This window comes from Sphingobacterium sp. UBA6317, from assembly GCF_002440385.1.
Lineage (GTDB): Bacteria > Bacteroidota > Bacteroidia > Sphingobacteriales > Sphingobacteriaceae > Sphingobacterium > Sphingobacterium multivorum.
In genome coordinates this window covers 173,686-216,468 of the sequence record NZ_DJTD01000035.1, presented here as the reverse complement: position 1 = coordinate 216,468, position 42,783 = coordinate 173,686, and the positions used below count along the sequence as shown (strand labels likewise).

Sequence of the window (42,783 nt, the reverse complement as noted above, 5' to 3'; positions counted from 1 at the left end):
AAATTTGAGACAGCTTCTTTTCCACATCGTGTTAATAACTTTGTTGAAAACTAAAAAAAGCTACTGTTATTGCTTGATGACCTTTTCTCCGCGAAGCAACCGATCGTATCGCACCAATGCCTCCACATAATAGTAATCGGCATAGGTCAAGGGCACATCTACTTCTGTCTTATGTGGAATTGATCCGACACTATGTTTCAAAATATAGCCACCGGCTTCTTTATAATCTGCCTTGTAGGGTTTAGAAGAAAGCGACCGCAGCATTTGCTTAGCCCTCAATATGTAGCGAATCAAAAATTCTTTCGGCTTCTACCATCGTATTCGACCGAAATAGTAAATAGCTGCCCCAATGAAGACATTGAGACAGCAACATTAATTATTTTGGGCAACTTAATTGCTTCCGACATCTAACGATGTACAGCCAGTATCGCTTAAATAAACATTTTCGAAAGTGTAAGATTGTCCGGAGCCCGAATGACCGCAGCTCATCGCATACCACATTGTTAACCAACTAGGACAACTTGCATAAATATCATAATTTCCACTTTGAATATTGACTGGATAAGATAACGTATTCGCAGGGACAACAACATGCTGTGTGGTTCCTCCTGGAAAATTCCCACTAAAGGTCAAATAAATGGGTGAATTACTAAAGTTATACACATAAAAGTCGAATGTGCTACTTAGTGTTTTAATATTCGTTTTGGTATTTTTTTTTGCCCCAACATTCTCCGTAGAAATTATATTTCGTTTATTAGATAATTTTACTGCTGCTGGTACACTCAAATCTCTAGCTTGAACGAACAAACCAGTGACAATAAATAACACAAAGGCTATTACAAATGATTTTTTTAACATAATTCAAAAGTGTTTATAAATAATTGACTATTTCAATAAGCTTTTTTGAGATATAGCTTATCAACAATTGGCTTTTATCTTGCCTAAATCATAAGGGCCTCCTTTCTTTTAGATAAATTGACTAAAGTTTCTCGATCATTAGCGAATGATGCCTCGCCATTAATAATTATGGTTGAAAGATCAACGGCACATCGCTTTAAAAAATTCTCCGTAAAAAAATAGGTGCATTACCTACTAATACGTCCAAATGATTACTTGATCAGAATATACAATTTTGAAATACAAGAACTTACCGACCCCTAAAAAACATAATAAGTGTAATTTCAATAAATCTGACTTTACTATTTGTTGTTTTCATCCTTTGTTAGATTTATGATATTGGTAACGTATAAACGGAGCGGTATAGATCTGACACATCCGGGTGACAGATCTCGCCAAATATTATGGGTCTATCGCGACTATTATAACAGGAGATGCTCCAATGAAAATTTAGGATTGGTTGGAACTGCATTTTTTCCAAGAGCACAAACGGCTAAAACTGTTCCTAAAACAACACTTATTTTAAGAACAGTTTAAACGTGCCTTATCGTCTATTGTTTAATCACCTTTTCTCCTCGGAGCAATCGGTCATACCGCACTAATGCCTCTACATAATAGTAATCGGCATAGGTCAAAGGCACATCCACCTCTGTTTTATGTGGGATTGAGCCGACGCTATGTTTCAAGACGTAGCCACCGGCTTCCTTGTAATCTGCTTTGTAGGGTTTAGAAGAAAGCGAGCGCAACATCTGCTCAGCCTTCGAGATATAAAACTGGCTTTCACTGCCTGTTGTGTATTGTGCCAGTTCCAGCAAAGCCGAAGCAGTTACTGAAGCTGTCGACACATCACGAAGATCTTTCTGGCTATAATATTTACTATCCGGAGTAAGCTTGTTCTGGTCCATATCCCAATAAGGAATCAGGTCTTTTGGAAGATTAGGATGATTCAGATAAAACTGTGCAATATGCCTAGCCTGCTCCAAATATTTCTTGTCGCCAGTCTCACGATACATCATCGTATACCCATAAAGTCCCCAAGACTGTCCCCTAGCCCATACAGACTCATCAAAAGCTCCTTGGGCAGTTTTTCTCGAAATAATACTTCCATCCTTCGGATTGTAATCCACCACATGGTAGGAACTATAATCTTTTCGGTAATGATTGATCATCGTTGTATTGGCATGTTGTACCGCAATATCACGATAACGCTTATCACCTGTCATTTTGGAAACTTCCGTCAAAAACTCCAAGTTCATCATATTATCGATGATTACTGGATAGGTCCAAGGCTGACCATCCCAGTTTCTTCCACCGTCCCATGAACGAATTGTTTTCGGTGCTTCATGGAAACGTGTTGCCAGCGATGCTGCTCCAGTACTTAAAATTTCCTTATAAGCAGCCGAATCTCCCGTCAAACGTAATGCATTCCCAAAGCTGCAGTATAACATAAAGCCCAAATCATGTGTTCCTTTGTTATTTTTTTCTTTTTCCAGCTGCTTCAATTTACGTTTAGCCTCCGTCAAAAGTTTTTCATCCTTGGTATACTCATATAGATAAAGCACTGTACCGGGATAAAATCCAGAGCACCACCAGCTTGAACCCCAACTCACATATTTACCATCTTTATAAGTCGTGGGCATATCGGATTCATTGATCGATGCTGCGAGGTAAGCGATTTGTTTATGTGCATCTTCTAAATTGGTACGGACAAATTCTTTGTCAAGGCCCAATTTTGCTGTCCCTAAGTTTCGCTGACTGGAACAGGAAATTCCCTGCATTCCTAGTCCAATCATTAAAGCCCCCGTAATATAGTGTTGTATCTTCATTTTATCCAGTCCTTAATCTTTTGCTTTTTTATTCTTTTTTGTTTAATAACTTACATAATAGTCTTTGGGAAATTGCTCTGCATTCCAGCATTTTTGGGAAGTCCAGGGTTGTGGAGCACAGGTCCAGAACTCATCGTCTGCCGGTAACCCCAATGGCAAGAATGATAGGGAGGCCACATACATTGACCCTGCATTTGTATAGTAATCTGCGAGATTGGATTGTTTGTCACCTACCACTCCCATACGCAGCCATCCTGAGGGTGCAAAGGTTTTGTCTATATAAATATGCCTTAATATCGCTTTAAGAGCTGCCCGGACTTGTCCTTTTGAGATATCCTCGGGGAGCTTGTTTTCTAAAGCAACTGTCGCCAAAGGCTGGAACGCTGCATTCTTATAAGTTGAGGAACGGCCAACAACAACATAATGACCTTCTGGAGAGATCATACGTTCCAAATGATGTGCATAGCGCTGCATTCGTTTATACGCTCTATCATACATTTCTTTGTATTTTCCGCCGGCGGTAATATTATGGCGTAGCGACTCCACCTGCATACAGTGAATCACATACCCATTGTAATGATCAAAACTAAAACGGGCTCCGTCGCTGTACCAACCGTCTCCGACATACCATTCTTGATCAAATTTATTGACCGCATAATCGATCTTCTCACGAGCACACTCCTCCCCGATGCTATAGAGAAATGTCTCTGTCATCGCGGCAAACAGCAACCAATTACTCTCATTCGGCTTGATCTTCCGCAGCAATTTGAATTCTTCAACTACTCTTTTTTTAGTCACTTGGTCCAAAGGCTGCCATAAAGCTTGAGGAGCTCTCAAAAAGGCTAATGCAAGATGCGCCGCATCGACGAGTGTTTGGGATGAAGGGCCTCGCCAGGTAAAATAATCCGGCGATTTAGGATCTACACCATATTGTATACCCAGTAATGCTTGGTCACGTAATTTTTTACGCAATTGACCTTCTTCAGTTGCGTCATCCGGTAAGGCCAACCAAGGAGCCATACCTGCCAACAAACGACCGAAAGCTTCTAGGTATCCGACTCCAGGGTCTCTACTATCGAAAGTAGGACTCACTTCCATCGGCATATTTTTACGCCATTGTTGCTTACTGATATTGCCTAAAATTGGAGCAGCCATCTTATGTAAAATAGATACCCAATAGGCACGATCGTTCTCGCTGTTATTATTTTTTTCCGACGCGGCAACATTGGCTTTCACTTCACTAGCAAAAGATGTCGCCAGTGCGCCCATTCCAGCACCGCCCAATAGTTTTAATAAGAGTCTTCTTTTCATTGACATTGGTTTATAACGAACACAATCGAAGTGTTACACAAAACATTAAAAATCTTTATTTTAAACTAAAAAAACAAATCAAAAAAAATCAATCGCTCTAGCAAACGATTGCGTGAGCGATTGATAACAACTTCTTTACTTAATAAACCCAGCCTGGTGTTGGCTTCAAATTTTTATTTAACTCTATTTCAGATTTAGGGACTGGCCACGTGTACCATTGGTCACCTATCCATTCATAAGTGGTACCACCTGTATTTTCTGTGCCACCCCAAGCATGCTGCGCGAATTTTTCGTTGAACTTTGTTTCTTTCAGTGTCTTCCAACGCATTTCATCAAAAAAGTTAACTCCCTCACCAATTAATTCCCGGCGCCGTTCATCTCGTACATAATTCCGTGCTTTGTTTTGATCTGAAAAAGAAGAGGCCATTGTTGGAATTCCAACCCGATCTCTAACCTGTTTTACCTTTGCCATAGCACCAGGTAAATCATTCATTTCGACTAATGCTTCTGCCCACATCAACAAAACATCAGCATAACGAATAATAGGTTCGTCGATCGGATTTTGTTCACGACGAGCATATTCTAACCCTTCGCCCACAAACTTACGATGGATATACTTAAATTCTGCCTGCGCATTTGCACTTCCAGAAGTATAATAACTACCAGGTAAACTACTATTTAAATTGGGCTCAGCTCCAGATTGGTCTACATAGTACTTACCAGTAACTGGGAATCTGTATGTATACATACCTGCAGCCGTGGAATTGCTATTTACTCCTTGGAATGATGCATAAGGAGTCACTACATTATAAGCTAACCGTGGATCCCTATTCGCATAAGCTGCTTTAAGCCGCGCTTCGTTACCCTCAGGCAGATACAACGCTCGCGCAGTACTATTCAATTTATTTAATTCTGTATTGATTACTGTGGTTACCGTAGGGTGAACATCATTTCCGTTAACTTTTTGGTCTCGTATAAAAAAGACTTTTCTATTGGGCGCACCTAAAGCATTTACGGTATTCCATTCAGGAATATAATCCGACCAACTAAAAGGACGCACAGTAGTACCATCAATTATTTCTTCATACAAATTGACCAAGGCCGGGGTTACTTGCAAATCTGTCCAACACCCTCTACTATCTTTTGCTCCCTGTTGAAATGCGGCGGTATACTTCTGTACGGCAGAACCGTATCCTGAAGGTTCCTCAATATATTGAACGCTCAAAATCATCTCTTCACAACGTTCATTGGCAACTTTAAATAATTGCTTATAATTTGAAAAGAGTTTATAGCCGTTCTCTCCAACTTTCGCAAAATCAGCTACTGCCTGATCGTATTTTTTGGTCATAAGATAAGCACGGCCACGTAGTGCATAAGCGGCACCTTTACTCACACGTCCTTCTCCTTGGATTTGATTGTTCGGCAAAGCACTCTCATTGATTGCATCTGTCAAATCTTTAATAATAAGTGCCCAAACCTCCTCTTCTGAACTCTGCCCTTTGTTACCTTCTGCAGGACTGATAGGCTCGGTGTAAATAGGAACACCTAAACCATTCCGACCGTACAGTTCATTGAGCCGCATGTAAAAAAAGGCGCGTAACACTTTACATTCGGCTACTAATTTATTCTTTTTTTCCTGAGCCATCGTCGCACCGGGAATATGAACAATTGCATCGTTAGCGCGATGTACACCATCGTACAACCATTTCCATTGGAATGAAAAATAGGAATTACTTGGATTCACAGCGCTGGAGAATAGGTTATTTAAGTTATATTCACCTTGACCAGTCATACCAAATGCCTCATAAGCATAATACCCAATATTTGCAGATGTCCCTACGATTCCGTCACTTCTTACCGGACGTTGTAATGAATAGTAAACACCTATTACCCCTTGATCAACCAGCGTTTCCGTTGACCACATTGTTCCCGAAGATATTTTGTCATTAGGTGCAAGGTCCAATATTTTCGTACAAGACGATAAAGAACTTGCTATACCAATTGCTATGACAGATTTTAATATTTTTTTCATCTCTATTTCTATTTTATTTGACTAAACAGAATTAAGATTAAGATGCTAGTCTAAGTCTTACTCTATTGAAAACTCAAATTAACTTATCCTTCTGTTCTGAGATTAAGTTAAAAAGTTACTGATACCCCGGCGGAATATAGCTTCGCGATCGGATAAACAATCAATGAACCACCTAATTCCGGGTCCACTCCTGGAAAGTCTTTATGTTTAAAAGTCAATAGGTTTTCTCCTGTTACAAATACCCTTAAGTCTTTAATTTTAGCTTGATTAATCCATTTTTTAGGAAATGTGTACCCCAACTGCAAAGACTTTAATTTTAAATACGAGGTATTATACAGGTAGAATGTATTAGCCTGCATGATTGAACTTGAAGAAAGTAAACGTGGATATTTACCATTTATATTTGCATTTGGATCTGTAGCAGGATCATAATTATCATAATCGCTATTTGCTCTTACTGCATCATAAGAATAATATTTGGTCCAGGCATCTGCTGGCAATTGATCACCTGTATTTGCCAATATTGATCCATTAGATCCACGCTCATTAATATAATGATAAGATCCGACACGTCCCGCCAAAAGCATGTTTAGATCAAAGCCCCTGTAGGCTGCTGTCAGATTTAAGCCAAACACAAATTTGGCAACAGAAGACTTCCCAGTGAATTCACGGTCATCATCATTACCGTACTTACCATCACCGTTCGCATCTGCCATAAGCATTTGGCCATACCAAATATTTGCTGCTCCTGGCCCCACTGTATTGTTATTGAAAGAATAATTTGCAGCTATCATGGATTTCACCCACTCCAGATCGGCTTTAGTACGAATCATTCCATCTGTTGGACCACCATTAGGATCTACACTTCCATCAGATTTCATATAAGTTCCAGTACCTGCGTAAGGCCTTCTTAAAAACCATTCGTCAAGCATATGTTGTTCAACACGACGTTCGTTTCCTCCTGTAGATACATCTGCTAAATTCGTATAGCGCCAAGTTGGATTACCCCAAATATCGAGAGTCGATGGATCTTGTTCATACTTTAACGTTCCTTTAAATCCGGAAACTCTGTTCATGTTGTAAGAGATATTACCACTAACTCCATACCTAAAATCTCCGATTTTGTCGTTCCACCCCAAATTTAGTTCTATCCCTTTATTATTCATTGAAGCGGTATTGGACATCGGTGCATTGATATTACCCATTGTCAAATAAATAATAGCTGCTGTTAAGATATCAGAAGTCTTTCGGGAGTACATATCGGCTTCGACACTCAAACGACGATTTAAGAAACTGGCTTCCAACCCAACATTATATGTCGTTAGTTTCTCCCATGATAAACTAAGATTTTGGATAGTTTGCTGAATAACCCCATTCGCAACCGACTCGTTAAATACATTATTCACTTTTTGATAAAGAGTCTGCCAATCGTAATTCCCACTTATTGTATTCCCTAAGGTTCCATAGGACCCTCTAAGCTTTAAGTAATTAACCGTTGTTTTGGCTGGGTCAAAAAAACGTTCGTTACTGATTACCCAACCTGCTGAGAAAGAAGGGAAAAATCCTGTGCGATGTCCGGGAGCAAACTTAGATGACGCGTCCGAACGAAAGTTTCCTTCGAACAAATATTTACCATCATAGGCATAGTTTACACGGCCAAAATAAGAAATCATTGCGTTCTCCGCTTTAGCGTCACCTCCAATTGATTCCATTGTCGCACCTGAAGTTATATCCGTTACGTCCCAGTCTAATAAGCCCCTTTTTGTAGCGTTAAACCCACTTGTCTTTGAATAATATTGCTCGTATCCTACTAATCCGCCAACATCATGTTTCCCAAAAGTATGCGCGTAACGCAATAATGCATTCGCTGTATAACTGGAAGATTTATAAGAGTATCTATATGTCGTTGCCTGGTCTAAATTCCCTATCCCCTCTTTAGGCTTCTCAAAGCTTTCTCTAAAACTATATCTCGGCAAGTTTTGGGAATAATTTTCATCCTCACGCATATAATCACTATAGTTAAAGCGAGCTTCTGCAATAATTCCTTTCCAAAGATCCGCGTTAACATACCACGTGCTATTGATACGTGTGTAGTTGTTTTCTCCACCATTCGAAGCCACCTGTTGGAGAATATTATCCTTATTTGTTGTGTTGGGATCTTCACTGGATCCATATTTTCCCTCATAAATTGGTGTCATTCCCGGAAAAGCTTGAAGCAAATAAGTCATTGAAGTGCTACCTGGCTGCTTATACTCCTTTGTTGCATAGGTTTGTGTTCCAAAAGTAATTCTATCCGCAATTTTTGTTTCCAAATTGGTCCGAATGTTGAATCTCTTCATTCCAATATTTGCCAACGTTCCAGGATTATTCTGGTATCCGGCGGACATGAGATAAGAAGATTTATCACTACCCCCAGTTACTGAAACACCATATCGCTGATAATATTGGGGCTGGAAGAGAACCTGCGCCCAATCTGTGTTTGGATATGCCAACCAATTAGGGATGCTATTCCCAGTGATCGGATTAGTATAAATACCATTAGGATCAGCATTTGCTTTGCGCCACTCTTCAATCGTTGAAAGTGTATAATCAGGAGATGTCGAAGTTGGGTTAGCATTCACCTTAGCGATGTTGTGTAGTTCCATCCAATCTGCGGTACTTGACATAAACTTCAAATCAGTTTGTGCTTTCTCACGTGCATACAATGCATTGAATGTTATATTAGGGGCCTCACCTTTCCGCCCTTTTTTAGTAGTCACGAGAATGACACCATTAGCAGCACGAGATCCATAAATTGCTGCCGAAGCCGCGTCTTTCAAAATAGAAATATTCTCGATATCATCGGTATTTAATGGAACCATATCGGCGACAGCACCATCAACAAGAATCAGTGGGTTATTATTATTGAAAGATCCTGTACCACGAACACGAATGGAAACATCCTCGCTTCCAGGATTTCCATTGCCCTGCGTAACACGTATACCGGGTGCAGTTCCACCTAGAGCCGCAGCAAGGTTCATTATCGGCCTATTTGTAAGTTTATCTGCGCCGACAGTAGCGACAGATCCAGTCAAATTGACTTTTTTCTGCGTGCCATAACCAACAACAACAACTTCATCAAGTGCTGAGGTATTTTTTTCCAGACTGATATTAATTATCGAACGCCCTTTAGGATTGATTTCTTGATCCTGATATCCTATATATGAAATCAGTAATGTAGCATTTTCTAAAACAGAAATGGCATATTGACCTGCCTCATTTGTTGAAGTGGCGGTCTTTCCGCCCTTTTCTCGAATCGTTACACCCGATAAAGGTGCTCCCTGACTGTCTGTAATCCGCCCCGTAATTGAAATTTTCTGTTGTGCCATACTCGCACCCACAGTAAACATCATCATAGCAGACAGTCCAACTTTGTAAAACTTTGCCATACTTTAGGAAATTAGTTTTATAATAAAAATTGGTTGTTTAATAGGTCAAAGATGGGTTTATGAGCAAATTAAGAGGGGTGAAATTCATAAATATTTGGGGGTAAAATCTTAAATTTGACACAAATACCCCATAACCATGAGCATACTACCTATTTTATCGCGACAATTTCTGCTGTTGATATCCATCATTTCCCTTTGTCATGCCCAGAATTTAAAATTTGAGACATTAAGCCAGGAGAACGTATTGGATAAACAGGCGGTATTAACAATTGCTCAGGATAAACAAGGTAAACTTTGGTTCGGCGGCGGAGCCAACCTTTTTGTATACGACTCCCAGAATATCACTAATATTCTCGTACAGGATACGGTATTTAAAAAGGTAGATTACATTAACAAGATTGCCATCAACGCAAACAATGACCTTTTCATTGCTACCGCAACGCAGCTATTTATTTTCGATATCGACAAACGCAAAGCGGTATTTAAACAAGGAAAACCTTTTCAAGAAAAAATTGCTGTCGCCGACATACAGTTCCTTTCAGACAAAATATTTCTGTGCACCGACAAAGGGCTCTATCAGGCTATCCCCACAGCGGGTACCTACAATCTCAAAAAACTCATTAACCAATCCCGGGTACAATCGATTATTCAGACAGGACCTGAAACCTATATCATGGCGAGCATGGATGGCATAACGTCTTTTTCATTGAAAAATAATCAAATTTCTACGAACCAGAATCTTATAGCATCTCCCCTGCCGTTAAAAGAGCAGATTTTCAGCACAATGTATCTTCATAAAAACATCCTGTGGGTTGGCACAAAATTGCATGGAATATTCCAATACAACTTCGTTGATAAAAAATGGAATAACCTAACAGAAACAAATAGCAATCTGCTCAGCAATAACATCCGGAAAATTGTCCCAACTAAACAGGGAGACCTACTGATCGGTACATTAAAAGGACTCTCTATCTTTAATGGGGCACCACATTTCTTAAACTATAAACATAATACCTCCGTCAAAAACTCATTGAGTCAAAACTCTATCTATGATATTTTTATTGATCGACAACAGATCACCTGGATAGGAACTTATTTTGGGGGAATCAATGCCATCTACCCCGATCTGATCCCCATACAGCATTATTCAACGCGTTCGCGTCCTGGGCTCAGCCTTAATAGCGATATCACCGGCAGTTTTGCAGAGTCAGAAAATGCGTTTTGGATTGGAACAGAAGAAGAAGGAATCAACAAAATTGACAAAAGAACAGAAACGACCTCTCCTTTGTCTAAATTAACCCAGTCAAACCTGATCAAGGATCTATACGTTAGAGATAACAAAATTTATGCAGCACAGTATGGCGGTGGTTATTCCATTATCGATGCACAATCTGGAAACACACAACACTTTTACCTTGAAAAAGATCTCCTGAATCTCAAAAACAATATTTATAGCATTTACGTCGATCCCGTACATCGCATTTACCTCGGAACCAATAAAGGGCTTTACATCGTCGATCCCGGAAAGCCTGCAGCATATAACGCTGCCTTAAAAACAGGTACAATTGATGATATCCAAGCTGATCATAAACAGCAGACCTATTTTCTTAGAGGCGGGACACTTTTTCGCAAAAAACCGAATGAATCAAACATACGACCAATAAAACAGCTTGATACATTAGCCCTGGGTGGATTTTATGTGCATCCGCATGGTGACATCTGGCTGACGTCAAAAGAAGATCTTTATCATCTTGATCAGCACGATAAGCTTACCAAAGTATCACGTTTTCCAAACAATTCCTTAGGCTGGCCCATCATTGTGAACAATCAAGTGTGGCTTACAAGTAAAAATGGATTAATATGCTACAATCCCAAAACAAAACAGCGTTATCTCCTGAATCAATATTACGGTTTACCGGTCAAAAATCTACTTGGTGCCAAAGTCTTTGCCAGCAAAGCAGGAACACTATTCGTCACGACACTAAATGGTGTAGTTTCTCTAGATACCCGAAAAATTATCTTTAATCAGAACATCCCCGAAGTACTCTTTCGAAATATCTTTCTCGAAGACACGCCATTGAACTACGGACGTTTACAGAAAACGTCAGACCCCAACAGCTACCAGCTCAAACTCCGACACGATGAAAACTTTGTAACGATTAATTTCTCAGGTTCCAATTTCATCAAACCGCAGAAGAACAGATACCGCTATAAGCTCGAAGGTTTCGACAAGGATTGGGTTGAAACAAATACCCCCTCTATACGATATACCAATATTCCTACAGGTATGCACACCTTGACCATTTTCGCCAGTAACAACGATGGTATCTGGAGCAGCATACCCCTGCGGATCAATATCGATATTAAACCTCCCTTTTGGAGGACCTGGTGGGCCTATCTTTTGTATGCCGGCTTGTTTACTCTCGGTGTACATTTTGTTATCAAGTTTGTTGTCGAACGTGAGATGTTGATCAACTCAGAACGGGAACAGGAAAAGAAAATAAAGTTCTTCACACAGATATCCCACGAAATCCGTACACCACTGACTTTGATAACGGCTCCTTTGGATGAAATTATTTCCGAAACAGCCAATCTTACTTCTACCCAGAACAAGGTAAAACGGATAAAAAAGAATGCCAGTAAACTCCTGGGTGTTATCAATTAGCTACTGGATTTTAAAAAATTCGATGACAAACACTTTGTACTGAAGAAAACAGACATCTCTTTTCGGGAATATATAGAAGATACATTCTACCTATTAAATGACCTTGCAAAAGCAAAACACCTCAACTACTATATCCGGCAGCTGGATGCTGTGGGGCTACAATCCATAGATACTGTACAATTTGATAAAGTCATGTTTAACCTCTTATCAAATGCGATCAAGTACACACCAGAACATGGCACAGTTTATCTGGATCTTATCGAAAATGATCACACAATAGCGATCAGTATTATCGATAATGGTATCGGTATCGCTACCGACAACCAATTTAAAATATTTGAAGAGTACTATCGTGAAGAACAGGCTAATGACGTGATCGGAACAGGTATTGGTCTAGCACTTACCAAACAAATTGTGCAGCAGCACGAAGGAGATATTCGCTGCTCAACGATGAATGATGAAAAAGGCCAATGGACTGTATTTACTGTTAGTCTCCCCAAGCAAATAAACCAAAAAACCGGAGTTATACCGCTAGAAATATTAACAAAAGAGACAGAGGAAGCAAACACAACGAATTTAGGCACGCTGGATATTTCCTTAAAGCAGACCATCTTGATTGTAGAGGACAATAGCGAATTATTAGCAGCCGTTGTCAGTCTATTTGAGGAGAGCTTCAGCATTATTACTGCTGTCAATGGTGAGGAAGCCCTTTCTAAAGCATTGGAATATATCCCTGATCTGATTATTTCGGATCTGATGATGCCTTACATGGACGGTGCTCAGCTATGCCAGGCCATTAAAACAAATATGACGACCTGCCATATACCATTCATCTTGCTGACTGCTGTAACCGACAACGATTCCCAAACTTTGGCCTTAGAGCATGGCGCAAACATCTATTTGACAAAACCTTTCGACAATAAACAGCTTTTTCTTTCTGCACACAATCTCATAGCGGTCAGTCAGAAAAGAAGCAAGGAATTTGAAGTCAAAACGGCTATATTCGACAATGAACTCGATGCACAATTTATCTCATCCCTAAATCAGTTGATTGAAGAAAATATCCAATCAGATGGCTTTGATGTCAATTTTATAGCGCGAACAATGGGAATGAGCGCACCAATCCTCTATCGCAAGCTAAAAGCCATATCCAATTTGTCACTCAACAATTATGTAAAAACGTATAGGCTAAACAAAGCGAAAGAGTTACTAACATCCGCAATGAATATCAGTGAAATCGCTTATGCCGTAGGCTTTTCCGACAGGAAATACTTCAGTAAGGAATTTAAAAAACAGTTCGGATACAATCCGTCAGAGCAAACAACAAATTCTAGCCAGACCACTGAAACTTAGTGATATTTCAAAGTAGTCTAGATCCTATCCCATAAAAAAAGAGATGTCTCTAACATCTCTTTTTTTATCTATACCTGTGTACTTAAAACGAGTTAATTTATCAACGACAAGCTTTCTTTGATGGTCCTATTTAGCGATCTCTTTGATCATTGGCTCTCCTGACAATAGGCGTTGATAACGCACCAAGGCTTCAACATAGTAATAATCTGCATAAGTCAAAGGCACATCGATTTCGGAATTCAATGGCAACGCTCCAACACTATGTTGTAAAATGTAACCGCCATTTTGACCATAAGGAGCAAGATAAGGCGCCTTCGACAGGTTTTTAAGAATAATTTCTGCTTTGTTAAAATAGTTCACAGCCTCACTTCCCTTTGTGTATTGCGAAAGTTCTAATAAAGCCGATGCATACAATGCCGCTGCCGACACATCCCGAAGGTCCTTATTTGGATACATTTTGTCCGACTGCGCAATTTTATCTTTATCAAAATCCCAGTAAGGAACCAGATCAGCAGGCATATTTGGGTTACTTAAGATATATTTTGCGATTTGCTGTGCCTGCTTCAAAAATTCTTTCTTCTTGGTTTCGCGATACATCATCGTATAACCATAGAGTGCCCATCCCTGCCCTCTTGACCATGCCGATTCATCAAATGCACCCTGATGTGTTTTTTTTCCAATAGCCTTACCAGTCTTCTTATCATAATCGATCACATGGTAGGAACTATAATCTTTTCTGAAGTGATTTTTCAAGGTTGTTTCGGCATGAGCTACCGCAATGTCATAGAATTTTTTATCTCCAGTCATTTTAGATACCTGTGTCAAAAATTCCAAATTCATCATGTTATCAATGATTACAGGATATTGCCATGATCCGTGATCCCAAGAACGAATTGTTTTGGTAACGGGACTATAGCGAGATGCTAGGGAATTCGCACCAGTGCTGAGTATCGGCTCATACTTTTGCGTATCTCCCGTGAGACGAAGTGCATTTCCAAAACTACAGAATAACATAAATCCTAAGTCATGCGTACCCTTGTTGTTCTTTTCTTTCTCCAGATACGTCAATTTCTCAGTTGCTTTCTTTAATAATCCCTCATCTTTGGTGCCTTCATATAAATACAGCAATGTCCCCGGATAGAAGCCCGAACACCACCAACTGGATGAAGAAAATACCTCTTTCCCATTTTCGAAAGTTTTTGGAAACTTTTCTGCCGGCGTTTCATTCGCCAGGACTTTTATTTGCTTTGCTGCAGCATCTAACTGTTGCTGAATGAACTCTTTGGATAGATTCGGTTTTGCTGTTTGGGCCTGAACGACAGTCGAAGTGCCCAAAACGGCCAATAATAACACAGAAAGTTGTTTTAATTTCATTATTTTTTATTCGTTTATTTTTATTTGGTCAGCGCATGAGCGCGTCAATTCTATAGTTAAATAATCAGCTCTTTTCTCCATTTTAATATGGAGCGTGGGTTCAAAGCATCTGCCTATCCAGCTTTTCCTGTCTTCCTTTCTCTAAGCTCGATTATCCATGTGCGTTGATCAAAGCGACTGCTCCCTTATCGAGCTGCAGATCAATTATTCCGTCTTGCGCTACAGTAAAGGTACCTTTTCCCTGTATTTTTACCTCTGGTGTTCCGATATCGGATTTTAAACGTAGACGACCGCCATATTGACTTCGGATTTGGATGCCGACCGTTTTTCCATTTTTACGCTCCGCTGATACGAGATTTCCACCATCTGTCAAAAAATTGGTAAAGGAAACATCCTTCCATTTAGAAGGAATTGCAGGAAACACACGTAATATGCCATTCCAATACTGCATACACAGTTCTTGAATACTCGCCATCGCTGCGAGTGGGGTTTCTATCACCGGACCGCTTTCGGCATATAGTGTATTGGATTTAAAATATTTCTGTAACAAAACATCCAGCGAAGCCAAAGCCGAATTTCCTCTCCCCATCATGGCATACATTGAGGCAGCACCCGTAAATGAATAGCCCTGTAACCATTGCTTTTGGCTCTGCCAATGTGCAATAGAACGTTCAATAAGCGCTTGGTTATTTGCCTGATCCCAGTTTATGTCGTAAAACGGATAAATCATCATGAGATGCGAATAATGACGATGCGACTCACCATAGGGAAGGTCTCTTGCGATCATAAAGCCATCGGCATCTTGTGGATAATCAATCAAGTTGGCTAACACGTCTTTCCAGACCGCATAAAGTTTATCCTTGCCGCCTCTTTCTTGATCCAGCTCTATAAGTGTCTTGAGTCCCCACCTGAAAATGGAAAGATCATAATTTGTATCATAAGCATAACCTTTAGGGTATTCCGGTGAATAGGTTTTCACCCCGATATGGTATTTACCCTGTTGGTCCTTTTGCAATAAGTGCAAATGATAATTTATAGCTTCCTTCAGTAGCGGGAACAAGCGATCATATACTTCCTGAGAAAGGGTCGCTCGATAATACTGATAATAACTATGCAGAAGCCAAACGAGATTTCCCAATTCTTTTTCTCCATCGGAAGCGCCTTCCAGCGCAACATTTTTTGCCAGAAGAACCGGACTCCATAAACTTGGTCCCGAGGAGCGACCTACAGCCAAACTATTATAGCGATAAGGCTCGGGAACATTTTGTCTTAGCTTATCTTTATTTCGATCAATCATCTGGATCAACGAGTTTGCAATACCGAGCTGGTTGGCTTTGAAAACTGGTGAATAAGCAAGTTGCATATTAAGATTAAGCCAGTAAGCTGGCCAAGGAGTTGGACTCGTCCATGGCCCCTGTAAATCCATGGCGGGTTTATCTGACCTTGTTGCACTGGCAAGCTTATACAGTTGCATATCATAAAACCGCTGATAAACCGTATCTGGCAATTCTAGCGTCGATGCCTTAAAATAGTTTGTCCACCACTTGCGATGGGATGCCAGTCCTTTCGTTAACTGTAGAGCATTAAAATTCCGAACATAATGAATCGCCTTTTTGAAATAAGCAGTCCCATGCTGGCTATAATCTACAGTAATTAAATAGGTATCCACTTCTTTATCAGATTTGCTCCAATAAGCCGTTACATACCCTCCCCCCGCTAAGAGAGGCTGGTCAAAATATTTAATTCCGCCTTGTGTACCAAAACTGCCTTTTGGATTTGTCGGATAGTTTTTCGGTTTTTGCGTATAGCTGAATCCCATCCTTGGGCTGATGGCTTCGTCGGGTTTCCATGTAAGCTGGTAATTCCCGTTAAAATCTTTTTTAAATACCTCCAGCAAGATAATATTGTCATTCGATAAGGTGGTTGTCCGAATTCTCATTATGCCCTTATCCGTGCTGACTTTCGCCTCTGCATAAGCATCTTTTAAATAAATTTCTCCTTGTGCCTGTACAATCGGGCTTTCAAATTCCATTTCAAAATGACCTAACGACATACGCGCCTGATCAAACAATTTATCGGCCGAATTCGCGCGATGATCATAAACATCAGTTCGTCCAATATCCACACGCATTGAATTCTTGCCGGCTAAGTAAGTCATCGTTCCCAGTAGACCATTTCCGGTAAATACACCTTCATAGATCGTATGACCCAACACGGGAATTCTAAATTGAGCTGATCCTCCAAATGGCCGGCATAGGATGCAAACGAGTAAAAATAGTATTCTTAGATTCATCATTAGGATTTAATGCTATCAGAGCGACCATAAAGATGCTGGATTATTCGACTGAAATCAAGCCTCTTTTACGAAAACGATTGAGAAAAATTGATCGGTAGGGCTTTCCGAATCTATCCGACAGGTCGGTTACCAAGCTGAAATGTAACAATTTAGCAGACACAATGACGTGGCATAGGCAAAAATTGGACACTATATATGAAAGAAATGAATTCAACAGTATTCTTTTGTTATTTTTTAATAAAACACAAATAAACAATACGTAAAATTTTAGTTATCAGTTTACATTTATCAGTTTTTTATCTATTTTTAAGATTAAATATCCAATGCCGTTATTTTTAACAGCCTAATAGTGGATCAATTATAAAACAACTAATCCAACCAAAATGAAAGAACAGAATTCATCAAGGCGTGATTTCATAAAAAAATCCGTGGTCGGTGCTGCGGCATTTTCTATTGTACCACGCTTTGTACTCGGAGGACAGGGCTATCTTGCTCCGAGCGACCATCTAACCAAAGGTGTAATTGGTGTCGGCAATATGGGGCGTGGACACTTTGGCTACGCCGGAACTAAAACAGTAGCTATTTGTGATGTGGACAAAACCCATCTGGCGGCAGCACAAGCAGACTTAGGCGGTGGTGTGAAGGAATACCATGACTTTAGGGAGTTGATTAAATCTCCGGAAGTAGATATCGTACATATTGCTACTCCGCCACATTGGCATGGACTGATGTCCATTGAAGCGGCAAAAGCAGGAAAAGATATCTGGTGTGAAAAACCGATGACACGCACTATCGGTGAAGGTAAAAAAGTGAAAGAAGCCATTGCACAGCATGGTAATATCTTTCGTTTAAATACCTGGTTTCGTTTTAAGGATGATTTTTATGGAATGAATGTTCCCGTAAGCAAAATCAAAAAATTAGTTGATACAGGGATGTTGGGTTGGCCTTTGAAAGTGACGATAAGCAAACATACGGGCTTTGACTGGAAATTTTATTGGGTAGGAAAGGAAAACCTACCGGAAGAGAAAGTACCAGCGGAACTTGACTACGATTTTTGGCTAGGCCCAGCACCATACAAACCTTATAATAAGCACCGTGTACATACGACCTTTAGAGGATATTGGGATTATGATGGCGGCGGCCTAGGAGATATGGGACAACACTATATGGATCCTGTTCAATACTTCTTAGGAAAAGACAACGAAAGTCCCGTTACTGTTGACGTTGATGCTCCGCAGCAACATCCGGATGCCGTGGGCACATGGAGACGAATTACATTTACCTATGCCGATGGTTGTCAGATCATTCTAGATGGTGAAGCGAAAGATGAAAAGGCAGCCTATATTGAAGGTCCAAAAGGTAAATTATATCGAGGGTTTCAATCAGATATACCAGATTTGGAAAGAAAACTTGCACAATATCCTGAACCAGCACCACAGATTACCGACTTCCTGGAATCTGTGCGCACAAGAGAAAAGTTTGCACTGAATGAAATCAATGGACACCGTTCTTGTACTTTGGTCAACATGGGGTTAGCAGCATTGCGACTAAACAGATCATTAAAATACGACTCTCAAAACGAGCTATTTATTAATGATGACGCCGCAAATAGATTGATTCACCAACCAATGAGAGGCCCTTGGTCTATTTAAAAAGAAATCCCAATGAAAAGAATATTCAATTCGCTGACTGTATTGCTTCTTATATCTAGTGCAACTTACGCTCAGCAACCACAAAATAGAACGACTGCAACCAAAATAGCAGACGTATTGGCACAGCAGCCTGCCGAAGACAAAGAAAAATTTTTGCTTGCCATGCATGAGTTGGAAGGTTTTTCGTCTGACGACGTTGTCACTTTCCTCAAGGGACTTAAAGCACCGGGAAGCAATAATGCTCCGATAGAATTTGCAGCAAACAGCTATTCATTCTATGTAAATCAACCAGGTAAAGAACAGCATAAAAGAGTTTTTGTTGAAGGTTTGGCAAAATCCATCTCGCAATTGAGTGAACCAACAAATCAGGTCTTTGCCCTACGCCTATTACGTCAATGTGCAGATAATACCGCTATACCCGCTGTCGCAAATTGCTTGGCAAACGATTATCTTGCCGATGCTGCAGCGAGAACTCTGGTATCTATTCGTACCCCTGAGTCGACAGCAGCATTAGAAAAAGCTTTAGCTGCGTCAACGACAGAGAAAACTGCTATTGCCTTAGTTACTGCACTCGGAGATTTAAAGGATAAAAATGCTGAAAATGCTATTTTGGGATTGACCAAAAAATATAATTCGGACGGTTTTCAACGGACAGCATTAATCGCATTAAGCAAAATAGGTGGCACAGCTTCTGAATCGCTGTTCCAGGAAAAACTAACTGCTGCAGGTTACAGCTACGACAAATTTGATGCGGTTGGTCTTGGTATCGACTATGCCCAAGCATTGATCGACAATAAGCATGATCAAGATGCAATCAAGTTTCTGAACAAATTTTTCCAAGAATCCCAAAAAGCCAAATCAATCAACGGTCAAATTGCATCGCTTAAATTATTGACAACTCTTGACCCGGCGAAACAACAAAAGAACTTATTAGCAGCAGTTAAGAGCGATAATGGTGCTTACCGTAACATTGCTTTACAATTACTCGGAAAATACGGAAAGGGCAGCGACGCAAAAAGCTTGCTTGCTTTAGCAAGCAAGGGTACGCCTGAAGTTCAAGAAAGTGTATTGAACTACTTAGCCCACAATGGTTCGGCAAGCAGTTTAAAACTAATCCAGGCGTTAGTAAATAAAACACAATCTCCAGTAACTAAATTAGCTGGATTAAGTGCACTAAATACACTATCACAGGGAAAAGAAACCAATACTTTAATCCAGGCTCTCAACACAGATCAACAGTTCAACAATTCGGTAAAGGCGTTGATCCTATCATCTAAAGATGCAAATGTTGTTACCGATGTCAACAATGCGCTCGCCACGGTAGATGACGACAAAAAGATTCAATTACTGGATATTTTAAGTAAACGTTCCAACAATGCGTCATCCAAAGCTGTATTAGCAATAAAGAGTTCAAATCCTGCTGTCGAAGAAGCGATCAACAAAGCACTTCCCAATGTTGCCCAGGAGTCGGATTTAGAAGAACTATTCAATAGGCTAAACAATACGACAGATAATAAATCTGCCGTTCTATTGCAGCGTGCCATTGTCAATGTGATTCAGTCAAGCACAAATTCAAAAGGATTAACAGAAAAACTAGCAACTAATATAGCGAAATCAGCAGCGCCTAATACCGCTAAATATTTCCCTATTTTTGCTGGGCTTGGTGACGCACAGTCATTGAAAGCTGTAACTGCATACCTTAACAATAATAATACAAGTCTACGGTCAGCAGCAATTGAATCTTTGGCTGGCTGGTCTTCCTCCAACGCACTTCCAGAATTGGTATCTCTTTCCCGAACAGAAAAAGACGATAATCTGTTCAATACGGTATACCGGGGATTAATTAAATCAATTTCTTCTTCTTCGAATACGCCTGAACAGAAAACGTTGTTATTAAGAGATGCATTCAGCGTTGCCAAAACAGCAGATCAGAAAAAAGCAGCATTATCGGTGTTACAACCTACAGGAACATACCAGTCTTTAGTTTTTGCCGCCGACTTAATGAACGATGCACAACTGGGCGGAACTGCTGCCAATGTAGCAATGAACATTGCAATGGACAACAAGTTCTATGGAAAAAAGGTCAGAGAGGTTCTTGAACAGGTAATCGGTAAATTGTCGGGTAGTGAAAGTGGATACCTTAAAGAAGCCGTTGTTCGCTATCTCGCTGAAATGCCCATCAAAGAGGGTTACGTTTCGATGTTCAATGGTAAAGACCTAAGTGGCTGGAAAGGTTTGGTAGCGGATCCGATCAAACGTAGTAAGATGAAGGAGAAAACTTTAGCAGCAGAACAAGCTAAAGCCGATGACATCATGCGCAAAGGCTGGACAGCATCCAATGGCGAAATTACCTTCAGTGGTAAAGGAGATAACCTGGCTACCGTAAAAAAATATGGCGATTTTGAAATGCTTGTAGATTGGAAATTGGAGAACTATGGTGGTATAGAAGGTGATGCCGGTATTTACTTGAGAGGTACTCCACAAGTACAGATTTGGGATATTGCGAATACAAGAGTCGGTGCCCAAGTTGGCTCTGGTGGATTATATAACAACCAGAAAAATGAAAGCAAACCATTGAAGGTTGCCGACAATGCTACCGGCGAATGGAATACGTTTAAAATCAAAATGGTAGACGATAAAGTCACGGTTTGGTTAAATGGACAGTTAGTAACTGATAATATTCCTCTTGAAAACTATTGGGATAGAAACCAATCCATTTTCCCTACCGAACAAATTGAGTTACAAGCGCATGGTTCAGTTGTTTATTATAGAGATCTTTTTATCAAGGAATTCCCAAGAAAGCAAATCTTTAAATTGAGCGATCAAGAGAAAAAAGAAGGTTTTGAAGTACTTTTTGATGGAACAAACCTCGACAAGTGGACAGAAAACCAAGCCTATGTCATCAATGACGAAGGTTATATCTGGGTGTATCCAAATGCAAAATTTGGTGGAAACCTCTACACAAAAGAAGAATACGCAGACTTCATTTATCGCTTCGACTTCAAATTGACCCCTGGTGCCAACAATGGTGTGGGAATAAGGGCTCCTCTAGAGGGGGACGCCGCATATGAGGCAATGGAAATCCAGGTACTTGATGATGGCGCAGATGTTTATAAAGACTTGAAGCAATACCAATATCACGGTTCGATTTATGGTGTTGTTCCTGCCAAAAAAGGTCATTTAAAACCTGTAGGTGAATGGAACTCCGAGGAAATAGTCGTGAAAGGAAATCGTATCAAAGTTACACTAAATGGCGCTGTTATTGTTGATGCGGATATCGCCGAGGCAAGCAAAAACGGAACCTTGGATGGCAAACAACATCCTGGACTTAAACGAACCTCTGGTCATATCGGGTTCCTTGGACACGGTACCGAAGTATTCTTTAAAGATATTCGAGTAAAAAAACTCAAATAGTCTTAACTTATACGTAGAAAGGGGATAAGGAATCTTATCCCCTTTTTGCTAATTAGCCCACTTGTTTGTCAAGTGAGAAAAATAACCAAATGATTCCAAAACTTTTGCTAAATTAAAGCCCTGAGGATTCTATTTCAAAATATGATGTTTTATGACTAAAGCCGTAAACTTACTGATTAACAAAAAATTGGAGAGTAAACCTGAAAAGAAAAATCTGTTCAATAAAATCTCCATTATAAAATTAATAGCCGAATTAGGATCTGTATCGGTAAATGACATTGTAAAAAACCTCTATTTAAGCCTGCCTACGGTGAATAGCCTCATTGCAGAGTTGCTGGAAGATGATTTTATCCGTCAATTTGACAAAGGAGAATCTATTGGCGGACGTAAACCCAATTTATATAAGCTATGTGATGGATTGTTTCAGGTGCTTTCGATTGAGCTCCAACGTTTCTCTATCACTATGAGCATAATGGACAACAACCAGAACATTATTGCTGAAACTGTTGAGCTGGATAATGAATTATCTCGCAATGGAGAAAATCTAGCCGCTATCACACAAATCGTTGATCAATATCTTATCGATAAATCAGTTGATATCGAGAACCTAACAGGGATTATCATTGGTATGCCTGGGCTAATCAACGCTGAAGAAGGTACCAACGAGACTTTTTTACATGACGACAATCAATCCATAACAAATTATTTTGAGCGCATATATAAAAAACCAGTCTTCATTCTCAATGACGTCAAAGGCGCTGCTTATGCTGAATTGAAATTTGGATTGGCAAAAAACACAAAAAACAGTTTAATTATCCTAATGGATTGGGGGATTGGTTTAGGAATCGTGTCCAATGGCGAAGTCTATCTGGGACGTGATGGCTACTCCGGCGAAGTGGGACATATGCCCTTTATCGATAATGGCGAACTATGCTACTGTGGGAAAAGAGGTTGTTTGGAAACCGTAGCTTCCGGAATTGCTTTAGTCAACAATGCGAAACAGGAAATCCAGAAAGGAGAGCTGACTAAATTAAACGAATTGCAACCCGATGAATTACAACATTTAACACCAACGCATATTATTGAAGCTGCAAACAAAGGTGATCAATTTGCAATAAACCAGATTTCAAAACTAGGGACAAATCTAGGGAAAGCATTTGCATCCTTGATACAGCTCCTCAACCCCGAATTGATCGTATTGGGGGGGAAAATTGCAAAAGCAAATGAACTGATCACGATTCCGATACAGCAAGCCATCAATTCTTATACCATGGCAATATTGAAGGAACATTGTGACATAAAAGTGTCAAGCCTAAATCTCGACAGCAATACCGTGGGACTTACAAATTATTTTATCACGAAGTACCTATCGGTTGAATTGCTTCATAAATCCAAAATCTAAAACTGCCCTGTACTCAACAAGACAAGAGTACAGGCTCTTTCTGTCTTAATACCGTGCTCCATAGCGAGCTGTTCCAATGCTGAATTCTCCGCACCAGGATTAAATATTATTCGTTTTGGCTTCGTCGCTAATATATAATCGTAATATTCTTTCTGATTAGGCTCACTAAGATACATTGTCACCGTATCAATATCTGTATGGATATCACCTTTCTTTTCAATAGGAACTCCGGCGGCTTCTCCTCCACTCAAGCCAATATTAACGATAGCATGCCCATGTTTATGCAACATATTTGCGGCTTTATTCGAATAACGTGAAGGATTGGTACTAGCACCTAAAATCAATGTTTTTTTCATCCCTTTTTATATCTTTTGTGTTTACCTGTTGCATGCATACTCAGGGCATGTAGATTATCTTCTTTGCCTTCTCGTTACAATAGGATAAAGAAGATAATCTAAATTCTCAAAGTAGCATCGCTCAAAAATTACTCATCGATGATAAAATCACCATGGTTGCTATAGGCATTTTTACGCAATACCGGCATTCCCATGATTTTATAAAGCTCATCCAATTTGACCAAGCTTCCATTGGTCATATTAGAAAGTAAAACAATAACAATGTTTCTTTTTAAATCTCTTACATAAATATGTCTAAAACCGTGCCACCAGCCTGTATGGTATACGATATGATCATTACCATGCTCAAAGGTACGCCAACCATAACCATAGCTAAAAATTCCTTTTTTGGCATCGGGATATCCTCGGTATGCTGAATCCAATGTTGACTGCTTTAACAATCGTCCATCTCTCAAAGCCAGATCAAAACGATAAAGGTCACGCACTGTACTATAAATTCCTTTGTCACCAAGCGGTCCATCCTGAAAATTTTGCACCACCGATCTTCGCCATACCTTATCATGCCCGATAACGTTGGTCGGAATTTTATCATACACGGCCTTAGAGAGTGCGGCTGTATTTGTCATTCCGGCAACATTGAATACGCTATCTTTCATATACGTCGCATAATCTTGCTTTGATATCTTTTCAATAATGGCCCCTAAGACCATAAAGTTCGAATTATTGTAAAAGAAACGGCCTCCTGGCGCACCATAGCGATTAGGCTTAAATTCGGTCAGCATTTTCATCACATCTTGATTTGTCATTCCTTTCTTGCGATCAGGCCAATGTTCCTCCGAAAAATAAACGTAATTAGGTAATCCCGAGCGGTGTGTCAATAACATTTTTATGGTAATACCAGGATAAGGAAAATCCGGATAGAAGTCATTGATCGTTTGATCGAGACGTAGCTTTCCTGCCTCCACTAACTTCAAAATTCCGACAGCTGTTAACGGTTTAGAAACTGAAGCGAGTTCAAATTTGTCATCTATTTTTAGACTATCCCGTTTTAAGTAATTGGCCCAGCCGAATATATTCTGATATAAGATTTTCCCATCTTTAGCAACAAGAACGTTCCCATTGAATGCAGCTTTTGAATGAAGGTTTTTCATAAAAGCATCGATTTTCTGATCTGCATTATTTGGATTATAGACGAGTCTCGTGCTATCTGCTTTTGCCTGCGCTATTGCTGCTTCCTTCTGTTTTTTCTCTTTTGAACTACAAGCCACTGTAGATACCATCAAAAGAGCGACCATTCCCTTTAAAAAAAATAATTTCACTATACTAAGTCTCCCGGATTTTTGTGTTTTATGTATTGTTTATCAATAAATACCTCCTATTTCCTTTGTTCTAAACAACATTAAATTATTGAAGCTCGTAATAGAAGGACCAGCCTACTGATAATAATGCTAAAATGAAGATTTTAGTATAAAAAAACGAATTTTTCACCACAATAATTGATATTCATCGGATATGTTACCTTTTTTATGTGCGCAGTCTCTTTCACTCTAGCAACGGACAACCTGGGCTTACTTCAAACAAATGGATAACGATGGAAAACTATAGGTAAAAAAACTTTTCCCTATCATAAGATTAACCAATTAAGGCCATAAAAAAAGCCACCTTATTACTAAAGTGGCTTTTAATTCCTCAACTAAAGGATTATGCTAATAATCTTACTGGATTTTCAACCAAAGATTTTAATGTTTGCAAAAATGCAGCTCCAGTTGCACCATCGACCACGCGGTGATCACAACCCAATGTCACTTTCATTACATTACCAGAAACTACAGCACCGTTTTTAACAACAGGAACTGCTTGAATAGCACCAACAGAAAGGATTGCTCCATCTGGTGAGTTGATAATGGATGTAAATTCGTCAATTCCAAACATACCTAAGTTGGACACTGTAAATGTAGATCCTTCCCAATCGGCAGGCTGTAATTTTTTAGCTTTCGCTTTTTGAGCGAAGTCTTTCACCTCTGCAGAGATATGCGACAATGATTTACCATCTGCAAAACGCACAACAGGGACTAATAAACCATCTTCAACAGCCATTGCAACACCAATGTTGGTATGCTCATTGAAACGGATTTTATCACCTTGCCATGAAGAGTTTACGGCAGGATGTTTTTTCAAGGCAACAGCAACAGCTTTTACAACGATATCATTGAAAGAAACTTTTACTGGAGCAACCTCATTAATCTGCGCACGAGCAGCCATTGCATTGTCCATGTCAATTGATACAGTCAAATAGAAGTGTGGAGCTGTAAACAATGACTCTGCTAGACGACGCGCAATAGTTTTACGCATTTGGTTAACTGGTTTTTCAGTATAACGCTCTTCACCAACAAATGTAGGTAAAGTGATTGCTTTTGCTTCTGTTGCAGGAGCGGCTGCAGCTTTTGTTTCCGCAGGTTGTGCAGCAACAGGAACAAATGATTCTACGTCTTTCTTCACAATACGGCCACCATCTGCGGAACCTTTGATATCACTTAAGTTGATACCTTTCTCCTGTGCAATTTTACGTGCTAAAGGAGAAGCTTTCACACGAGAATCATCGCTTGAAGTCGATGCTACCGGTGCGGCAGTTACAGCAGCAGCTGAGTCAGCTTTAGGAGCTTCAGCAGTTTCTGCCTTTGCAGGTGCAGATTTTTGATTTAACAAAGGTGTGATATCAGTTCCTGCAGGACCAACGATCGCGATGATGTCGTTAACCTTTGCCGCTTGTCCAGCTTCAAGGCCAACATATAATAAAGTACCATCAGCATAAGCTGTAACTTCCATTGTCGCTTTATCAGTTTCTACATCAGCAATAGCATCGTCAGATTTAATCGTATCACCAACTTTGAAGTTCCATTGCGCAATGACACCCTCTTTCATGGTATCACTTAACAAAGGCATTGTAATTACCGTACATCCCAATTCCTCAGGAGTTACAGTACTAGCCGAAGATTCTGGACCAGAAACTTCTTCTGCTTTTTTTTCTTCTGTTTTTTCCGGTGCTTTTTCAGCTGCAGGCGCATCACCGCTCAACAATGCTTGAAAATCTTCACCTGGCTCACCTAAAACAGCAATAACAGCATCAATAGCTACTGCTTCGCCTTCTTTAGGACCAATATATAAAAGAGTTCCTTCTTGGTAAGACTCAAAGTCCATTGTAGCTTTATCTGTTTCAATCTCAGCTACTAAATCACCAGAATTTACTTTATCACCAACTTTTTTGTGCCATTTCGCGATGACCCCTTCGGTCATTGTATCGCTCATTTTCGGCATTCTTACTACTTCAGCCATTCTTTATTATATTATCAAGTTAAAGAGTATTAATCTAAAATAAATGGATAGTCTTGTTGTACATATACATCTTTGTACAATTCATCTGCAGTTGGATAAGGAGATTCCTCTGCAAATTTTACAGACTCTTCAACGACCTTTTTCACATCAGCCTCAACCTCTGCAAACCAAGCGTCATCCGCATAGTTGTTTTCTAAAATAGCATGTTTAGTCGACAACAATGGATCACGGTCTTTATACGCTTCAAGCTCTTCTTTCGTACGATATTTAGCCGGATCAGACATTGAGTGTCCTTTGTAACGGTATGTACGAATTTCTAAGAACGTTGGACCTTCACCTGCACGAGCACGTTGAACAGCTTCGTCCATCGCATTGTGTACAGCAACAACATCCATTCCATCAACCGGAGCAGAAGGCATATCGAAACCTAAGCCCATTTTGTAAATATCCTGCATGTTCGTTGTACGTTGTACAGAAGTACCCATTGCATAACCGTTGTTTTCACATACGAAGATAACAGGGAGTTTCCACAACATCGCCATGTTCAATGTCTCATTGAATGCACCTTGACGCACAGCTCCATCACCCATATAACAGATATTTACATTATCTGTACCAAGATATTTTTCAGCAAATGCGATACCAGCACCTAAAGGAATCTGACCTCCAACAATACCATGGCCACCCATGAATTTGTGCTCTTTGGAGAAGAAGTGCATAGAACCTCCTTTACCTTTTGAACAACCAGTTATCTTTCCATATAATTCAGCCATACAAGCATTTGCAGAAACGCCTTTAGCCAAAGCGTGGGCGTGATCACGATAAGCAGTGATTAGAGAATCCTCAGGTTTGATTACTGACATCGTTCCAGCGACTACAGCCTCTTGTCCTATGTACAAGTGACAGAAACCACGAATCTTTTGCTGTCCGTAAAGTTGACCTGCTTTTTCTTCAAACTTACGCATAAGTAACATAGACTTATACCACTCCAAATATGTCTCTTTTGTTATAGGTGTTGAACTCATTTCAAAGTTTTGATTTTCTTACTATTCTAGACTACAAATCTAATAATTTTGGACGAATTTCCTTGCCCAAAAATCAATTTTATTTATACTTTAAGACACTTCTAAGACATTTGATTTAAAGTATATAGCATTTGATTACAAATAAATGAACGGCACAATCAAATAAATCAAAAACTTATGAAAATAAAAAAGCCAAAGAACTTAATAATCATTTGGCTTAATCTATTTTATGCAAACTGTTTGCTATCGAAGTTTTTGGATCAGCTCACTTTCAGTTACCTTTACCTGCTCCCCGCTTTCCATGTCCTTTAAGGACAATTGCCCCGATGCAGCCTCCTCTTCACCGACTAATAACACGTAGGGAATACCCTTCCCATCCGCATAACCCATTTGTTTTTTCAATTTTACAGGAGATGCATAGAGTTCCGAAGCGATATTTTCCTTGCGAAGCTTGTTGAGTAAGCTCAGGGTATAACTTTCCAGCTGTTTGTCAAAATTGATGATCAGGAGCTTGGTAGAATCAGCTTTCCCAGCAGGAAATAAGTTCAACTCTTCCAGCACATCATAAATGCGGTCTGCACCAAAGGAAACGCCTACACCGGTCAGTCCCTTCAAACCAAACATTCCTGTAAGATCATCGTAGCGGCCACCTCCACCGATACTTCCCATGGCAACCTCATTCGTCTTGACCTCAAAGATACAGCCCGTATAATAATTGAGACCTCGGGCCAATGTAATATCCAGATCTATAATTTGATGAAGCAACTTTTCTTCAGCACCTAATTTGGCCACATAGTCAAACACATCCTCAATCTCTGCAATACCATTTAAGCCGACAGAAGAAGTTGCTAAAATCGCTTTTAAGGAAGCAAGTTTCTCATCATTTGAGCCTTCCAATAAAATTATAGGTTTCAAAATAGCAAGATCTGCTTCTGTAAAACCCCTTTCCAACAGTTCTTTGTTGACACCTTCCAACCCGATTTTATCCAATTTATCGATCGCGACAGTCATGTCTACGATCAGCTCCGGTTTGCCGATGATTTCAGCAATACCCGAAAGAATTTTCCTGTTGTTGATTTTGATATTAAAATCTTTCAGTCCAAACCGTTCGAAGGCTTCTTGATAAATCAAAATAAACTCCGCTTCATTCAATAGACTTTCTGACCCGACAACGTCGACATCACATTGGTAAAACTCGCGGTATCTTCCGCGCTGCGGACGATCTGCACGCCATACAGGTTGCACCTGAAAGCGCTTAAACGGTAAAGTAATATCATTTTGGTGCATCACAACATAGCGCGCAAAGGGCACCGTAAGATCATATCTTAGTGCTTTCTCGGTTATATGCGGAATGAGCTTATTGGAATTTTTATCGTGAAGCAGGCTGTCGGGCGCTTTTGTCAGGTAGTCACCCGAATTAAGAATCTTAAAGATCAATTTATCACCCTCGTCGCCGTATTTACCGGTGAGGGTCGTCAAATTTTCAAATGAAGGGGTCTGTATTTCATTATAGCCATATTTTCTGAATACCGTTTTCAGTGTATCGAAAATATAGTTGCGTTTGATCATTTCGGAAGGCGAAAAATCACGCGTTCCTTTTGCCAAAGAAGGTTTTACTACTGCCATATTTGGCAAAGTTAATAAAATCCTTTATTCTACTTCCAGAATTTTAAGGAATTCACAGGCTTTTTCGGCGGCAGATTTCTCGGCAGACTTCTTATTAAAATCACGGCCAAGTCCACAAACAATACCATCCACGACCGCTTCAATACTAAACATCTTAGAAGATTCCCCTTCCGGGTTGTCTGTTTGCCGAAATACAATCTCTTTGCCAGTATGTTGACACCACTCGATCAACCGACTTTTAAAGTTTGTTTCCGTCTGTTCCAATAGGTGAATATCGACGTGCGGTTTAATAATTCGATTCAACAAAAAGCTCTTGGTAAAAACATAGCCCCTATCTAGATAAACTGCCCCAATCAATGCCTCAAAAGCATCACCCAATAAAGATCCTTGTTTATTTGGAAAACTGATCATTCGCGCATCAAACTGGATAAGCTCATTAAACCCCAACTTTCTGGAAAGCTGGTTTAGATTTGCTCTACTGACAATTTTTGAGCGCATTTCAGTCAGGAACCCTTCGTCTTTATAAGGATATTTCTTAAATAACAGTTCAGCCACAACCGAACCCAAAACAGCATCACCTAAGAATTCTAAACGTTCGTTGCTATTTTTTGCGCCCTCTTTAATTGTAACGGCGACAGACTTGTGTCTAAACGCCATCTTGTACAGATGTACATTTCCGGGAACAAATCCTAGCAGGTTTTTTAGTTTTCTAACGTATTCCCGATCTGGCGAAAAATATAATTTATATATCCTTGCAAAAGGCATCTCTTCTAAAAATAAGGCGACAAGTCCTAGTTAAAGAACCTGTCGCTAGCTCATATTATCAAACCATGTTTGAAGGATCAAACATTAAGCTTTATATTTTTTCACAATAACGGTAGCATTATGCCCACCGAAACCGAATGTGTTGCTCAAAGCGGCATTAACGATACGTTTTTGCGCTTTGTTGAATGTAAAATTCAAGTTGTTATCAATTTCCGGATCGTCTGTAAAGTGATTGATTGTCGGAGGGACAATATCATTTTGAACAGCCAATATAGAAGCGATAGTTTCAATAGCCCCTGCAGCACCCAAAAGGTGCCCTGTCATTGATTTAGTTGAACTGATATTCAATTTATAAGCGTGTTCACCAAACAGGTCAACAATAGCCTTCGTTTCACTAATATCACCGACCGGTGTAGATGTTCCATGAACATTGATATAATCAATATCTGAAAAATCCATCTCTGCATCATTTACAGCCATTGTCATAGCCAGTTTTGCGCCCAATCCTTCAGGATGCGAGGCTGTGATGTGATGTGCATCTGCACTCATTCCACCCCCTGCAATCTCTGCATAGATTTTTGCTCCACGTGCTAAGGCATGCTCCAAACTTTCTAAGATCAATGCACCCGAACCCTCTCCCGAAACAAAACCGTCTCTGTCTTTATCAAAAGGACGTGATGCTGTTTTAGGATCATCATTCCGGGTTGACAACGCATGCATAGCATTGAACCCACCAATTCCAGCTTCATTGACTGTAGCTTCTGATCCACCTGTAACAATCACATCAGCTTTGCCCATACGAATATAGTTAAAAGCATCTATCATTGCATTGGTAGCCGAGGCACAAGCCGATACGGCAGAAAAGTTAGGGCCACGTAGACCATGACGCATTGAAATATGTCCTGGAGCAATATCAACGAGCATCTTAGGAATGAAGAAAGGATTGAAACGAGGTGTTCCATCTCCCTTTGCAAAGTTTGCAACTTCTTCAGTGAAAGTTGTTAAACCTCCAATTCCTGATCCCCAAATTACTCCGATACGATTTGTATCTAATTTTTCAAAATCTAAGCCAGCATCTTTAATTGCCTCATCTGTTGACGCAATTGCATACTGGACAAAAGGATCGACTTTACGAGCTTCCTTTCGATCCATAAATTCATGCGGATCAAACCCCTTTACCTCACATGCAAACTGAGTCTTGAATTTTGACGCATCAAAATGCGTAATAGGAGCAGCTCCGCTTACACCATTTATTAACGCCTCCCAGTAAGCTGAGACGGTATTACCAATTGGTGTAAGGGCGCCTAATCCTGTTACTACTACTCTTTTAAGCTCCATTTATTACGATTAGCCTAATTAAATTAGTTAGTTAACGTTTTTTTCTAAATAAGCGATTGCTTGACCAACAGTACCAATAGTCTCTGCTTGATCATCAGGAATAGCAACGTTGAATTCTTTTTCAAACTCCATGATCAACTCAACAGTGTCAAGTGAATCAGCACCTAAATCATTAGTGAATGAAGCTTCTGGTGTTACTTCGTTTTCGTCAACACCTAATTTTTCAACGATAATTGCTTTTACTCTTGAAGCGATATCTGACATGATTTTATAGTTTAATTGTTTAATAAATCTGTGCAAAGAAAAATAAATTTCATCAAAATTCAAACCTAAATTGATATTTAGATGAAAGTCACCATGTTAGGCGACCGAACTTATTCGCGTCTTATACTAGCTAACCCACTCTATATTAACTTAGTTCAAGTATAACAAAAAATATTTTGTATTCCAAACGCTCAGCTAATTAACTCAAATTTTACACAAAAAGTATATTCCTACCTCAAAATTATTAGTACCTTCGTTAGCAGAGGGACATATATTTAAACATTAAAGTGGTCAATAAGTTAGTAGCAAGATTGGATATGGACATGAATGAAGAGTTGGATTTTACCCTACTCGCCATCACCTGTTCGTTGAAAGATTACCGACTCTGCCATTTCATCAACAAGGAGACTAACCTGAATTTTTCCAGAGGAAAAGAAAGCAAGTACGACCATGATGGTCGACAAAAAAACAAAACCGAAGAAGAGCTTGAATATCACATTGTCTTTGATCCAAAGAAAAAAATAAGCTACCACTTCACTGCTTTTCATTACCTTATCGCCGATGCCGACACCGAATATTTCTTGATCAACAATAAGAGCATCGAAGGCACTTATTTAATCCCGGAAAACCCCCACTTCGATTTTTTTATCATCATTAAAAACTACATCTGTGAGGATGACGTGGAACATATTATCAAAAGGATCAACAAATTACCCGAAGTCGTCATTGCAAAAGAAATATCACCAAAAATATTGAAATCTAAAGAAAATCTCATATTTTAGCAAACTGTAGGTTAGTGTAGCAAATACACCCCAACTTAGATCTAAATTAATTCGATTTAGTTTTGACAAAACACAACAATATAGTAGGCTATTTGTTGTGATTAATGAAGAACATTTAAAATACAAAATAACAGATGGAAAAAGTTCAAAAAAGGACTAAAATTGTCGCAACATTAGGCCCTGCCTCGGCAGACAAACAAGTTTTGACCAACATGATTGCCAAAGGGGTTGATGTGTGCCGGTTGAATTTCTCTCATGGCAGCCAGGAAGATCACCTTAAGGTAATCGAAACTATAAATGCAATAAATAATGAAACAGGATTCAATGTTGCCATCTTAGCCGATTTACAAGGTCCAAAAATTAGGATCGGAAAAATGAAAGAAGGTGGAGCTATTCTCGTGAATGGTTCAAAAGTTGAAATTACAACACAAGAACTCATCGGAGACGAAAACAGAATCTACATTACATACGAAAACTTTCCAAACGATGTTGAAGCCAACGAAATCATTTTACTTGATGACGGAAAACTTCAACTTCGTGTTTTAGAGACCAATCATAAAGATACTGTTACCTGTGAAGTTGTACACGGAGGTGTCCTTACTTCACGTAAAGGCGTTAACTTACCGAACACCAAAGTATCTATCCCATCGTTGACGGAAGAAGATTTAGACAACTTGAATTTTGCCCTGGATCATGGTGCAGACTGGATCGCGATGTCTTTCGTACGTTCGGCAGAAGATATTTTTCAATGTAAAAAAATCATCGAGGCAAAAGGAAGCCATGCTCGTGTCATCGCAAAAGTTGAAAAACCGGAAGCGATTGAAAATATTGATGCCATTATCGAAGCTACAGATGCTGTTATGGTTGCTCGTGGTGACTTGGGCGTTGAGCTTCCAATGGAAGAGGTACCAGGACTTCAAAAGATCATCGTACAGAAATGTAGAGATCTTTCAAAACCGGTAATCATTGCGACACAGATGTTGGAAAGTATGATCACTACACCACGTCCTACACGTGCTGAAGTAAATGACGTAGCCAACTCCGTATTGGATGGAGCGGATGCTGTGATGTTAAGTGGCGAGACTTCAGTTGGTGAATTCCCTGAAATCGTTATCGAAACAATGAGCAAAATCATTATCCACGTGGAACAAACTTCTTATCCTTATTATAATGAGAAAGTTAGTGAAATCCACGACGGAACACTTATTCCGGACGCGATTTGCGCATCTTCGGTTTATCTTGCTCAAAAAACAAATGCATCTGCAATTGCGGTATTGACATCATCTGGTGCAACAGCGTTTGAAATTACAAGTTATAGACCAAATGTAGATATCTTAGTTTTCACAGGAACACAAAAATTGCTGAAACAACTCAGCCTACTTTGGGGCGTAAAAACTTTTATCTACGACAAGTTCGAAAGCACAGATGGATCTATTCATGATGTTAACAAATTTATTGTAAAAAATAACTACGTTAAACCTGGATCTATCATTATCAATACAGCTTCGACACCGTTAATCGAAAAAGGTAAAACAAATACAATCCGTGTTTCCCAGCTATAATGGACAATAAGGATTAAAGCAAAAAAAATAGCGTTCTATCTAGAACGCTATTTTTTTTGCTTGTTTGGATACAAGGAGTCGATTTTTAATTTAAAGTCCTTCACCTTTAGCGAATCATTCAAGCGCCTAAAAGGAAGATTGTTTTCTTTCTCATCACCTTTGGGCATTTTTTCCGTTCCTGGCATTGGGGCTAGACCGTCCACACGATTTGGCTTCTTAATGGGCATATGATACTTTTCATCTGAAGAATCCAATTTAAAGACAGGCATCTTTGATTCTTTTTCCTCCATTAAAGGAATCTGCGGTTTCACCTTTACTTGTCCTAAAGCAATGGTCCCTATGGAAGACAATACCAATAATAATACGTAGCTTTTCATCTTTATATAGTTATTAAAGAGCACTCATTGTACCAATGAACGCGTCATATTCGGCTTATTCACTTCTCCAGCAGTTAGACTCAACCGCGTAGATTAAAATTTGTCCACAGCGCAATTCAGCACATAATCCATTTCTATTCACTAATTTACAAAGAACAGCATCTATATTTAAACAGATTGCTGTTAAACATTGTTAAAACAGCTACAAAACACATTAGCATCTTTATATTTGTAACAATTTAAGAAAAAATGAGCTATCGCACCTTAAATGGCCGCTCACATGGCATAAGGGATGAATACGCAAATGGTAAATAAACTGAGCGCTATAAACTTTTTGATATATTCAAAATACATTTATTTAATACCCAATACTAATGAAGAAAAATAGCATTGTATTAATCATTGGACTGATGTCTCTCGCTCTAATTGGGGTATTGGCCATGCAATTCTATTTTCTGAGAGATTCTTATCGCCAAAAGTCTCAATTATTTGATGAGTCCGTCAATGCTGCGATTACAGCTGTTGCCGGTAAGCTTGAACGACGGGAGGTAGTTGACTTCGCTAAGGTTCAACAGGAGCGTAACATTGAAAAATCCAAGCAGGAACAGGCCAAACAACGTCTTTTGGCCGAGCAACTCGAAATACAGTATAGAATTGAAGAATTAAAAAACAAACAACATGTTGTTTTCTCAAACTTTAAAGAGCAAGAAGACCAATTACGTGCATTGTATCCAAATGTAATTGAAATCAAAAATTCATTCTACGAAACATACATCAAAAGACCGGAGTACCAGAAATTTATCAAATTTTCTGTTTCAAATGAGCTTACCGACGATAATTTGGTACAGGCTTTTATCATGTTAAATGCTTCAAAGGTAGATGATCAGATCAATGGGAAGGACGATAGCACGCGGTTTGTTATCCCCCTAATGGACCCACTGGTCAATCAACAAACAAAATTCCGGGTAGCCACATTACCTCCAAGAGAGAATGCGAAACTTGCGAAAACAATTTCTGATTTGGAAAAAAGATTGGATATCCTCAACAGAAAAAACGCGTGGAGTGGCTTTAATGTATATGATTCCGTTGCCATGCTGGGCGGCAAAAAAGCAGACTACATCGAAGATATTGCTATTGGAATGGAGCTTGCTAAACGTCCATTAAAGGATCGATTGAATGTGATCATCGTTCAAGAACTTATCAAAGAGGAGTTGGCTCAACGCGACATTAAAGCTCCTTTCAATATTGAAATATGGAGCACAAACAATATATTACTAAATAATATTTTAAACGAAGCCGCTTTAAATAACCCAACAAATACAACCAAATACTCAACGGCACTTTTTAAAGGTGATATCGGTGCTGCGCCAGGAAAATTAACCATCTATTTCCCCAATAAAAAGGCGATAATTGCCGATAATATGGGCTATCTGTTGCTGCCCATGCTGGCACTGCTTTTCTTGTTGGTGGGGTGTTTTGCTTATACACTGATTATCATCTTCAGACAAAAGAAAGTTTCGGAAATGAAGACGGATTTCATCAACAACATGACGCATGAGTTTAAAACACCTGTTGCAACAATTATGATTGCCAGTGAGTCACTTAAAGATCCAGACATCAATGCCGACCACAAGCGCGTTCAGAAATTGGCTAATATCATCTACGACGAAAATGTTAGACTCGGAAATCATATTGAACGTGTGCTCGATTTGGCAAGACTAGAAAAAGAAACGCTAAAACTCGACCAGGTAGAAGTATGCATCAATGATCTTGTTTCGGCAGTAACGGATAGTATGCAGCTACGGATGCAAAATATTGGCGGGAAATTCAGTATAGATCTTGCAGCGACCAAGGATGTTGTCGTTGGTGATGAGTTACATTTTTCCAATGTATTTTACAATCTTTTGGATAATGCCATCAAGTACAGCAAAGGAGATTTACATGTCAACATCAATTCAAAAAATGTTGGCGACACCATTGTTGTCACCATAGCCGACAATGGTATTGGGATGAGCCGGGATCACCTGCAAAAGATTTTCGACCAGTTTTACCGTATTCCAACTGGGAATGTTCATAATGTCAAAGGATTTGGCCTTGGCTTAAGTTATGTACAGGACATTCTGAGAAGGCTGAACGGAAAAATTACAGTTAAAAGTGAAAAAGATAAAGGCACGACCTTTGAAGTAATTTTGCCTATTAAAAAATAAAACGTTCCTTTTTTGTATATTTCCTCTTTAAAAAATTTCAAAGGTTGAGGAAGGCTGATTTATCAGCATCAAGGGACATTGGTGAAAATTAATATATTCATTATGCAAAAGATATTATTAGCAGAAGATGATCCTAATTTGGGGGATCTTTTAAAAGACTATCTCGAATTAAAGGGAAAATTTGACGTCACATTATGCACGGATGGAGATGAAGCGATTTCTCAATTCAAAAAAAATAACTACGACCTTTGTATTTTTGATGTCATGATGCCAAAAAAGGACGGATTTACAGTTGGACGTGAAATCAGAAAAACAAACAATACTGTTCCTATTATCTTTGCCACAGCAAAGGGGATGATGGAAGATAAGACCGAAGCCTTTGAGCTAGGAGGAGATGATTATATCACCAAGCCTTTTCGAGTGGAAGAATTATTGCTCCGCATCAATGCTTTGCTGAAACGCAGTGTTCGAGACAAAGAAGAAGAAGTGGTTGCGGATAAATTTGAAATTGGCGATTATTTCTTTGATTATACAAGTCAGCAGATTTCTTACAAAGGACAGATGCAAAAACTCTCCACGAAAGAAGCTGAACTACTCCGCTTGCTTTGCTTAAAGAAAAATGATGTGCTGACCCGGGAAGAAGCGTTGTTAAAAATATGGCATGATGATAACTATTTTACGGGTAGAAGTATGGATGTATTTCTCAGTAAACTTCGTAAATATCTAAAAGAAGATAGCAAAGTTGAAATTGTCAATGTGCACGGAAAAGGTTACAAACTTTTGGTCAGCTAAAAAAAGGGGAATGAAAAATATAGTCATTCCCCTTTTTATGCTACACACGTATTCAAGCGTGACTTACTCGAATTCGTGGATGAAAATAAAAGAACAAAACAATTTCATCCTTAGTAGAATATAAAAAATTGACGCACTTTTATAAAAAATTTGCATTTCAAAAAGAAATGTTCTAACTTAGCGTCGCTTATAGAGAAAGGCAGAGGGAATAGACCCGATGAAGCCTTAGCAACCTGTCCCTTGACAAGGTGCTAAATTCTACCCTACTTGATATGGGAATGATAAGCCGAAGTCACCAAATTCTAGTGTGTCCTTCTCTCTCTAGCAAGAAATATAGTTGAAAAAGAAATATTAAAAACATTCATTATGTTATTGACTAACAATTTAGGTTACCCTCGTGTGGGCGCGTTCCGCGAATTGAAAAAAGCCAATGAGGCCTATTGGGCTAAAAAATCTTCTGTTGAGGAATTATTGGACACAGCAAAAAAAATTCGTGAAGGCAATTGGAAAACACAAAAAGATGCTGGAATAGATTTGATCCCTTCCAATGATTTCTCTTTTTACGATCAAGTATTGGATTTAACCCTCACTGTTGGTGCAATTCCTGCTCGCTACCATTCTTTATTGAATAAAGTAGACAACAATTACAGTTTAGATCTATATTTTGCCATGGCGCGCGGTTTCCAACAAGAAGGAATCGACGTGACTGCAATGGAAATGACCAAGTGGTTGGATACGAACTACCACTACATGGTACCAGAATTCACCAAAGATCAAGAATTCAAATTGACTTCCGAAAAATTCTTAAATGAATACAACGAAGCAAAATCATTGGGCATCGATACTAAACCAGTTCTATTAGGTCCTATTACATACCTTTTGATCGGTAAAGAAAAAGAAGCTGGCTTCGACCGTATCGATTTATTGGATAAACTTATTCCAGTATATGAGCAAATACTAGCTAAACTAGCTGATGCTGGTGCACAATATGTTCAGATTGACGAGCCTTTCTTAGCATTGGATTTAGATGCTAAAGTAAAAGCTTTATATCAACCTACTTTCGAAAAATTAGCTGCAGCAGCAAAAAATATCAAATTAATCGCAACGACTTACTTCGAATCTTTAAAAGACAACGAAGATATCGCAGTTAACCTACCTATCCATGCTTTACATTTGGATCTGGTACGCGGTGAAAATCAATTGGATACGGTATTGGCTAAAGTTCCTGCTTCATTAACATTATCTTTAGGTATTGTTGAAGGCCGTAACATCTGGAAAAATGATTACGAAAAATCATTGGTTAAAATCAAACAGGCTGTTGATGCATTAGGAAAAGACCGTGTATGGGTAGCTCCTTCTTCATCACTGTTGCACGTTCCTTTTGACTTAGACAATGAACACAATGAACAATCGCTACCAGCTGAAGTAAAAAACTGGTTAGCATTTGCTAAACAAAAATTAGCTGAAGTAAAAGACTTAGCCGTACTAGCGGAGGGAGAAGTTGATGCTGAAACAGCAAAACGCTTCGAAGCGAACAAAGCGGCTGCTGAAAGCCGCCGTACCTCTCCATTGATCCACAAACCAGAGGTTAAAACACGTACAAGCAATATTACTGATGACGATGCAAAACGCACTTCAGCATTTGCAGACCGTAAAGCAGCGCAACAAGCGAAATTCAACTTACCGGCGTTCCCGACCACAACTATCGGTTCATTCCCACAAACGAAAGATGTTCGTAAATGGAGAGCAGATCTGAAAAAGGGTGCTATTACGCAGGCAGAATACGATAAAGCAATCGCAGAAGAAACAGAAAACACCATCCGTCTTCAAGAGCAATTGGATATCGACGTATTAGTACACGGCGAATTCGAACGTAATGACATGGTTGAATACTTCGGTGAACAATTGGCTGGTTACGCTTTCACACAAAATGGTTGGGTACAATCTTACGGTTCACGTTGTGTAAAACCTCCGATTATCTATGGTGACGTATACCGTCCTGAAGATATGACTGTCCGTTGGTCTTCATATGCACAATCATTGACAAATCGTCCGGTTAAAGGTATGTTGACTGGTCCTGTAACAATCTTACAATGGTCTTTCGTACGTAACGATCAACCGCGCTCAACAACGACTTACCAAATTGCATTGGCGATCTTGGATGAAGTACAAGCCTTGGAAAAAGCAGGTATCAAAATCATACAAATCGATGAACCAGCTATCCGTGAAGGATTACCGTTACGTAAAGCTGATCAAAAAGATTACTTGAACTGGGCAGTACGTGCTTTCCGTGTCTCTTCATCAAATGTTGAAGACGATACACAGATTCACACACACATGTGTTATTCTGAGTTCAATAATGTGATCGAAGATATCGCTGCAATGGATGCCGATGTTATTACGATTGAGACTTCACGTTCTCAAATGAAATTATTGAATGCTTTCGCCGGTGATTTCAAATATCCAAATGATATTGGTCCAGGTGTTTATGACATTCACTCACCACGTGTTCCAAGCAAAGATGAGATGGTAGATCTATTGCGCAAAGCAAAAGCAGTAGTTCCAGCAGAACAACTTTGGGTTAATCCTGACTGTGGTTTGAAAACTCGTGCTTGGCCAGAAACCAAAGCGGCTTTAGAGTCTATGGTTGAGGCTGCGAAAATCTTAAGAGCAGAATAATTCTTAAACTATATTGATAAAGCCCTAGCTGAAATTTCAGCTAGGGCTTCTTTATTGGGCTTCGTTCAAAATAAAAACTGTTATCCGAATAAGGTGAGATTATTTTCGGCTGTTCTTCCGTTCTTTCTTGTTTTCCTTTTCGTTCCCGTTCTTAATTTCCTGTTTTCCTTTAATCCGATCTTCAATCGCCTTCAGGTTTGACGAAAAATCGAGGTCAACATTTTCAAGTTTAGCCTTTTTTAACGCCTTCAATGCCTTTTTGTATTTTCTCATTTTTTCAAATAGCAGTGCTTTCTTGATCCAGATTCCTGTCAAGGGCATGGCCGGAAGTGTCAAAGCAAATTTGATCGTCTTTTTTGCAGCTTCATACTCCCCCATATCAATCAATGTCTGAATGAAATAAGGATATACTTCCAGTGCCTGCACATTATGCACCAAAGCTTCCTGGAAATACCTTTTTGCCTGCTCATAGTCCAATAGCTGTTCGGCATGAACTCTTCCCATCAAACACAGCGCCATTGTATTGGACTCATCATAGGATAGCGCATAGGATAAGGATTCCATGGTCTCCTCCAAATACATCGGATAGTTATCCAGCGCCTGAAGGACATATTTATTTACTGAATTCATAAAATTTTCTAAAACATAACATTCATATCCAGCTTTCACGATAACTTTGAAAGTAACTGGATTTTTAAAACTCCTGAATAAGCTAAGCATATTGGAAAAGTGGACTACCATTTCGAGCGCCACGTTTTAGCCAATATCAACCTAGGTTACTTAACGTATTAAGAAGAAGATTAGGAAAGGGCCGTATTCCGAAGAATATTCCCGAGAATCTTCTCTGTGGACGAAGCGGGATTTTCTAATATTGCAAACATATTCTTCCGTTTTTATTAATTACTCTATTGAATTGCAAAGATTCAAAATATTTACCAAATTCCAAAAACTTTTGATTATTAATCTGTTATATTGTTCAGCACGATATTGGCATATTATTGTCGCATCAATTTCACTAAAATTCACCGACTATTTCCCCATATTTGAACCATGGAAAGTCAATCAGCTAATCAATTAATCAAACTAGCAAGAAAACGTAAGGGACTAACGCAGCAGGAACTCGCCGATCAAGCGGGGGTATCGCTAAGAACAGTGCAACGCATAGAAAAAGGCACGGAAGAAATCAGTGGATTTAGTCTCAAACAGATCAGTCAAATTTTGGAAATACCATTAGTACAACTCATTATGCCAAATGTAAATCAAATCAGTATCGACAACAATCAAACAGGAAGTATTAAAGCGCTATACTTATCATCGCTCACCTTTTTGGTCAATCCATTATTAGGGCTATTGGTCCCAGCAATTATGGGTTATACGAAACAAAACAAAGACGCCTTATACAGTAAGCACCTAAAAAAAATAATTATAATACACGCTGTTGGACTATTTTTTCTCGGAAGTTTCATAGGCTATATCATTATTGCAGATTTTTTTAAAATTGCACTACCGTCTTTTTTAACCAATATCTTTAATAGCGCCTATTTTCTACTCATCCCAGTATGCTATTACATATTGATTCTAACGTTTACTATTTTTAATTATATCGCAATAAGAAAAGCCAAGCTCAGTTCTGCAAACTAAACCAATACATATGAAATGTTGCGATCAATATCACAGCGGTTTCTTTTGAACAATCAATACCCAATCATTCTCCAACAACAGATAGCCTGTTTCGTAAATAAAGTTATAGGTCTGCCCCTTGTTATTGGAAAAAGTATGTGTATGAAACTTAAAATCAAATCCCAACCGCTTTAACTTTTCACGTTGGATCTTCACCATACCCTCCCCACTCAATGCATCTAATAAAATACGGCGGTTTTTTCGTAGGATATTATTCACATTGCGCACCAGATTGGTCTGGTCGCTATTTAATTTATTGTTATAGGCGTTCCGGCAAGCATCATCACAAAATCGCTTGTCCGAACGGCCATATATTACTTTGCCACATTCAAGGCAGACTTTTTCTC

Annotated in this window: 30 protein-coding genes and 1 riboswitch (1 of these 31 only partly in view); of the genes, 11 read left to right on the top strand and 19 right to left on the bottom strand. The window is 39.3% G+C overall.

Annotated features, from left to right (window positions below):
• Nucleotides 1-66: 66 nt before the first annotated feature.
• The 6 genes from B3E92_RS11320 to B3E92_RS11295 form a co-directional block, all read right to left on the bottom strand.
• The gene (locus tag B3E92_RS11320) at nucleotides 67-264 is read right to left on the bottom strand and encodes a hypothetical protein (protein ID WP_070561544.1); all 198 of its coding nucleotides are present in this window, start codon (nucleotides 262-264) and stop codon (nucleotides 67-69) included.
• A gap of 126 nt (nucleotides 265-390) precedes the next feature.
• Nucleotides 391-858: a hypothetical protein gene (locus B3E92_RS11315; protein ID WP_070561546.1), complete on the bottom strand. Its 468-nt coding sequence runs from the start codon at nucleotides 856-858 to the stop codon at nucleotides 391-393.
• 590 nt (nucleotides 859-1,448) lie between these two features.
• Nucleotides 1,449-2,723 (bottom strand): glycoside hydrolase family 88 protein, encoded by a 1,275-nt coding sequence (locus B3E92_RS11310; protein ID WP_070561548.1) that lies wholly within the window; start codon nucleotides 2,721-2,723, stop codon nucleotides 1,449-1,451.
• 42 nt (nucleotides 2,724-2,765) lie between these two features.
• Entirely contained in the window at nucleotides 2,766-4,034 is a 1,269-nt protein-coding gene (locus tag B3E92_RS11305) for a DUF2264 domain-containing protein (RefSeq protein ID WP_286896721.1), read from the bottom strand.
• Nucleotides 4,035-4,173: 139 nt separating this feature from the next.
• Nucleotides 4,174-6,066 (bottom strand): RagB/SusD family nutrient uptake outer membrane protein, encoded by a 1,893-nt coding sequence (locus B3E92_RS11300; protein WP_070561550.1) that lies wholly within the window; start codon nucleotides 6,064-6,066, stop codon nucleotides 4,174-4,176.
• Nucleotides 6,067-6,173: 107 nt separating this feature from the next.
• Nucleotides 6,174-9,494: a SusC/RagA family TonB-linked outer membrane protein gene (locus tag B3E92_RS11295; protein ID WP_070561555.1), complete on the bottom strand. Its 3,321-nt coding sequence runs from the start codon at nucleotides 9,492-9,494 to the stop codon at nucleotides 6,174-6,176.
• Between the two features lie 136 nt (nucleotides 9,495-9,630).
• Here B3E92_RS11295 and B3E92_RS11290 point away from each other — a divergent pair, with 136 nt between their 5' ends.
• Nucleotides 9,631-12,159: a ligand-binding sensor domain-containing protein gene (locus B3E92_RS11290; RefSeq protein WP_070561556.1), complete on the top strand. Its 2,529-nt coding sequence runs from the start codon at nucleotides 9,631-9,633 to the stop codon at nucleotides 12,157-12,159.
• A 150-nt stretch (nucleotides 12,160-12,309) separates the two neighbouring features.
• A complete protein-coding gene (locus B3E92_RS11285) occupies nucleotides 12,310-13,512 on the top strand; it encodes a hybrid sensor histidine kinase/response regulator transcription factor (RefSeq protein WP_286778583.1) in 1,203 nt (400 codons plus the stop codon).
• Nucleotides 13,513-13,638: 126 nt separating this feature from the next.
• Here B3E92_RS11285 and B3E92_RS11280 read toward each other — a convergent pair whose 3' ends face one another.
• A complete protein-coding gene (locus B3E92_RS11280; protein WP_070561558.1) occupies nucleotides 13,639-14,886 on the bottom strand; it encodes a glycoside hydrolase family 88 protein in 1,248 nt (415 codons plus the stop codon).
• Nucleotides 14,887-15,037: 151 nt separating this feature from the next.
• Nucleotides 15,038-17,182: a glycosyl hydrolase family 95 catalytic domain-containing protein gene (locus tag B3E92_RS11275; protein WP_070561559.1), complete on the bottom strand. Its 2,145-nt coding sequence runs from the start codon at nucleotides 17,180-17,182 to the stop codon at nucleotides 15,038-15,040.
• A gap of 383 nt (nucleotides 17,183-17,565) precedes the next feature.
• Between B3E92_RS11275 and B3E92_RS11270 the strand changes: the two genes are divergently transcribed.
• The 3 genes from B3E92_RS11270 (at nucleotide 17,566) to B3E92_RS11260 (ending at nucleotide 23,650) form a co-directional block, all read left to right on the top strand.
• Nucleotides 17,566-18,834, top strand: coding sequence for a Gfo/Idh/MocA family oxidoreductase (locus tag B3E92_RS11270; protein WP_046674856.1), 1,269 nt, complete (start codon nucleotides 17,566-17,568; stop codon nucleotides 18,832-18,834).
• 12 nt (nucleotides 18,835-18,846) lie between these two features.
• Nucleotides 18,847-22,248: a DUF1080 domain-containing protein gene (locus tag B3E92_RS11265; RefSeq protein WP_070561560.1), complete on the top strand. Its 3,402-nt coding sequence runs from the start codon at nucleotides 18,847-18,849 to the stop codon at nucleotides 22,246-22,248.
• A gap of 151 nt (nucleotides 22,249-22,399) precedes the next feature.
• Entirely contained in the window at nucleotides 22,400-23,650 is a 1,251-nt protein-coding gene (locus B3E92_RS11260) for an ROK family transcriptional regulator (RefSeq protein ID WP_046674854.1), read from the top strand.
• On the opposite strand, the gene B3E92_RS11255 is transcribed toward B3E92_RS11260, so the two are convergent.
• From B3E92_RS11255 to B3E92_RS11220, 8 genes are all read right to left on the bottom strand, one after another.
• Nucleotides 23,647-24,006, bottom strand: a complete 360-nt coding sequence (locus tag B3E92_RS11255) for a CoA-binding protein (protein WP_070561561.1) — start codon at nucleotides 24,004-24,006, stop codon at nucleotides 23,647-23,649. The genes B3E92_RS11260 and B3E92_RS11255 overlap by 4 nt on opposite strands.
• A gap of 128 nt (nucleotides 24,007-24,134) precedes the next feature.
• Complete coding sequence (locus B3E92_RS11250; protein WP_070561562.1) at nucleotides 24,135-25,325, bottom strand: serine hydrolase domain-containing protein; 1,191 nt, start codon at nucleotides 25,323-25,325, stop codon at nucleotides 24,135-24,137.
• Nucleotides 25,326-25,707: 382 nt separating this feature from the next.
• Nucleotides 25,708-27,339: a pyruvate dehydrogenase complex dihydrolipoamide acetyltransferase gene (locus B3E92_RS11245; RefSeq protein ID WP_286778582.1), complete on the bottom strand. Its 1,632-nt coding sequence runs from the start codon at nucleotides 27,337-27,339 to the stop codon at nucleotides 25,708-25,710.
• 29 nt (nucleotides 27,340-27,368) lie between these two features.
• Nucleotides 27,369-28,364, bottom strand: a complete 996-nt coding sequence (gene pdhA, locus B3E92_RS11240; protein WP_046674850.1) for a pyruvate dehydrogenase (acetyl-transferring) E1 component subunit alpha — start codon at nucleotides 28,362-28,364, stop codon at nucleotides 27,369-27,371.
• Between the two features lie 243 nt (nucleotides 28,365-28,607).
• Nucleotides 28,608-29,990 (bottom strand): histidine--tRNA ligase, encoded by a 1,383-nt coding sequence (gene hisS, locus B3E92_RS11235; protein ID WP_070561565.1) that lies wholly within the window; start codon nucleotides 29,988-29,990, stop codon nucleotides 28,608-28,610.
• 24 nt (nucleotides 29,991-30,014) lie between these two features.
• A complete protein-coding gene (rnc, locus tag B3E92_RS11230) occupies nucleotides 30,015-30,755 on the bottom strand; it encodes a ribonuclease III (RefSeq protein ID WP_046674848.1) in 741 nt (246 codons plus the stop codon).
• Nucleotides 30,756-30,839: 84 nt separating this feature from the next.
• Complete coding sequence (gene fabF / locus B3E92_RS11225) at nucleotides 30,840-32,093, bottom strand: beta-ketoacyl-ACP synthase II (protein WP_046674847.1); 1,254 nt, start codon at nucleotides 32,091-32,093, stop codon at nucleotides 30,840-30,842.
• A 27-nt stretch (nucleotides 32,094-32,120) separates the two neighbouring features.
• Nucleotides 32,121-32,357, bottom strand: a complete 237-nt coding sequence (locus B3E92_RS11220; RefSeq protein WP_028070665.1) for an acyl carrier protein — start codon at nucleotides 32,355-32,357, stop codon at nucleotides 32,121-32,123.
• A 287-nt stretch (nucleotides 32,358-32,644) separates the two neighbouring features.
• Between B3E92_RS11220 and B3E92_RS11215 the strand changes: the two genes are divergently transcribed.
• Complete coding sequence (locus B3E92_RS11215; protein ID WP_236560104.1) at nucleotides 32,645-33,139, top strand: IPExxxVDY family protein; 495 nt, start codon at nucleotides 32,645-32,647, stop codon at nucleotides 33,137-33,139.
• A 134-nt stretch (nucleotides 33,140-33,273) separates the two neighbouring features.
• Nucleotides 33,274-34,701, top strand: a complete 1,428-nt coding sequence (gene pyk / locus B3E92_RS11210; protein ID WP_070561569.1) for a pyruvate kinase — start codon at nucleotides 33,274-33,276, stop codon at nucleotides 34,699-34,701.
• Nucleotides 34,702-34,748: 47 nt separating this feature from the next.
• Here pyk and B3E92_RS11205 read toward each other — a convergent pair whose 3' ends face one another.
• Nucleotides 34,749-35,078: a hypothetical protein gene (locus B3E92_RS11205; RefSeq protein ID WP_070561571.1), complete on the bottom strand. Its 330-nt coding sequence runs from the start codon at nucleotides 35,076-35,078 to the stop codon at nucleotides 34,749-34,751.
• A 374-nt stretch (nucleotides 35,079-35,452) separates the two neighbouring features.
• On the opposite strand from B3E92_RS11205, the gene B3E92_RS11200 reads away from it, so the two are divergent.
• The 3 genes from B3E92_RS11200 to metE all read left to right on the top strand — a co-directional run bounded on the left by B3E92_RS11200 (nucleotide 35,453) and on the right by metE (nucleotide 40,756).
• Nucleotides 35,453-37,285: a sensor histidine kinase gene (locus B3E92_RS11200; protein WP_115047017.1), complete on the top strand. Its 1,833-nt coding sequence runs from the start codon at nucleotides 35,453-35,455 to the stop codon at nucleotides 37,283-37,285.
• Nucleotides 37,286-37,387: 102 nt separating this feature from the next.
• Nucleotides 37,388-38,077 (top strand): response regulator transcription factor, encoded by a 690-nt coding sequence (locus B3E92_RS11195; protein WP_172840643.1) that lies wholly within the window; start codon nucleotides 37,388-37,390, stop codon nucleotides 38,075-38,077.
• A gap of 184 nt (nucleotides 38,078-38,261) precedes the next feature.
• Nucleotides 38,262-38,365: riboswitch (SAM riboswitch) on the top strand.
• Nucleotides 38,366-38,443: 78 nt separating this feature from the next.
• Nucleotides 38,444-40,756 (top strand): 5-methyltetrahydropteroyltriglutamate--homocysteine S-methyltransferase, encoded by a 2,313-nt coding sequence (gene metE / locus B3E92_RS11190; protein WP_070561576.1) that lies wholly within the window; start codon nucleotides 38,444-38,446, stop codon nucleotides 40,754-40,756.
• A gap of 99 nt (nucleotides 40,757-40,855) precedes the next feature.
• On the opposite strand, the gene B3E92_RS11185 is transcribed toward metE, so the two are convergent.
• Nucleotides 40,856-41,386, bottom strand: a complete 531-nt coding sequence (locus tag B3E92_RS11185) for a hypothetical protein (RefSeq protein ID WP_070561792.1) — start codon at nucleotides 41,384-41,386, stop codon at nucleotides 40,856-40,858.
• Nucleotides 41,387-41,806: 420 nt separating this feature from the next.
• On the opposite strand from B3E92_RS11185, the gene B3E92_RS11180 reads away from it, so the two are divergent.
• Nucleotides 41,807-42,397: a helix-turn-helix domain-containing protein gene (locus tag B3E92_RS11180; RefSeq protein ID WP_070561578.1), complete on the top strand. Its 591-nt coding sequence runs from the start codon at nucleotides 41,807-41,809 to the stop codon at nucleotides 42,395-42,397.
• A gap of 30 nt (nucleotides 42,398-42,427) precedes the next feature.
• Here the strand turns inward: B3E92_RS11180 and B3E92_RS11175 are convergent, their stop codons facing one another.
• Nucleotides 42,428-42,783 carry the 3' portion of a hypothetical protein gene (locus B3E92_RS11175; RefSeq protein WP_070561580.1) on the bottom strand. The gene runs 10 nt beyond the window's last position, so the window shows 356 of its 366 coding nt (coding positions 11-366); the start codon falls outside the window, past its right edge — the gene reads right to left on this strand; the stop codon is at nucleotides 42,428-42,430.

Coding starts and splice junctions, on each gene's coding strand:
- B3E92_RS11290 (WP_070561556.1), top strand. CDS start 9,631: ATGAGCATACTACCTATTTTATCGCGACAATTTCTGCTGTTGATATCC.
- B3E92_RS11320 (WP_070561544.1), bottom strand. CDS start 264: ATGCTGCGGTCGCTTTCTTCTAAACCCTACAAGGCAGATTATAAAGAA.
- B3E92_RS11315 (WP_070561546.1), bottom strand. CDS start 858: ATGTTAAAAAAATCATTTGTAATAGCCTTTGTGTTATTTATTGTCACT.
- B3E92_RS11205 (WP_070561571.1), bottom strand. CDS start 35,078: ATGAAAAGCTACGTATTATTATTGGTATTGTCTTCCATAGGGACCATT.
- fabF (WP_046674847.1), bottom strand. CDS start 32,093: ATGGAGCTTAAAAGAGTAGTAGTAACAGGATTAGGCGCCCTTACACCA.
- B3E92_RS11195 (WP_172840643.1), top strand. CDS start 37,388: ATGCAAAAGATATTATTAGCAGAAGATGATCCTAATTTGGGGGATCTT.
- B3E92_RS11270 (WP_046674856.1), top strand. CDS start 17,566: ATGAAAGAACAGAATTCATCAAGGCGTGATTTCATAAAAAAATCCGTG.
- metE (WP_070561576.1), top strand. CDS start 38,444: ATGTTATTGACTAACAATTTAGGTTACCCTCGTGTGGGCGCGTTCCGC.
- B3E92_RS11255 (WP_070561561.1), bottom strand. CDS start 24,006: ATGAAAAAAACATTGATTTTAGGTGCTAGTACCAATCCTTCACGTTAT.
- B3E92_RS11280 (WP_070561558.1), bottom strand. CDS start 14,886: ATGAAATTAAAACAACTTTCTGTGTTATTATTGGCCGTTTTGGGCACT.
- B3E92_RS11265 (WP_070561560.1), top strand. CDS start 18,847: ATGAAAAGAATATTCAATTCGCTGACTGTATTGCTTCTTATATCTAGT.
- rnc (WP_046674848.1), bottom strand. CDS start 30,755: ATGCCTTTTGCAAGGATATATAAATTATATTTTTCGCCAGATCGGGAA.
- pyk (WP_070561569.1), top strand. CDS start 33,274: ATGGAAAAAGTTCAAAAAAGGACTAAAATTGTCGCAACATTAGGCCCT.
- B3E92_RS11245 (WP_286778582.1), bottom strand. CDS start 27,339: ATGGCTGAAGTAGTAAGAATGCCGAAAATGAGCGATACAATGACCGAA.
- B3E92_RS11305 (WP_286896721.1), bottom strand. CDS start 4,034: ATGAAAAGAAGACTCTTATTAAAACTATTGGGCGGTGCTGGAATGGGC.
- B3E92_RS11220 (WP_028070665.1), bottom strand. CDS start 32,357: ATGTCAGATATCGCTTCAAGAGTAAAAGCAATTATCGTTGAAAAATTA.
- B3E92_RS11275 (WP_070561559.1), bottom strand. CDS start 17,182: ATGATGAATCTAAGAATACTATTTTTACTCGTTTGCATCCTATGCCGG.
- B3E92_RS11185 (WP_070561792.1), bottom strand. CDS start 41,386: ATGAATTCAGTAAATAAATATGTCCTTCAGGCGCTGGATAACTATCCG.
- pdhA (WP_046674850.1), bottom strand. CDS start 28,364: ATGAGTTCAACACCTATAACAAAAGAGACATATTTGGAGTGGTATAAG.
- B3E92_RS11300 (WP_070561550.1), bottom strand. CDS start 6,066: ATGAAAAAAATATTAAAATCTGTCATAGCAATTGGTATAGCAAGTTCT.
- B3E92_RS11180 (WP_070561578.1), top strand. CDS start 41,807: ATGGAAAGTCAATCAGCTAATCAATTAATCAAACTAGCAAGAAAACGT.
- hisS (WP_070561565.1), bottom strand. CDS start 29,990: ATGGCAGTAGTAAAACCTTCTTTGGCAAAAGGAACGCGTGATTTTTCG.
- B3E92_RS11310 (WP_070561548.1), bottom strand. CDS start 2,723: ATGAAGATACAACACTATATTACGGGGGCTTTAATGATTGGACTAGGA.
- B3E92_RS11260 (WP_046674854.1), top strand. CDS start 22,400: ATGACTAAAGCCGTAAACTTACTGATTAACAAAAAATTGGAGAGTAAA.
- B3E92_RS11295 (WP_070561555.1), bottom strand. CDS start 9,494: ATGGCAAAGTTTTACAAAGTTGGACTGTCTGCTATGATGATGTTTACT.
- B3E92_RS11200 (WP_115047017.1), top strand. CDS start 35,453: ATGAAGAAAAATAGCATTGTATTAATCATTGGACTGATGTCTCTCGCT.